This is a genomic window from Paenibacillus sp. JNUCC-31 (genome assembly GCF_014844075.1).
Taxonomy (GTDB): domain Bacteria; phylum Bacillota; class Bacilli; order Paenibacillales; family Paenibacillaceae; genus Paenibacillus.
The window spans coordinates 6,053,372-6,111,042 of the sequence record NZ_CP062165.1; the positions used below are offsets into that span (position 1 = coordinate 6,053,372).

The following is a 57,671-nucleotide window of genomic DNA, read 5'->3' on the forward strand; positions in this document are numbered from 1 at the left end:
CACCCGGTTTGTGGCGAACGAGTTTAAGTAATGCAATGGTTCCATCTACATTGGTTTTGGCGAATTGCGCTGCATCCCCGAAATGTCGTACATCAGCAGCACAATGAATGACCCGGTCTATTCTTTCTTGCACGTAAGTCGTCTGCTCCGCTGAAAGACCAAGATTCGGCTGTTCCAGATCGCCTTCGATGATCTCGACGCGGGATCCGAGGAGAGGCAGCACTTCTGGTCCAAAGTAACCTTCCATTACGCTGCTCAGCCGTTCCATCGCAGAGCTTCCGTCTGCAGGGCGGCGAACAAGAGTATAGATACGTGTATTCGAAGTTAGAATCAGCTGTTGCAGCACATGGGATCCGAGATATCCGGTAGCCCCGGTCAGGAGCACATGCTCGGGATTCAGAATTTCCGGATATCCAATCTGAGATGAAAGCTCTACAGGATGTTCCGATAATTGGGTAATCACCCCGTCATTTACTGGTGAGTGAGTCGTTTCCTCTGCAGTGTGAGCCAGCGTCTCCACACGCTGTGCCAGGGCACGAATCGTCTTCTCGGCAAAAAAGTCGGCAATTTTCAGCTGCGGATAATGCGGCTTCAGAATGACCAGCACATGGATGACCCGAAGTGAATCGCCGCCAATGGCGAAGAAGCTGTCTTCCACACCAAAGTCATCATGCTGAAGAATTTCTTTCCAGGCTTCCAGGATAATCGCTTCGGTTTCCGTCTCCGGCAGCACCCGATCAGGCCGATCTTCATGACGCTCTACATGGGGGAGGGACACCATCGCTTTGCGATTGATTTTTCCTGTTGGTGCAATCGGCATTTCATCCAGCTGACATATCCATTTAGGTACAAAATAGGATGGGAGCTTCTCGGTTAGCTCGGCTTTGATGTCAGCAACGGAAAGTGTACTGCCATCTTTGGATGTAAAGTACCCTACAAGCATGTTTTGACCATCGGATTCCTTCTTGGGAATGACGGCGACATCCTGAACCTGATCCAGACGGGCAAAATGGTCTTCGATCTCCCCGATCTCAATCCGGTGACCACGAATCTTTAACTGTGAGTCGCTGCGCCCGACATATTCCAGCAATCCGTTATCAAGCATTTTGGCTATATCGCCAGACTTATAGATTTTCTCATCGATGGCAAACGGATTATCAATGAACGCCTGTGCTGTGCGCTCCGGCTGGTTCAGATAACCTTTGGCGAGTGCTGGTGTTGCGATATACACCTCGCCCGGCACACCTACCGGGCAGAGTTGCTGTTCTTCATTGACGATATACACTTTATAATTATGAATCGGTCTGCCAATTGGAATGTTAACGACACTGTCCGGAACTTGCTCGCTAATTCGGTGAGTCGCTGTTGCTACCGTACATTCCGTAGGACCATATACATTGACGATATCAATCTGATTGCCGAATTTGCGCTGGAAGGCACGAACCTGCTCTCCATAGAGAGCTTCTCCAGCCACGGTGATGATTTTGACTTTGGCCAGCTTGTGGAAACCTTCGTCCGACAGGAAGGAAGCAAGCTGGTTGAAAAAGATGGTAGGCAGTATCGTAATAATCGTTGTGCCTGTTCGTTCAATTGCACTCGCAAACTCTTCAACGGATACACGTTCTTCCGCCGATAACAGGTACAGCTCTGCTCCGTAGAACAAGGCGCCAATCGTATCCCACACCGATGCATCAAAGCTATATGTAGCAAACTGGGTTAATACGTCACCTGGTTTAATATCGCAATCCCGTTGCACGACACTACCGAGATTGGCAACACCCCGATGGGCAATAAGTGCACCTTTGGGCTTACCGGTAGACCCTGAGGTATAGATGATATATGCCAAGTCATCTGGCTGAATATCCAGATTGGGGTTGCTTGCTGCAAATCCGGCCAGGCGTCCGTCCACGGCCAGAATTTGGCGAACCGTAGGAATACCTGAGAATAACCGTGCGGCTTCAGGTAAAGAGGACTCCTTGGTCAGGACAAATGATGAAGCTGTATCTTCGACAATATAACTGTTTCGTTCTTGTGGATGCTCAGGATCGACAGGAACATACACGCCGCCAGCCTTGAGAATACCGAGCAAAGAAATAATCGTTTCCAGGCTCCGCTCCATAAAGATGCTGACAAATTCCCCTTTTTGCAATCCGTTTGATAACAGCACACGGGCAACCTGATTGGCACGTTCGTTCAACTCTCTATACGTGTAACGACCGGTTGGGGAAGTAATTGCCGGTGATTCAGGATATTCGGCTGCTGTTGCTTCAAACCAGCCATGAATCGTCTGATGCTCTGGTTCGAGAACGGTGGTGTCATTCATTTCTCTGTATAACAACCGGTCTGAAGCGGACAAAATGTCCACTGTACCGATTGCTTTATTTTGATCTCGCAACATGGCGAGAAGAAGAGTCCGATAATACTCTGCATATCTTGTGACCGTGGATTCATTCAGAAGTGAACTGTCGTAGAACAGATCCAGAATGAGCATATCCTGATCATCACGAATGTTCCAGTTTAACACTTGAGGAGCCTGAGGCAGCTGTACACGGTTAAACATGAACAGGGTTTCCGGAATTTCTTTGGTTTGAAGCAAATTATGGAGCTGGAGATGATCTGAAATCTGACGCATCAGCTCACTGAAAGTTAACTTGCCCTGAATCTGCACCAACACACGGGAAGCAGCATGATCTGGAGCCAGTGTGCCAATGGCGATTTCCTGTTCACCTGATAAACGGAACAATAATGCTGCATACGCAGACAATAACGCAGGGTAAACGTCTTCTGATCCATATTTTTGATGAAGTTCCCGACTTAGCGACGTTTCTAATGGAATATGAGCGGACTCATAAGAGAAGCTTTGTTGACGGCGCCCATAATCCAGTGGAATCTGAAGAACCGGCAGGCCAGATTCCATGGTATGGGAAGACGATGATTGATTTTCGACCACTTCAGTTGTTCCTCCTTGGTTCAAACCGTTCAAATGTGGATTGAATTATAATTTACTTACATTAAAATGAGAAATCAGTTCTTGCAGTTCCTCAGACATGGTGTTTAGACGAGTAGAGGAATCAACAAGTGTAATCAGAGAAGCTTTTTGCTCATCAACAGATGAAGAGATCCGCTCACTGTTGTCAGCTGTCTTGCTCACACTGGCAGACAAGTCATCTGCTGTTGCGGTCATTTCTTCTGTACCTGCAGAGATTTCTTCTGTAGCGCTTGATACTTCCTGAATCTGATTGGATACTTTCTTGGCTGCTTCCAGAATCTCTTCGAACAATTGACCGGTCTGATGGGCTACACTAAGTCCCGTATCTACTTCGGAGGTACCTTGTTCCATTGCACGAACGGCCTGTCTAATTTCAGCCTGAATCTCCTGAATCAGTACAGCCACCTGGCTTGTGGATTGTTCGGACTGCTCAGCCAGTTTACGTACTTCACCAGCTACGACTGCGAATCCTCTGCCTTCCTCACCAACACGTGCTGCTTCGATGGATGCGTTTAGTGCAAGCAAATTGGTCTGGCTGGAAATGCCTGAGATGATATTCAGAATATCGCCAATTTCCTGGGAGCGGCTCTCCAGAACCTGAATGGCAGAAGCGGTGTTTTTAACAGATTCCGTAATCAGATTCATCTGCTCGGATACCTGACGCACAACACTGTTTCCCTGTTGTGAACGGCGTTCCATTTCATAGGCTTCGTCTGCTACACTCGCTGAGCTGCTGGCAATCGTCTGAATGACGACAGCCATCTCGGACATCGCACGGGCACTGTCCCGGGTGGCCTGTTCCTGTGCACGAATGTTGGACGTAATTTGAGAAACGTTGTTATTGATGGAATCCGCATTCTCGCTGTTTCTTTCAGAGACTTCATATAGTTCCTTGGCAGACTCGTTAACTTCTTGTGAAGTGATTTGCACTTTGACGATAGTGTCGTTGATCTTGCGCACCATGGCATTGAACTTTTCATTCACAATTCCAAGATCGTCTTTGCCAGTAGGAATTTTGACATTCAAATTACCCCGACTTACGTCATCAATCCCTTTGATCAGGTGACGGATAGGGGAGAGTGTGTTTTTGACAACAAGATATTGGATAATCAGGAACAACAGCAGGAATGCTACCAGGATGATAATTCCGTTCTTGAGCAATTTGTTCAATCCGGCTGGTACCGCTGATGCATCTGCATCGATGGCAAAATAGGAGTAAATCTTGCCGTTGCTATCCTTGATCGGATACGCAATGGTTGTCCAGGTTCCGAAATCATCGGAATAAAATGTAGTGAATGTCGGGCGATCGGTGTTCATCATTTCTTTCAACGCGTTCGCTACAACGACGGGCTGTTCATACATGTCGCCAATATTTATATTCTCGCTTTGAAAAGCCTCCTTCAGATTGGTCGGCATGGCGACAAGGGAAGTTAACCGCTTATTGTCTCCGCCAAGTTCGACACCAAAGATGTAGGCTTGTGCAATGTTGGGATAATATTGTTGCATTTCATCAAAATAAGCACGTAATTTTGTTTGTACTTTTCCGTCATAGTTACCTTCTGCAATTGCTGCTTGTACTTCGGTAGAGTCGATACCCTCCGCCCACTTTTTGGTGATTTGTTCCACTTGTCCATGCAGTTGATCTACAAGAATCGTTTTTTGAAAGTAGTAGCTGCTGGCAATGAGTGCCACACCGATGATGATGATGTTCGTAAATGAGAGTAACAGATTTTTAGAAAAAAATGACATACTTTTCCAACTTAATGATTTCACTACAGTCCACTCCTGATCTTCTTTGGTTTAGAAACATCTAATTGGTGCTCTTGTGTAACAATTTAAATCATGTTGCGATCCCCTCCAAAGGTGTAATCTGCGACCATGGTCTTGGGTTGGTAGTCGCTATGTAGAGATATTTTTACCTAGATACCCATAGGTGTCTAATTATTAAAACACATCTATACTTAATATGTCGTATGAAATGTCGTTAAATTGAATAGTTTCATTAAAACTTTTTTAATATTTTACGTATTTATGGACATATGAAGTAATACATAGGTATTTAGAACTGTTTATTTAGAATAATTCCCATTTTTTAGTTTCATTCTGTATTCTATATCATGGTGGGTTAAATTTCATCCTTAAACATTAAAAAAGAACGTAATGAACATGAGGCTTAGGGGATGTGATTTAATTTGGAATTTAATCTAACCAAGATCATACATAAACAAAATCTTTGAGCGATGGAAAGCAGAGAACTCGGCCAAGTTTTCCAAGGGGCTAAGGGAGGCATGGATATACATCGGAAGCGGTTTTATCTATAATAATTACAGTATGCATTTCCTAAATCATGAGCAGGCGGGGGTTTATAGATGAATCTTAAACAGATAGCAGCTGAGCACGCGGCAGAATACGTTGAAGATGGAATGAAGGTTGGATTGGGAACAGGGTCAACGGCGTATTATGCCATATGCCGAATCGGCGAGCGGGTACGCGAAGGGTTGAACATTCAGGCTGTAGCCACTTCGGAAGCATCGGACAAGCTCGCTAGAGAGTGGGGGATTCCTATTGTTCCATTCGACCAGATCGGGCGTCTGGATCTGACCATTGACGGTGCAGATGAAGTTGACCCCGAGTTCAACCTGATTAAAGGTGGCGGCGGGGCCCTTTTGCGGGAGAAAATTGTGGCTGCAAACAGCGACAAACTGATTATTGTGGCTGACGGCAGCAAGGCGGTACAAAAACTGGGCCAATTCCCGCTTCCGGTTGAAGTAGTTCCATTTGCATCAGAGTGGACTTTCCAAGCGCTTGAGAATCTCGGATGCCGACCGGAATGGCGTATGAACGGGGATCGACGTTATCTTACGGATAACGGCAACCTCATTGCGGATTGCCGCATGGAAGTCATAGATCATCCTGCCGAACTTAATGTTCAATTAAATATGCTTCCGGGTGTTGTCGATAATGGACTGTTTATTCATATGGCGAACATTGTCATTCTTGCGAAAGAAGATGGAAGCATCGATGAGCGTCATCATTCCTGAACGGAAAAGGAGGTCGTTGCATAGATGAGTGAAAACCCGTTAATCGACGGCGAACTTGTCCTCCGGAGTATAGAGAAAGAGGATTTGTCTGAACTCTATGAATTGATCTACAGTGAAGTTGAACCGGAATGGAAGCAATGGGATGCGCCTTATTACGCTCTTGAGCACGAGAGCTACGAAGATTTTGAACACAGCTTGCTTAAACGACTGGACGCGACTCAGGGCACTTCCGAGCCGTCTTCGATTCGAATTATTGAGCTGAATGGTCGAATAGTTGGCACAATCAGCTATTATTGGGAACACCGTCCATCCATGTGGCTGGAAATGGGGATTGTGCTATATCGTTCAGCCCAATGGGGACACGGGATCGGCACACGAGTTCTTCAAATGTGGTCCAGTCACTTATTTGAGCAAATGCCACTGGCCCGGGTTGGTTTGACGACATGGTCAGGTAATGAACGAATGATGCGTTCAGCTTCGAAGGCTGGATTACAGGTAGAAGGGCGCATGCGCAGATGCCGCATCGTGAACGGCAAGCATTATGATTCGATTCGTATGGGAATGCTGCGCGAAGAGTGGGAGCAGATGCGAGCTTCAGACGCAGGTCGAAATGTAAACAACTGATGGAGGATTATCGAAATGCCGAACAAGGAGGACAATCGGGAACTGTCTTTACAATTATTTGTGGTTCTCGCCCGCGCTTATAATTCCGTAACATCCAGGTCCAACCGGGATATCCAGAGTCATGGTCTAAATACGACTGAATTTGGCGTACTTGATTTGTTATATCATAAAGGACCTCAGGCCTTGCAAAAGATCGGTGAAAAAGTGTTAATGTCCAGCGGAAATATCACGTATGTTGTGGACAAGTTGCAGAATAAAAACTTGCTCTTTCGCCGGGCGTCCAAGGAAGACAGGCGTGTTATATACGCTGAATTGACGGAGGAAGGAAGACATTTATTTACACAAATCTTTCCTCAGCACCATCAGGTGATTATTGATGCAGTGGATGGGCTGGAACCATCCGAAAAGGCTGATGCGATTCGCTTATTAAAGAAGCTTGGACTCGCTGCTGAGGGGAAAACTGACTTGCGCAAATAGTGCGGGTCAGTTTTTTGTTTGTCGAAAAAACGAGCGAAGACCTTGCTAAATCACTTGCAGGACCATTCAATTTATAGGAAAATTGTTGTAAATCATCACTGGACTCTTTTTAGGCTCATTCATAGCTTCATGTATAATAACCATATAAAGTTGTATCCGAATGATATCCCGAACAGCAGCTGACCGACCTCAATCATGGTTATGATGGTACAAGGGATGTACAGATTGAGAGAGACGGTGGCAGGAGGAGGGATGATAGATGACTCATCAAGAAGTCGGAGAACACTTATTGAAGCAGGCAGAGGTCTTGGCTGACAAAATAACGGAGAAGCAGTATGCTTTGCAGCCGGACCTCATGAAGCGCTTTGGCGAAAATGGACGAATGCGTACCAAACAGGATTGTTTATATAGTTTGAATTATCTGGCAGAGAGTGTACTTGTAAAGAGTCCGAATCTGTTTAACCACTATATTTCCTGGCTAAAAGTCCTTTTGGCGGGTTATAACGTATCAACCGAGGATCTGGCAATAAATCTTAAACTGATCAAACAGACCGTGGAAGAAGAAATCGACAATCCATCTAAAGGGCTTGTGCTTGATTATTTGGACACGGGCATCTTCAGAATGGAACAAACCGAGACATTACCCAGCTATATAAACGACGCTATGCCCTATGGTGTGGCAGCGAAATCGTATCTTCGAGCATTGCTGGACAGCGACCGGAAAGAGGCAGCACGTATTATTGAAGCACAATTGGAAGACGGGGCCGCCATTCGTGATATGTATCGGTACATTTTTCAGCCTGTTCAGTATGAAATTGGCCGATTGTGGCAGCACAACCACATCAGTGTGGGACAGGAGCATTTTTGTACTGCTGCGACCCAGGCGATTATGTCGCGCTTATATCCTCGTTGGTTGACGGATGCCTGTCAGGAGAAAAAGATGGTGGCAGCATGTGTAGGCAGCGAGCAACATGAGATTGGACTACGCATGCTCACAGATGTGTTCGAGATGGAAGGATGGGACACCTACTATCTGGGGGCTAATGTTCCCAATGGGAGCATAGTTGAAGCGATTGAGCGCCATCGAGGTGATGTGGTTGCGATTTCAGTTACCATGACGTATCATCTTCATCTTGCAAAAGAACTTATCCAATTCATTCGTAATCATCCTGCAACGGCACATGTGAAAATTATGGTAGGGGGTTACCCCTTTAATATTGATCAGGAGTTATGGAGAACGATTGGGGCAGACGGGTATGCTCCAGGAGCGGATGAAGCTGTTGAAGTTGCAGAGCATCTGTTGACACAGCCATCAACCGTACACGCTATGGGCATGATTCGCGATTAGGAGAGATGATGTAATGTCTAATGAACACGGCGAGCACGGCGAGATAGAATCATTGCGTAGAACGATTGAACAGTTATCCGATCAGATCATCCGCAGCAAAGAGCAGGAAGAGCGAATTCTGGGTCAGTTCTCAGAGATGAATAATGAATTGGTTACTCTGCAGCGCTTGCTTTCCAAAAATAATGCCAGTCTTGAAGCGGCAAGAAGTGAAGCGGTGGCAGCAGGTGAGTCCAAAAGTTCGTTCATTGCAGTCATCAGTCACGATTTTCGGACTCCGCTGAACGGTATTCTGGGCATGGCGGAGTTGCTGCAGATGTCTCCTCTGACGGATGAACAGCAAAAATCGGTTTCTGTTATTCAGGAGGCCGCCAGAATGCTTCTTAAACTGATTCAAGACCTTCTGGACCTCTCCAAACTGGAGGCGGGACAGATGCGACTTGAGATAGCTGAAGTGAACCTGGAATCCATATTCAACACTATTCTTCGTATGCTAGAACCGAAAGTGAGAAAGAACGGAAATCAATTGTCGCTCGATTATGATCCCCGCATCTGTACTGTACTTGAAGGTGATTCTACCCGCATTACTCAGGTTTTGATGAATCTGATTCAGAATGCAAACAAGTTTACGACTGAAGGAGCTGTACGGATCCGGGTAGCCCTCGTCAAAGAGTGTGAGGCAGCCCAGCATATAAGATTTGAGGTTGAAGACACAGGCATTGGTATTGCTGAAGAGGATCAGAAAACGTTATTCCAACCCTACACGCAGACGGAGCGAGGGCGCTCCAAGGAGTATGAGGGAACTGGCTTGGGATTGTCGATTTGCAGTTCGTTGGTTACCTTAATGAATGGGCAAATCGGTGTGCTAAGTCAGGAAGGGCAGGGATCTACGTTCTGGTTCGAGATTCCGCTTGGCAAGACGGAGCATAGTAAAGCAACTTCAGGAGATGACGAGAACCACTCTCAGGAGAGTCAGGATCAGACTGAAAACCCTATTCCTGTGTCCATCCTGCTTGCAGACGATAACGTCATTAATAGGCAAGTGGTGCTGATGCAACTCAAAAAGCTCGGCATTACCCAAGTGGATTCTGTTTCAAACGGGGAAGAAGCTGTCGCTGCTTTCCTCAGCAAAAAGTATAGCCTGATTCTGATGGATAATATGATGCCGATGATGGATGGGCTGGAGGCGACACGCAAAATCAGAGCCATGGAACAGGATGAAATGCGTCATCCCATTCCGGTAATCGCCATGACAGGAAATGTGATGGATGGAGAGAAGGACAAATGTCTTGCAGCTGGAATGAATGATTTTATTGGCAAACCCTTTACGCTGGAAACGCTGGACAACATGATTCAGAAATGGATACATTCGTCCGAGTCCGAAGAGGTGCTGAATATGACTATCGTGAGTGAGATTGCGGAGTTAAGCAGTGAGGGTGATCCAACCCTGCTTGGCATGTTGCTGAATATGTACCGCGACGAAACACCGGGCAAAATCGAAGTACTGCGGCGACATATCATGTCTGGCAATCACGTAGCTGCAGCGAAGTCTGCTCATGATCTGAAATCTGGGAGCCTAAGCCTTGGCATTGAATATCTATCCACGTTGTTTGCCAAAATCGAGCAATTCGCCAAGGAAGGACAGTCCATGAAGGCAGAGCCATTACTGGATGTGTTGTTACCTGCGTACATGGAAGCCTGTTCTGCATTGGAGGAAGTGAATAACAACAGATAAAATGATAGGTTCCATTTAGGAGAATGGGCGAGGATCGGAATTATTTTATATATAGTAGTCAGGCATATATGGGTGTGCAGTCTTACGTAGCATTAGGATTGCAGCCCTTTTGCGCTTTATGGGATATATACATATATGTTTCACGTGGAAGCTTGACTGAAAGAGAGGGAATATTCATGTTCGTATATGGCTTTGCGATTCTGGTGCTAATTGTTCTTGCTATACTAGGGTTAGGTGGACTTTACTTCTTCAAAACGGCCATTCGGCGTGCTCCAAAATCATTTCTGGTTGATAATCCTAACCTGATGCCCGAACCAGATAACGAGATCATTAGTAGTGCTTCTGATCTGGCGTGGCTTGGCGAGCAGCAAACAGAAGAGGTTCGCATTGAATCGCATGATGGCTTAAAGTTACATGGAACTTGGCTTCCGTCAAAGGGCGGATCACAGCGTCGCACGGTTATTCTGGCGCATGGTTATTCCGGAAAGGGTCGGGAAATGGCGGGCTTTGCTCGCTTTTATGCGGAAAAACAGGGCTTTAACGTGCTGATGCCGGATGATCGCGGTCATGGACAAAGCGAAGGCGACATCATCGGATTTGGCTGGCTGGACCGTAAAGATTATGTTCAATGGATTCAATGGGTTCTCGGCAAGGTCGGGATCGAGACGCAGATCATTCTGCACGGAATTTCAATGGGAGGAGCAACCGTACTGATGACTGGAGGCGAAGCTCTACCGCATCAGGTGAGGGCCATCGTGTCTGATTGTGCTTATACCTCAGTGAAGGAGGAGCTGACTTTCCAGCTCAAACAGTTATACAAACTGCCCGCATTTCCGTTTATTCCTGTTACCAGCCTCATCTCCAGGTGGAAGGCGGGCTACTTCTTCGGAGAGGCTTCAGCGCTAAATCAGCTTGCCAACGTTCACGTTCCGGTTCTATTCATTCACGGTGAGGCGGATACGTTTGTACCGACTGAAATGGTGTACAGGCTATATGAGGCTTGTCCAACGGAAAAGGAACTGCTGACCATTCCCCGTGCAGGGCATGGAACTGCGTTTCAAGTGGATCGTACCCGATACGAGGAGATACTTGAATCCTTTTTGATGAAGAACCTGTCACATTCTTCTCCGGTACCCGCGAAATACAAGTAAAGCATGCTAGATCGTTCCATATTGGACATATGTTTCTTTAGACAAGGAATTGTCAGCAGCATTCATCTGATTCCAATAAAGCATCCTGGGGTTAAGTAGAAGATGTACTTAAAGGGGAGGTGAGAGATGTCACGTACACCTAGAGTTTGTTCGTTTTGTCATGAAGAAATGGCAGAGGATGAGTTCAAATGCAAATCCTGCGGCAATCTTGTTGTGACCAAAACAGCTTTGCCTGACCAACCATACATGCCGGAATATGAAGAATCGGTGTTGGATCAATATTCAATTGTGTTGCTTGTTCTGATGACATTATTTCTTCCTCCGGTAGCCATAGTCATTGGCGGCGTGATGTTATTTAATGACAGTATGTATAAGCGGGACACAGGTAAACTGCTCGTCACCGGGGCATTTGTAGTGATGGTTATTCTAACCATTACTCTGTTCGCAGGTTCGGGGACATTCACGATTAACTTCTAAACTATGGAGGTGCCTTTATGGGAAATGAACAATTTGAGGCTGCAAGGAAAGCAGAGGCGGGTTACCATTCCAACTTCTATCAGAATAATGAATTATTCGCGTCCGGTACCTGGATGTCGAGGCCCATGCCTATGGTTATGGACATGCTGGAGCGTCTGCTTGCCCACAAGACGGAGCTGCGTGTTCTGGATTTGGGATGCGGTGTAGGCAGACATACGATTCCGATTGCACAGCGTCTCGGGCAAACGAACAGTGAAGTCATCGGCGTGGATTTGCTGGACGAGGCTGTAGATGGACTCCGCAAATATGCGAAAGAATATCAGGTTGATCATATTGTGCAAGTAGAGAAAGCGGATGTTGAGCATTACGCTGTCAAGCCGGATCATTTTGATTATATTGCTGCTTGCTCTTGCCTGGAACATGTTTCAAATAAACAAGCCTTGGTAGAAGCTATTGAACGATTACAAGTGGGAACCCGTACAGGCGGCATTCATTGTATCACGATGAGTACGAGTGTAGAGGAGAAGGAAATCAACACAGGCCGGGAGATTGAACCATTGATTGAATTGAATCTGCCCACAGCTGAGGCTATCGCATTGCTGGAGAATGCTTATAGGGATTGGAATATTCTGCTTCAGGAACATGTGACACAGACGATTGAAGAGGAAAAATATGATGAACCGACCCAGTTCCGTTGTGAACTGCTTCGTTTCGCTGCACAGAAGCAATAGCAGCTCTGCCGGGATCAAGTAGCGAGGTCCCGGCAGATGTATTACTCGGTAGCTCAATAGGAACATCATGAGAAGCACATGGGACATGGGAAATCACCACACCAGAACATGGGGGAAAAGAATGAGTACATATGTGATTGGGATGGATGGCGGGGGAAGCCATACACGTGTGGCTTTGGCCGACGAGAACGGTAAGGTTTTATCGTACGTGCAAAAGGGTGGTTGCAACCGCTATCATGATGCCAATGCAGAACGGCATGTGTTGGACGGTATTACTGAAGCCATTCGCGGAGCGGGGCTAGAAGTGGAACAGATTGCCTCCATTCAGGCGGGGATGGCAGGTCTGGATCGGCCTGAAGATACGCTCTGGGCCGAAGCATTGCTGGCCCAAACAGGGATCTCTGGCCGGATCAGCGCGGTAAATGATACCCATATCGCACATACGGCAGCTTTTGGTGGTGAGCCGGGCATTGTAGCCATTGGAGGCACAGGTTCTCTGATTCTGGGTAAAACGGGACAGGGGACGTGGCTTCGCAATGATCAGTTCGGGCACTATGCACCGACAGCAGCACGATTTTTGGCTTATGACACGGTGCATTCCATCCTTGCAGGACGTTATGAGCTACAGGATCAACTCTTCATCGAGCGTGTATTAATGTATTGGAATGTAACTTCCATTCCAGAGCTTGCTGCGCTCGGCGTAGCGGGTTTTGCTGAAAATAGACAGGCCATCAATCGGAAGTTTGGTCAAATGGCTCCCCTGGTGACCGAAGCAGCCGCGCTGAATATTCCTCTTGCGGTCAGAGTATGTGAATCGGCAGCGGATACGGCTGTTGTGGGTATTCTTATGATTGCGTCCTGTTTTGATGATCAACAGGTGTCCATGACACTCACTGGAAGTTGTTTAAGTACACCTTATATGGTGGAGGCTGTTCGAAAGGGGCTGGAAGCAGCCTATACACTAGGAGGGCCAAAAATTCATTACATAACCAGCAATCTGCCGGCAATCGGCGGTGCACTGCTGGATGCATATCATTTGGCAGAAATCCAGGTGCCTGAAGGTATCACGTCTGAACTCCAATCGGAGCTGAAACGGCATACGACTTGAACTTTTAAAGTCTAACGACTACAATACGATAACGGCATCAAGCAAGTTGATAGGAGGAATCAGGGTGTTAATTGATTTAAAATCACGCATACAGGAGCCGGAAGTGCAGGAGTTGTTGTCCTACTCGGTCTTTCCGGACCCGGATCAGCTGAATCGTGCGTTACAACAGTATGTTGATAAGGACGAGCTGCATTTGGAAGGTTATGGAGACGAAGGCCAGCTGATCGGTCTGATTGGATATGAGCGTACAGGAACCAGTGAGATCACCATTCATCACATCGCAGTCCTGCCGGAGAACCGTTTCAAAAATTATGGTCGGGGCATGATTTCACAGCTGCTGGCAAACTATAATCCCGACAGACTGATCGCAGAAACCGATGTGGAAGCGGTGGAGTTTTATCGAAATACGGGATTCGTGGTCTATAGTTTGGGCGAGTTGTATCCGGGTGTGGAACGATTCCGCTGTGTGTTGGAAAAAGACGAGCAGCAAGACGAAGAATAAATAGTTTTGATGCTGTCTACTACTGTGCAACGCAAATAGAGCATAACTATAACAGGATGTGGGATTTGGCGAAACAGCTGAGTCGGACGTCCTGTTTTTTTGTCATTTACTTAAAAAAATTAGGAAAAACGTATTGCTTTGCAATATAGTTTCATTATAGAATAGTTTCATTGAAGAATAGTTCGATGAGTGAACTATATATCGGGGAAGGAGAATAAAAGATGAACACACCGGATGCCAAAAGCTTGGTTAATCGCTATTTGGATGCCTCTTTTCTCGTAACCAAACGGTTTGATACCCAGATACGTGAACGCATGGGGCAAACCATTACCACCGATCAGTTCTGTGCACTTCGTATGATCGAAGAGAAACCGTCCTGTACGCCCTCTGATCTGGCAGAGCTTCTGTGTGTAGGCAAGAGCAGCATTACTGCGTTGGTCAACAAGCTGGTGGATCGGGATCTGGTCCATCGGGCCGGGGATGAGCGCGACCGCAGAGTTGTATATTTAACCCTGACGGATAACGGACGGAAAGTATACAGGGAAACGGAACAGGAAATACAGCAGCTTCTGGAGCCGTATCTGGTTCATTTCAAACCGGAAGAGGTTCACAATTTCATTGAATCCTTTGAGAAGCTTGCAGCTTTGCTTACGCAAGAAGGAGGACAGGAGAACGAATGAGAACGATTTTGAAAGCGCGATGGTGGTTGATGGGGCTATGGGTCGTTGTGGCCGCCGTATTGATGTTCACTGCACCTAACATGAGTGAACTGATTCGGGAAAAGGGACAGTTTTCAGTTCCTGACGGGTACTCATCCACACAGGCAGCAGCCATTCTGGACGAAGCCGCAGCACAAAAGGGAGAGCAGCAGGGCAGCCAGCTGGCTCTTGTATTTTATAATCCGGATGGTTTGGGTACCGATGGAAAAGAAGAGGCAGAGAAGGCGGTTAAGAAGCTGGAGACCGAAAAAGAGAAACTGGGCATTCTGTCCATACTGGAACCATTCTCTCAGCCTGAATTGTCAGATAAAATGATTTCTGCCGATGGCAAGACGATCTTAACGTCGCTTTCCATCGATCAGGGAGACCGAACAGTCAAGGAAATGCGAGAAGACCTTAATGAAGCATTAAAATCGGTCAATGTGGAGCATTACATAACCGGTAAAGGCTTGATTGATGAGGATACGGTGGAAAGCTCCCAAGAAGGACTCAAAAAATCGGAGTACATTACCGTTGTATTTATTTTACTCATCCTGTTCCTTGTATTCCGCTCATTCGTAGCTCCATTTGTTCCGCTGCTTACGGTGGGGATCAGCTACATTGTTTCACAGCAGATTGTCGCGTTCCTTGTGGACGGACTAGACTTCCCTATATCGACGTTTACGCAGATCTTTATGGTGGCGGTCATGTTCGGGATTGGTACGGACTACTGCATCCTGTTGATTAGCAGGTTCAAGGAAGAATTGGCTCATCATGAAAATACGTGGGATGCCATCATGGCTACGTACCGCACAGCAGGCAAAACGGTATTCTTCTCCGCACTTGCCGTGCTGGTTGGATTCATTGCCATTGGTTTTGCACAGTTTATGCTTTATCGTTCCGCGGTAGCGGTTGCTGTCGGTATTGCCGTGATGATGCTGGCATTAGTCACGATTGTTCCTTTTTTCATGGCGGTACTGGGCAAAAGGCTGTTCTGGCCTTCCAAGGGTTCACTGGAGCATGCCGAGAGCAAGATTTATGGTGCAGCCGGCCGTTTCTCTCTAAAACGTCCATGGGCAGCTCTGCTCATCGTTGCAGCGGTATGTGTGCCATTGCTGGCGACTTACGACGGCAAACTGTCGTTTAACAGTCTCGATGAAATTGGTGATAAATATGATTCGGTCAAAGCATTCAATATCATTTCGGACAGCTTCGGTCCGGGTGAATCCTTGCCGGGTCAGGTCGTAATCCAGAATGATGAAGCAATGGACAACGCCAAGTATATGGCGCTCGCCGAGAAGATCAGCCGGGAAGTGGAGAAGGTGCCAGGCATCTCTGGTGTCCGCAGCATGACACGTCCAACCGGTGATGAGATCAAAGATTTTGAAGTGACACAGCAAGTGGGGACATTGTCTGATGGATTGGGCGAAGGTAAAACGGGTCTGGATAAAATCCGTGACGGTCTGAGCGAGGCCAGCAGTCAGTTAAGCAAAAATGAACCACAGCTTAAAGAAGCAGCTGATGGGGCAGGAGAACTGTCGAAGGGTACGTCCCAGTTGCAGTCGGGTATTACACAGTTGTCTGAAGGACTTCAGCAGATTGAAAAAGGAATTCGTGACGGCTCCTCGGGTGCTGGTGATCTGAAAGCAGGTCTTCAAAAAGCTAAAACGAGTGCAGATCAACTTGCGCAGGCGAACAATCAGTTGCTTCAAGCTTACCGTCAAGCAGGAGCAGGTGTAGCTGCGCTGGGTGATGGTGTCGGTGAACTGCAACAACAGCTTACAGGTGTATCTGCAGCATTGACCAGCCTGAATGAATCGTTCACAGCGCTTGAGGAACGCTATCCTGAGTTGCTGCAAGACGCAGACTATCAGCGGGTTAAAGGTACACTTGGTGAGACGGGTACTGGCACGGCACAGCTTGCTCAAGGTTTGGGGCAAATTCAGACCAAGCTCAGTGAAGCCGCAGCTGGAATTAATCAGGCTAATGAAGGCTTTGCCTCTGCAGCCTCCGGACAGAAGGCACTTGCCGATGGTCTGGGCCAGATTGTAACAGGAATCGGTCAGCTGCAATCCGGTCTCAAACAGGCCGCTGACGGTCAGGGTAAAGTGATTAGCGAAATCCCTTCAATCCAGAACGGACTGGGCCAGCTCCAGGGTGGTCAGGAGAAAATTCAGAAAGGCTTCTCGGATCTGAGTGGTCAATTGACTCAATTGACGGATGGTCTTAATCAGAGTGTTGATGGAATTGAGCAGGTTTCCGGTGGTCTCGATTCAGCGCAGGATTACCTGACACAATTGCAAAACTCTCCTGATTCCGATCTGGCTGGCTGGTATGTTCCAGCAGAAGCTCTGAACAATAAGGACTTCAAGCAGGTATTCGATACGTATCTGTCCAAAGATCGGAAAACGATGACGATTGACGTTATTTTTGCCGAGAATCCATATGGGACCGAAGCGATTGATCGTGTTCCGGATATCGAAGCTGCTGTACATCGTGCGGTACAGGGAAGTGCACTTGAAAAAGCGGACATTGCGATTGGCGGAGTGACCAGTACGTTTGCAGATTTGCAGGAAATCTCAAACAATGACTATACACGGACAGTCATGCTGATGCTCGCAGGTACGTTTATTATTCTGGTCCTGCTGCTGCGTTCAGTGATTATGCCGTTGTATCTGATCATCTCATTGTTGCTGGCTTATTTCACATCCATGGCTCTGACCGAAGCCATCTTTGTGAATATACTTGGGTTCTCGGGCATCAGTTGGGTAACACCGTTCTTCGGTTTTGTCATGCTGATTGCACTTGGTGTGGATTACAGCATCTTCCTGATGGACCGTTTCAATGAGAACAAAGGCATGAGAGTACAGGATGCCATGCTATATGCCATGAAAAACATGGGTACGGTAATCCTGTCCGCTGCCGTGATTCTAAGCGGTACCTTTGCCGCAATGTATCCATCGGGAGTTCTTTCGATGATGCAAATTGCAACGGTTGTACTCAGTGGACTGATCTTGTATTCTCTGTTGTTCCTGCCATTCTTCGTTCCTGTAATGGTGAAAATGTTCGGCCGTGCCAACTGGTGGCCATTCCCAAACAAAGAACAGACGGATTCTGTTGAATCGGATCGCCATTTAGGCATGTAATGATATGAATTATGAACAGCCCCGCTGGTATTTCGGCGGGGTTTTCTATATGGTTTGGTGTAAGTGAATGTTGACCGGACAAATAAATGTGTATGCCTACGGACACCATCCCGCGCCTTGTCTCCGTTCCTCTCATACGATATATAGGAATTGTATATGTGTAATTTACAACACACAGCAGAGAGGGGCGGCGGGATGGTATATCGATACGTGGCTATAGGAGATTCATTAACGGTAGGTACAGGAGCGCTGCTGGGCACCGGCTTTGTTCCTTTATATCGGAGAATGGCTGAAATGAATGTGCGTTCGTTTGTATCCATGGACAATCTGGGAGTGAATGGACTGACCTCAGGGGAGATGCTGCACATGATATCCGGCAATCCAAGAGTACGGCAATCGCTGCGTGAAGCGGATATGGTTACGTTGTCGATCGGCGGGAATGATCTGATTCGTACATTCAAATCCAGTGGAGGGATTCCGAATGCGAGCAAAATGACACAGGTGCTGGGCGATACCCGCAGTAATGTATCCCAGATCATGAAGCATATCCGGCAGTTGAAAGGAAGCCATGTATATATGATTCGTACGATTGGGTTGTACAACCCGTACCCGCAAGCGGCGGAAGCGGCTTATTGGGTGAGGCAGTATAATTCTTTTCTGAATGCTGCGGGATCGGGGAATTATGCCTGTGCCCAGGTGTATGACCGATTTGAGGGACGTGAACGGGAACTGTTATTCTGGGACAGGGTTCATCCCAATGCAAGAGGATATCGAGTGATTGCCGAGCAGCTGAATCGTACAGGATACCATCCATTTGCCTGACCCGTGCGGGTTTGGGGAGTAAAGCGTAGAGTAAATCAACTTGGATACCGTACTGGACCGAAAGAGACACTTCCGTTAAGATGGGGACATACAGAGGTTGCATTTCGTGAGATAAAGGAGTTATTTTTGGTGCCCAACATCGAATCAGGTTCCTTAATTGAGATAGAACAACAGCTAATAGCCAATGTTTTATCCATGTATGGCTTCACGTCCAGCTGGAATGCTCAGCGCGGAAAGGGAGGCATGAATAATTCTACCTTTATGGTAGAGATTGACCAAGAATGTTATGTGCTTAGGCAGTATGAAACGCATAATGATCGAATGAAAATTGCTTTTGAACATGGGGTGTTGTCAGCATTGTCGTGTTCAGGCTTTGAGCTTGATGTGCCGACGCCCGTGAGCCTTCCTGATCCAAAGGATCAAACGTTTCTGGCAGTGCAGGATCGCCTCACGAACCGTACCAAAATAGTGGCGTTATTCCATTATCGTGAAGGTCATAACCCGGTCTGGAATACACCTGATCAGCTGATTGAATTGGGTCAGGCGGCGGGCACCCTGTCTTCCGCTATGGCACGCCTCGTCTTATCGCTTGAACCCGTCTATCCGCCTTACTATCGGATTCAGGAAGCTTACCCGCTCTGTTCACCAGAGAAACTGTTACAACTATGTACATCTCCCCCGGATATGCTGTCGGCATGTGCGGATGACTTGCAGCAGTTGAAGGATGTGCTGCCAGACTTGTTTGATGCGCTCCGAGGGATGGAAACTCTGCCGCATCAACTGGTACATGGGGATCTGAATGCATCGAATGTGTTGGCAGATTCGCAGGATCACATATGTGCTATATTGGATTTTGAATTTGCTACATGGGATCTGCGGGTGATGGAGCTGGCAGTTCCCATGTCCGACCTTCTGACGATGGACAAGGAGCAGGCATGGATGTGGGCAGCTCTGGAGGGCCTGATTCAAGGGTTCAGACTACGGGTCAGCTTGGAACCAGAAGAGCTGAGCGTGATTCCGGAGCTGATTCTGCTTCGAAGTCTGGATGTGGTGATGCATTTTATCAGCCGAATGTTTGAAGGTACAGATGAGCCAGAAGTGGCTGTACAGCAGATCAGGAAGTTGAGAGAACGGGCAGACTGGATGAAGAGTAATGAGGAACGGCTGCGTGGGCTGCTGATCTGTTCGGGCCTGTGAAGTGAAATGGATAAGAATTGAATGGATTTTCAATGTGGAAAAAAGTGCACTGGTTTTGCCCTAAGGCAAAGTCAGTGCACTTTTATTTTAATGAGATCGTTTTTCATGAATGGTTGTTGATATTTACTTTACATCATATGTAACTGTTAAATCATGAGAATACAGTCGCTTTAGAGTCCGCGTTTGCGGAACCAGCTGCGTACAGCCCAGCGACGTTCCTGGCGCTTCTTATATTTTGGCAAGGAGCGATATACGTTCAGGGATTGTTCATAGGCTTGTTTTGAGTCAGCAGTACGCCCTAGGGAACGGTACACCGAACCTAGCAGATAGTACGCTTCACTGGATGAGGAATGAATCTCCTGAAATTGCTGAACGTAAGCCAGCGATTTGTCCCGGTCAGTTTCCTTGAATGCACCTGCAAGTGTCAGATAAGGCCGTCCATATTTCACCCTTGGATTAATATTCAGTGCCTGCAAAATATGACGCTCACCTTCTTCCGTATGACCCAGATGAAGTTCAGTTGTGCCCAGCGCCTCCCAGTATTCGGCTGATTGCTCGTAAGGACGCTCCAGTTCAATCAGCAGTGCATGAGCTTCGCTATAACGTTTGCGTTCAATCAACAGGCGTGCCAGATCCAGCTTGGAAGAGACTTCATTCGGATTCATGGCAAGCTGTTGCCGGAGCCGTGAGATGTTACGCATACGCTTAAGGGGTTTCATGAAGCTTGGCATCACCCCAACATAGCGACGATCCAGGAAATATAGAATAATGAGGAAAATAAGGACAGCCACGATTGGATTGCCTACAATCCGCCACAGCAGGCCAAAGATTAGAAATTTAATCAGCACGACAGAGTCAACTCCATTTATGATGTAATCGCATTTCGAACGCTTAAAATATATTTGGATTGGTCCAGCGGGTTAACTCCTATGCGTTTCCGCGTAAGGGTCACATCCGAAGGACAATCCTGGTATCCTGCAAAAGAAGTGGTCAGCACCCCGCGTCCGCTTGTCTCTGAACGCAGCTTCACCGGATAATCCATGGAGGTTGCCAGAGGCATGCGTCCTTCAACGATGCATCGTCCCCCTCCGATGATCGGCGCTTCAAAGGTTGCCCGCATATGTACCAGATCACTGAGTGCTTTGCCACCATACTCTTCGGGGACAGTTAGCCGGAAATTCAGAATGGGTTCCAGCAGGGTTGTGCCAGTGCTTGCCAACCCGTCCATGATCCCCATCGGCGTGGCCACAACGAAATCCAGGGGGTGGGTATGCCAGACATGATGCTCTCCTTCGATTAACGTGATGCGCAGGTCAGTCACTTCCCATCCCAGCAGACCCTGAGACAGCGCTTCGGGAATTCGGCGCTCCACTTCATTCTGATAACGAAGCAGGAGGTGATCCGTTCGAACCGTGGATGAGTAGATCAGGCCGCTCCCACGTGGCAAAGGCTCAATACTGAATCGAAGAATGGCCCAGCAGGGCTTGGGCATCGTATACGCGATGAATCCTTCCCCCGAAGAACGAGGCGTTTCCTTATAGATGACGGATGGCGGGTCGAATTCGACATCCAGTCCGAAACGGCTCATCAGCAGGCTGGACAGAATCTCAAGCTGAATGGTTCCCATCACTTTGAGATGCAGTTCTCTTTCTTCAGGCAACCATTGCAGGTCGAGCAGAGGATCTTCATCCGTCAACTCCTGCAATGCCGCTACAAGGTCAGGGTAACGGGTTGTGTCTTTACCATGGACCTGAACAGTCAATAAGGGAACAGCCATCTGTGGTATAGGAGGCACACCCTCGGGGCTGCCAATAATGTCACCAACATGTGTGTCACTTAGTCCATACAGGGCAGCGATTTGTCCGGCATATACGGCACCCGTATCGGCCCATTTCCGGCCATCCATTCGACGGATCTGTGTTACCTTCTCTTCCAGCTTCCGAGTGGAGTTATAGATCGTATCCCGATTATGCACGCTTCCACCATACATGCGTACATAGGCGGTACGGCCCATCGTTTTATCCCGTTCAATTTTGAATACAACCCCGGATACTGAAGCATCTTGAGTTTGCGCAGGTGCAGGAAGAAATTCAATGATGGCATCCAGCAATTCAGTTACGCCAATTCCTTTGCCAGAAGCGCCATAACAAATGGGGAACATTTCGCCTTGATGCACATGTTTGCGAAACGTTTCCTCTAGCAAATGAGCAGGAAGCGATTCACCATTAATGTAGGATTCCAACAGTTCTTCGTTGAATTCGGCAAGTAACTCAAAAAGGCCAGGTACAGGTGAAGGAGAGTCCGTTAACAGCGTTTGGCCCGCGCTCCATAGGGAGTCAATGCCGATAAACACCTCTTCGTTCATACGGCATGTTTGGACTTCACATACAAGGGGAGAGAGGCTGGAGCGGATCTGTTCAATAACCGTTTCAGCAGAAGCGCCAACCCGATCCATTTTGTTAATATAGATTAGGGTAGGAATTCCAAGGGAACGGAGAGCATGCCAGATGGTCTCGCTCTGGGATTGCACGCCCTCCACGGCGGACACAATTAGGATGGCTCCGTCCATTACACGCAGGGATCGCTCGACTTCCGAGATGAAATCGATATGACCCGGGGTGTCAATGAGATCAATAATCGTATCTTTCCAGATCAAAGAGGTCATAGCGGCTTGTACGGAAATGCCTCGTTCCTTTTCAATATCCAGAGAGTCCGTTGCTGTTGTTCCGTCATCTACTCGACCTGGACTGCGGACGACACCGCTATGAAATAACATATGCTCCGTCGTGGTTGTTTTTCCTGCATCGACGTGAGCGAAGATGCCGATATTTCTTCGATTCATTTCGTTTAACATGGGATGTAAGGCTCCTCTGGCAGCAGAAACGCATCGTTTCCGACATTGTAGTTCAGTATTATATCATACCACACGAAGTGTATGGAAGAATATGTTACACTTAGACAAATCTCTACATTTCAGGATGTCATGATAGTTCAATATTGATCCTGCCTTTTCATGGTTTTACGATAAGCAGCAGGTGTGGTTCCTGTCAGTTTCTTAAATTGCCGATAAAAATGGGGCAGGCTCTCGAAGCCGCAGGCATCGGCAACAACGGCCATGGTCTCATCGCTTTGAAGCAGATGTTCTTTTGCCATAATGACCCGGCGGGCCAATGCATAGTCAGTTAGGGTCATGCCCGTATACCTTTTGAACGCACGGCTGAAATGAGCAGGGGATACCGCTGCTTGCCGTGCCAGCTCTGGCAAGGAAAAGCCCTTGCGCAGCTCTTCATCAATATGAGTCAGCGTAGAGGAGAGCCAACCTGGCCCAGGGACACTCCTGCCAGGGCTGGCCGGACCAGCTGACTCCAGCCGCTCCAGAAAAATAAGCAGCAGCTGCAATCGCAGCAGAGCTGCGTGGGCACTCAAGTGGTGTTCCAACTTGAATTCTGCATGGATGTCTTCAATAAGTTTAGCAACCTGGGCTTGTTCCTTGTCCTCCAGATGTCTCTTGTACACTCTGCGTTTGCGGCAGCGTTCAAACAGAGAGAGCATGGCTGACGCACTGCCCCCCGCTGTAGATGCCAGTAATCCTGGACTGAAGAACAAGGCAGAGGAAGTCACCGGATTTCCGGCATCTGGCAATGCGCGATGTACCGTGCTGCCCGGAATAATAAACAAATCACCCTCCTGCATATCTTCAAGCCCGGTATCAATAAAAATGGTGCCCTGCCCCCGATATACATAAATAATTTCATGCCAGTCATGAAGATGATCCGGCAACTCGTTCTGAGGGGACTTGGTATCTGCATACACCAGACGAAAGGGGATGCCCGAGTCCGCCTGAATGGTCGTACGAACAGGTGAACGTTCCATTCGATCTCCTTTCAAAACAGTGGTCACAGAAAAGGTGGATATATCTGGTCATGAAAGAGTACATTTACCGCAATATAAGCAATTAAATTCCCTTTTATTGATGATACAATGAATTTAAAGCGTTTTCAATGGAAGTATAGCGGCTGCGCAGCTTGTAGCCAGGCATCTGATAATGACAAATAAAACGATGAGGTGAGTGTTCATGTCGGCGAGCACGAAAAGACCAAGGCTGAAGCTAAATCTGCTCGGAAGTGATAGTCAGCGCAGATGCAAAGAAGTGATGGATCGCCCCGTAAAGGTACTTCAGATTGGCGAAGGCAACTTTTTGCGCGGGTTTGCAGACTGGATGCTTCATGAAAGTGCCAGACAAGGCAAATTCCATGGCAGTGTTGCTGTGACGCAGCCTCGGCCAGGTGGAAAGACAAAGCTGGAACAGATTCGTGACCAGGACGGGTTATATACGATGATTACCCGAGGTCTATCTGAGGGAAAAGCGGTGGAACGTACAGAAATAATCTCGATTTTTTCTAAGTGTATTAATCCGTACGAAGAATGGCAGGATTTTCTGAAGCTTGCGGAACTGCCTTCCCTGGAGTTTGTCATCTCCAATACAACCGAGTCCGGATTGAAATATACGTATACAACGTACGTCCAAGGTGAACCGGTACAATCGTTTCCGGGTAAACTGACTGTTTTCCTGCATCAGCGTTATTTGCGATTTGATGGGGACCCGTCCAGGGGATTGATTCACCTGCCGTGTGAATTGCTCGAAAGTAATGGGGATGTACTGCGAAGCTGCGTATTGCGGCATAGTGAGGATTTCGGTTATTCGGAGGGCTTCCGTTCATGGATTGAGAACCATAACCTGTTCCTGAACAATCTGGTCGACCGGATTGTCACGGGTGCGCCGACCACGGAGGAAGCCGATGCCCTGACGAATCGCTGGGGATACGAGGATCAGCTGATCAATACGGCAGAGCCATATCATTTCTGGGCCATCGAGGCAGATGAGGCACTGGACAAAAAACTTCCCCTGAAACAGTCGGGACTCAACGTACACTGGGTCAAGGATCTGAAACCTTTCCAGCTGCGCAAGGTTCGTATTCTGAATGGGGCGCATACCCTCATGTCATCGCTCGGTATTCTGCATGGCAAGCAGCATGTGAGAGAGACGATGGAAGACTCGCAGTTTGGTTCGTGGATTAGGGAAGCGGTTCATCAGGAGATCGTGCCTGCCCTGGATATGCCGGACCTTGATCTGGATCAGTACGCAGAAGAAGTGTTTGAACGTTTCCTCAATCCGTATATTGATCACAAGCTGCAGGATATTGCATTAAATACAGTAGGAAAGTTCAAGGTTCGTCTGCTGCCAACACTCCTGGCCTATGAACAAAATCAGGGGAACTGGCCTGCACGGCTTGTAAAGGGATTTGCGGGATTGTTGTGTCTTTATCGTCCGGTGAACACGCCAGACGGCTATAGGGGACAGCGACTGAACGGTGAGTCCGTCCTGCTCCGGGATGATGTGGATGTATTGGCTGCACTCGCCAAGCATTGGGATAGTTATGATCCTCTGAAGAGGGATAAGCAGCAATTAGACCAGAGCGTAGCTGCCGTTTTGTCTGATGTATCGATCTGGGGAGAGAATCTGGATGATCGAGAGGGGCTTCGCGAAGCACTCGTTCACGAAATTGGTTTACTGGAAGGTGAGAGTTGATGAACACAACACGTACAATCAATGACTGGATTGCGATTCAACCGCAGGATGATGTCATTATAGCCCTACGGGATTATGTAAAAGGGGAAAGCATTACGCTGCCAGACCGTACTACTTTTACACTAAGAGACGATGTGCCAAAAGGTCATAAAATAGCTGTGCATACCCTCGCACCGGGTGAGGACGTGATGAAATACGGTTTTTCCATTGGTATTGCCAAAGAGCAGATTGAGCAGGGGAGCTGGATTCACAGTCATAACCTCAAGACAGGACTTCACGGGTTACTTGAATATCAGTATCAGCCGGGAGAACCTGTTCAGACGGACATGCCACCGGAACACCTGCGTTCTTTTGATGGATATCTGCGTCCTAACGGTGAAGCAGGTATCCGTAATGAAATCTGGATTGTAAATACGGTCGGCTGCATTAATAAAGTATGTGAAGCATTGGCTCGCATGGGGCAGTCCCAGTTCGGGAGCAGGATCGATGGCGTGTACCATTTCCCACACCCGTTCGGTTGCTCGCAGCTGGGGGATGACCTTAAGTATACGCAACAGGTGCTGGCTTCCTTGGTGGAACACCCGAATGCCGGCGGTGTACTGGTTATTGGACTGGGATGTGAAAATAATCAGGTAGACCAGTTCCGCGAATGTATCGCACCCGAGTATCGGGGGAAAGTTCGTTTTCTCAAAGCGCAGGAAACAGATGATGAGCTTGAAGAAGGTATGCGCCTAATGGAAGAGCTGGTGGAGCTTGCTGAACATGAAGAGCGTCAACCGCTGCCACTGAGCAAGCTCAAAATTGGATTGAAGTGTGGTGGTTCGGACGGTCTGTCGGGTATTACGGCGAATCCGCTCGTTGGTTCCGTTGCAGATATGCTGGTTGCTGCCGGTGGAACTGCGATATTGACCGAAGTTCCCGAGATGTTCGGTGCTGAGACCATTCTGATGAATCGGGCGGCTAATGAGCAGGTTTTTGATGATTTGGTAGACCTGGTCAATGGGTTTAAACAATACTTCGTGAACCACGGTCAGAATATATATGAGAACCCTTCCCCTGGAAACAAAGCAGGGGGAATTACAACGCTGGAGGAAAAGTCATTGGGATGTACGCAAAAGGGAGGACGTTCATCCGTAGTTGATGTTCTCCGTTATGGCAAACGTGTCACGCAAACCGGTCTGAACATTGTGGAAGCCCCGGGCAACGATCTGGTGTCTGTTACGGCACTGTCTGCTGCAGGTGCACACATTGTGCTCTTTACGACAGGTCGCGGGACGCCGTTTGGAGGCCCGGTTCCTACTGTCAAGATCGCGACTCAATCGGACCTAGCGAATCGGAAAAAGCACTGGATTGATTTTAACGCAGGTCAACTGCTCGAAGGTCGGTCGATGGAAGATGTCAAGGTACAGCTGTTCAGCCAATTGATTGATATTGCTTCAGGCCGGGCACATACGCTCAGCGAGCAGCATGGATTTCGTGAGATCGCGATTTTCAAGGATGGGGTCATTCTGTAAGTAATGCACTATAAACGTTCTTTCCGGCATAAATCCCGGTGTCCTTTGCGGCTGCCGGGATTTTGCTGTATACATGCATGCTATTCAATTCATTGCAAAGGCTTTTTGGATTTTGGCCAATGCGGCAGCAGAAGCGTGTTTCTCCAATTGATGCAGCAGGAGTTCGCTTGCTTCTGCGACGCTACCCTCGAACGGCTCAATGCCCTGACGTTTCATCCAGTGCCCTGAGGTCTCGTAAGCGGAGCTGTTCCAGGCAACCTTGCCTTCAGCAAGGTCTTCTTTCTCCTTGGTTCCACAGATCACAATGGCGCTAATACCCTGGAGGTCCAGCAGACCCTGATCAAACGTTTTTTTATCTTCTTTCGCCCCAAAACCTGCCTGTGAGCGCAACGCCCGACCATCAATCCCCTCTTGTTCCTCAATTATTTCGTACAATTTGAAGGCTTCTCGAGAGATCAACCCTGCATTATATTGTTCTTCCATGACTCTGGGATCCGCTAGCAGACGGTGCACCCATGGGTAATATTCGCGAGAAACGAGAATGGCTTTCTTTTTGACAAATTTGCCATAGGCAGCGACACCTTCTTCAGCAAGCCGGGAACGCCACAACCAGGGATCAAGATCATTGTCCTGGTGCCAGTTCTCTTTAGGGGTTATGGAGGACAATGAAGGGTATTCAGGGAACAAGGGGGCCAGTGGAAGCAGTCCCACAGCCTGTATACGCTGTACGGCTTCTTCGTAAGTTACGATGGGTTCGTTCATCATAGAATTAGTAATCTCCTTTTAGTGTGTGCTGCAACGATTATGGTTTGAATCCAGATACATCTGATGTACTTCCTCGGCATGTTGGCAAATCTCGTAGCGGAGCTCCTCGGGTTCAAGCACTTCTGCCTCTCGTCCCAACCGGTAAAAAAAGCGTATGGCCCAAGCCCACTCGCCGGGAGGGCAAAGGAAGGACAATTCCCATACATCCGGAGCAATCTCGGTCAACCGTTCACCAATATGCTTATCCTGTTCCGCCTCGATCATTCCACTGTAACTTAAATGTGCTGTAACGCGCGTTGGGGGGCGCTCGGGAGAATTCGGTTTGCTACGTTGTTGTTCAGCGTGTTCAGCCAGTTTTTGTGATTCGGGCAGTTCAACCGGCTTAACGTCCAGAATGCGGTCAGCCCTGAACAGGCGCTGTTCACCATGCTCCATTGAATACGCTTCGCAATACCAGAAACCGGCAGAAGCATAGATTCGAATAGGACAGATCGTAAGCCAGCGTTGACGGGAAGCAGAGCGGTATAACATACGCAGCCACCCCTGATCCGGGATACAAGCCAGAAGCGGTTCCAGATGATGGAGGATATAATTCCGCTCGGGAACGTCATGTTTCAGTTGCTTAAGCATGGGATCCATTCTTGCTTTGACATCATCCGGGATAAGGCTTTTGATTTTGTCCATTAATGTCCAGCGCTTCTCTTGAAAAGGGGTGTCTGCATAATGGCTTATGCCTTCAAGAGCAAAGATGAGAGTAGCTGCTTCAACCGGATCCAATTGCAGTGGGGGCAGTACATACCCATCCATAAGTCTGAAGCCGCCTCCGGGACCGGAGATGGCAATGATCGGTACATTCATCTCGGATAGAGATTGGATATCCCGCAGGATGGTACGGCGGGAAACCTCAAATTTTTCTGCAAGGGAATGTGCCGTTTCGTGACCATGCTGCAATGCCATAACGATGGCGGCAAGCCGATTTGTTCTATTCATGTCAGCCACTCCGTTTCGAGGGTGCGCCGCCGGAGAGGATGCTGGAGTACAATTTCCATTGTAGCAGGGTATAAGTGACATCTTGGTTGTCACCAATTTTCGCAGCATATTATTTTATTTAATGCTGCATCTGCTTATCTGGAGATTTCTTCCTTGTTCCCGGCGGGGCGTCGTTAAATTGTGTGTCTGGTCCAATTCGCTTCGCTTCGCGGTATTTCCTTCTATCAGGGGACCACACAAATAATGACAAAAACCCGTTTCCGGTCTAAACGGATACGGGAAGTAGCAGATTGAAAGAGGTGTAAACCTCGAATAGTTAAAATTTTAACTATTTAGACTCATTTGAGCCGGAAATAGGGTTTAATGCGATGTACATGGTAACATGTTGTATCATCAGATTCTCAAAAAATTATTTCATTTCGAGCAGTTGCACACCGCGGCCTTCAATCTCGATTCTACCTGAAAGGATCTGATCCGTGAGCAAATCATGAGCCTCAGCATTACCCAGATCATAGGACTGAGTGGTGGCGTTGTGATTCATGACAAACAGGTACTGTTGTCCATCCTTGGTACGAGCAGTCACCTCAACACCTTCTGGCGTTTCCAGAAGAGAATCCATATTTTTGGCTGCAGCCAGCTGTCCCAGCAAATCGTCCAGGAAACGATCTTCCGGATCGGAAGCTACATACCAGGCTTCACCTTGACCAAAGGTGTTACGCGTAACCACAGGCATGCCTTTGTAGAAGTCGTCTCCATACTCGGCGATAACTTCGGCACCTTCACTGTGTAACAGGTCGCACAACATGCCGCAACCATATTCGCCTTGAAGATCACCATAGGCTTCTTTCAGGACCATACGGTTTTTTTGCTCAGGCAGCAGGGCATCAATTTCTTCAACCCAGATACCGAGCAGCTTGCGAAGCTCACCCGGGTAACCACCGGTAGTTACAATGTCGCTCTCATTAACAATGCCACTGAAGAAGGTTGTCAGGAATGTTCCACCCGCTTCAACGAATTTCTCCAGTTTGGTCGCAAAGCCTGGTTTAACCATGTAGAGCACTGGAGCAAGCACGATGTCGTATTTACTGATATCCGTATCCACACTTACAATGTCCACCTGAATGTTGCGACGGAAGAAGGCAGCATAGTATTTGTGAATCTGGTCCACATAGTTCAGCGCAACGGTAGGTCCGCTGGATTTCTCGATTGCCCACCAGTTGTCCCAGTCAAACACAATCGCCACTTTGGCTTCAACAACAGCATCCAGCGTTTTATCCCCAAGCAGCTGCAATTCCTTGCCCAGCTCCGCGACTTCACGGAATACACGGGTGTTCTCATGTCCGACATGTTCAATGACTGCCCCGTGATATTTCTCGCAAGCGCCGACAGAACGGCGGAGCTGGAAGAACATGATCGTATCCGCGCCATGGGCGACGGACTGGTAACTCCACAGGCGCATGACGCCGGGACGTTTCAAAGAATTATATGGCTGCCAGTTCTGCTGGCTTGGCGTCTGCTCCATGAGCATGAACGGCTGACCGTCTTTCAGTCCACGCATCAGATCATGCGCCATCGCCGTGAAGCTTACCGGAGTCGCAAGACCCGGATAGCTGTCCCAGGAGACGATATCCATATATTTGGCCCACTTGAAATAGTCCAGCTGTTTGAAGAATCCCATCAGATTGGTAGTAACGACCGAATCCGGGATATGTTTCTTGATCGCATCATATTCCAGACGGTAACAGTCGAGCATGCTGTCCGAGTTGAAACGGGAGTAGTCAAGCGAAATGCCCTGGAACGTGGAATTGTTGTTTCCCCAGTGCTCGCTCAGGTTACTCGGCAGTACAATCTCATCCCAATCGTAGAATGTATGGCCCCAGAAATTGGTGTTCCATGCTTTGTTAAGCTGATCCAAAGTCTGATACCGTTCTTTCAGGTACACGCGGAACGCTTTCTCACAGTTATCACAGTAGCAGTCACCGCCATATTCGTTGGATATATGCCATACAAGAACAGCGGGATGATCCTTATAACGTGCTGCCAGTTTATCTGCAATCTTTTCGGAGTATTTGCGGTAAGTTGGGCTGTTTGGACAAGAGTTATGCCGTCCACCGAATTTGCGTTTGCGTCCATCCGCATCGACACGCAGTACATCCGGGTATTTCTTTGCCATCCATGCCGGATGGGCAGCAGTACTCGTCGCAAGGCAGATGTATACACCGCTTTCATACAGACTATTGATGAGTTGGTCCAGACCTTCAAAATTATAAGTGACTTCATCAGGTTGAATCAGAGCCCATGAAAATACGTTAATTGTCGCAATATCAATCCCTGCCAATTTGAACATGCGCAGGTCTTCAAGATGGGTCTCGTGATCCCATTGTTCAGGGTTGTAATCGCCCCCGTAGAACATTTTGGGTAACTTGCTACTAATCAAATGTGTTCACCTCTTGTATAAGAATAATTCTATACTATATGATGAATATGACTTTTAAAATATAAGAAAAGTAATGAAGTATATAAGAATATGGAACTGTAATATTGTTTTTGTTCAAAGGAGAGAATCCCTATGCTTATCTCACCCGATCATCGGCGCTATTTTATGACCCCCCGGGATCAGCCGCTTCCGCTCTACATTGAAAGTATAGGATACAACGGCAATCAGGAGAATGTGTTCAGACCTGCCGGATATCCTTGTTATCACTGGCTTCAGACCGTGAAGGGAGCCGGAGAGTTCAAATTTGCAGGTTCAACAGCAGTTCTCGGAGAGTCATCAGGCATTTTACTGCCGCCTAATGAGCCGCACGAGTATGTACGCTCGCAAGGTAAGTGGGAGACACTTTACATTACATTTGGAGGCTCCCAGTGCCCGGTCATCGCAGAGTCACTTGGTTTGGGTGAGGCAGCCCTTCACCAGTGGGATCCAGAAAGCCCGCTTGAATACTATGGCAGGGAAGTGCTGGGTTCCATCAGCAGTGACCAGGATTTATCCGGCTTGGAAGCGTCAGCGGACATGTACCGATTTCTGATTTTGCTTAAAAAACATGGCATGACGGGCAGTCGTTCTTCGATCTCCCATGCCGTGGAACGGCTGGCTCCGTTAATTTCATTTATGAATGAACACTATGCTGATCCGGATATCGGTCTCGAGCAGATGGCCGCCATCCCAGACATTACGCCCCGACATCTGAATACTCTTTTTAAACAATCCTTTGGCATGACCGCCTACAGTTATTTCCTTCTCCTCCGTATTCGCAAATCGAAAGAATGGATGACTGGAGACAGCAAGCTGACCGTCAAGGAAACGGCTGCAAAGGTTGGTTTTCGGGATGCAAGTCATTTCGTCGCTACATTTCGACGGATTGAGGGTGTAACTCCTGAGCAGTATCGAAGATTATATTAATCGTTCAGAAGTAACAAATATGCTAAAAAACACTGTTCAAGCATGAAGGTTCCGTGTAACCTGTACCAAATTGAACAAAAAGTGATACCAGGAAGGTATTGATGCGCAAGGGTGCTTCCCGTTATGATGGTATCGATTCCTTAGATTGGAAAGTGACTATACGGATGAACGTATCCGTTCTATTTTAGAGAGGATGATCAAATTTGACACCAACCATACCATTGTGGAACCATGCTGCACCTTATGCAGCCCAAGGTCATGAGGACGAGATGCCGCATCTGATTCCATTTATTCAACCCGGTTCCGAGAGCGCTGTCATTGTGTGCCCGGGCGGGGGCTACGGATTTTTGGCAGACCATGAAGGGGCTCCAATCGCTGAATTGCTGAATCGGGCGGGGATCAGCGCATTTGTGCTGAAATATCGTGTGGCTCCGCACCAACATCCTGCACCCATGGCAGATGGTCAGCGAGCGATCCGTTATGTACGGGCTCATGCCGAGGAATTCGGGATACTGCCTTCCAAAATTGCTGTGCTTGGTTTCTCGGCAGGTGGACATCTTACTGCCACGTTGGGCACCTTGTATGACGAGGGTCAACCAGACCATGAAGATCCTATTGAACGGGAGAGTTCGCGCCCGGATCGGGTTATTCTCTGTTATCCAGTGATTACGATGGAATCCTATGGACATGCCGGTTCTCGTGAAAATCTGTTGGGGGCGAATGTGTCTGCCGAGCAGATTAAGGCCTTCAGTGCAGAGCAGCAGGTGAAAGCCGATGCTCCTGAAGCATTTATCTGGCATACGAGTGACGATCAGGCAGTACCTGTGGAGAATAGTTTGCGTTATGCGCTCGCACTGGGTGCGCAGGGCATTCCCTATGATTTGCATGTATTCGAGAAAGGTTCACATGGTCTGGGATTGGCGGAGGATAACGATGCTGTTCGGGCCTGGTCTGACCTGTGCCTGACCTGGCTCAAGAATCAAGGGTGGTAACACCCAGCTGGCTCTGTCTGTCCTTGAATATGAAATAAGATTTACGTGATCCCATATATTTTAACGCTTGATAGAGCGAAGGAGAAAACGACAATGAAATTGCAAAAAAATGACAAGCTGCTCTTTATCGGAGATTCAATCACAGATTGCGGCCGGGTACATCCTGTTGGTGAAGGTAGTTCTGGTCTGGGGCATGGCTATGTGGCGCAAGTGTATGCCTTACTGCGTTCCATCTACCCGGAATTGATGTTACGGATTCAAAATGTGGGTATTGGTGGTAATACCATTCGTGATTTGAAGCAGCGCTGGGAACGTGATGTGCTTGATCTCAAACCGGACTGGCTAACCATCATGATCGGGATCAATGATGTATGGCGTCAATTTGACAATCCGTTGTCCACAGATTCACAGGTTTTCCTGGAAGAGTACGAGTCCACATTGCGTGATCTGGTTGCTTCGGTTCGTCCTGGACTAAAAGGGCTTGTTCTGATGAGTCCTTATTATCTGGAAGCGAATCCGGAAGATCCGATGCGGGCTACGATGGATATCTACGGTGAGGCTGTTCGCAGAGTAGCCGCTGAATTTGATGCCATTTTCGTGGATACCCAGGCTGCGTTTAATCCATTCTGGGATCATTTCTATACGTCTGTGCTGACTTATGACCGCGTTCATCCTGATGCTACAGGACACATGATTCTGTCCAAAGCGTTTCTGGATGCCGTTGGGTTTGAATGGTCAGGCGGCGTCAAATCTTAAAAGGATGTGATGGAATGAGCAACTTGAACATTGCAGTACATACCCCGGCACTGCTCGGCGAAGGTCCAAGCTGGGATGCTGAACACAATCGATTATTATGGGTTGATATTGAAAGCTACAAGGTTCATATATTCGTTCCGGCTACAGGAGAAGATCAGACTTATGAGGTCGGCGAGCATGTAGGGGCGGTTGTGCCATACCAGGGTGATAAGGTCATCGTTGCGTTGCGAAGTGGCTTCCATACCTTTAACCTGTTAACGGGAGAGCTGAACCCCATTGAAGATCCGGAGAAGGGCAAGGACAACAACCGTTTTAATGATGGGAAGTGTGACGCTCTTGGACGCTTCTGGGCAGGTACGATGAGTATGAAGGGTGAGAGCAAAGCGGGGGCATTTTATTGCCTGGAAGAAGGGCAGCCTGTTCGCACGATGTTCAGGGATGTGTCCACCTCCAATGGCTTGGGCTGGAGTCCGGATCAACAGAAAATGTATTATATTGATACGCCGACAAGGTCCATTGACCGTTTTGATTTTGATCTGGCTGCTGGAGAGATTACGAACCGGACAAGTATTATTGCTATACCGGAGGAGTTCGGCTTTCCGGATGGAATGACCGTAGACAGTGAAGGAATGTTATGGGTTGCTCATTGGGGGGGGGGGAGAGTCACTCGCTGGAACCCCCATACAGCAGAGCTGCTGCAACAGATCGAAGTACCCGCAGACCAGGTGACCTCCTGCTGTTTTGGAGGAACTGATCTGGAGGACTTATATATTACGACTGCCCGAATTGGCATTAAGGAAGAGCGGCTGGCAGAGACGCCGGATGCGGGTTCTCTATTTGTAGTCAGACCCGGTGTGAAAGGGCAGAAAACGTACGCGTTTGGCAGTGCCACGCAAGCGGACATGAAGTAAACACCTGTCAATGCCGATCACGCTGGCTTTTCAGGAAATGGTACTCATTTAAATATAACACCACAACAAAGGATGCTGTTTATGACGGCATCCTTTGTTGTGGTGTCGTTCAATAAGGGGAAACTTCAAAAATAATTGTACAGGAATGAAATTCAGGCAGAAGGTGTTTTTCAATGGCCATCGAATGTTATTTATTGAAAGAATTATCCAGATAATGGCGGTTAGCGAATATTTATGAAAGCGTTTTAGTAATGGGAGAGGAGGTGGTGCTGGTTGCCTGAAACCATGCATTAAATGTCTTACACTGCACTTATCAGCATGATGACACAGCAGGGGCAGATAGGATGCGAGGAACATATTGAAGAGGAGGCTAAGTAACTATGAAAACGTTTTTGGGGAAATTGCGTGTCATGAGCCTGACGGTTGCCGTTGCAGCTGTTTCACTGGGAATACTCGCCGGAACAACTGATGCAGCACCAAGCGATGCATACCAGTGGAAAAATGTCGTGACCGGAGGCGGAGGCGGATTTGTACCGGGTATCATTTTCAATGAATCTGAAAAAGATCTAATCTATGCCCGAACGGATATCGGGGGAGCATATCGCTGGAATCCGGTGAACGAGAGTTGGATCCCGCTCACCGATTTTGTCGGTTGGGATGACTGGAACAAAAACGGTGTTGATGCGCTGGCAACAGATCCGGTTGATCCGAATCGGGTGTATATGGCTGTTGGCACGTACACGAATTCATGGGACAAAAACAACGGCTCCATCCTGCGTTCTACAGACCGTGGTGATACTTGGCAGACAACGACTCTTCCGTTCAAAGTGGGCGGCAACATGCCTGGGCGTTCCTTGGGAGAACGCCTGACCGTTGATCCCAACAAAAACAGCATTTTGTATTTTGGTGCACGTAGTGGCAATGGACTCTGGAAAAGTACGGATTACGGGGTAACCTGGAACAAAGTAACGAGCTTCCCGAATCCCGGAACGTACGTGGAGGACCCGTCTTCCGAGTATACGAGTGACATCGTAGGTCTCTCTTGGATCACTTTTGACAAATCAACAGGCTCCCCTGGACAGGCAACACAGATCATCTATGTCGGGGTAGCTGACAAAAATCAAAGTATATACCGCAGTACGAATGGAGGAGCCACTTGGTCTGCTGTCGCTGGACAGCCTACAGGGTATTTGCCGCATCACGGGGAGCTGGATGCCGATGGCAGTCTATATATCTCGTACAGCGATGGTGCAGGCCCTTATGATGGGGAGAAAGGAGAACTGTGGAAATTAAATACAACTACAGGAGTATGGACTGACATTAGTCCGGTGCCAAGCAGCAGCTCGGACAATTATTTTGGATATGGTGGACTGGCCGTAGATGCTCAGCATCCTGGTACACTAATGGTTGCAACCCTCAACTCCTGGTGGCCTGATGCAAATCTCTTCCGCAGTACGGATGGTGGAGCTACCTGGACCCGCATCTGGGAATTCGAAGGGTATCCAAACCGCAAAATGCGCTATACACAGGATATTTCGGCCGCTCCTTGGCTGACATTCGGGACGAATCCTGCACCACCTGAAGTGTCTCCGAAACTGGGATGGATGATTGGTGATCTGGAGATCGATCCGTTTGATTCCGACCGTATGATGTATGGGACGGGTGCGACCATCTACGGAACGAATAATCTTACAGATTGGGATGACGACAACAAAATCAATATTTCAGTGATGGCCAAAGGAGTTGAGGAGATCGCTGTCCTGGATCTGATCAGCCCGCCAAGTGGGGCTCATTTGTTAAGTGGAGTAGGGGATGTCTCCGGATTCCGACATAATGATCTGGATCAGGCACCAGCTGCGATGTTTACCAGCCCCAACTACTCTTCTACGGAAAGTCTGGATTTTGCAGAGTTAAGTCCGAATACGATGGTTCGCGTAGGGAAAGCAGACTACACGGCTGATCCGAATGCAAAATCCATTGGTTTATCCAGCGACGGGGGTACAACATGGTATAAAGCCAATGCAGAGCCTGCAGGCACTTCCGGAGGAGGAACCGTAGCTATCTCTGCAAATGGTAACCGACTTTTATGGAGCACGTCAGACAAGGGGGTGCATTATTCCACTGGCGGCAACTCATGGACGGCGAGTTCAGGGATACCCGCACAGGCAAAAGTGATCTCCGACCGGGTGAACCCGAACAAATTCTATGGATTTGCTGCTGGTAAAGTCTATGTGAGCACCAATGGGGGTGTCTCCTTCACTGCATCTGCGGCTACCGGGCTTCCGGCAGAAGGCAATGCGGATCTGGATGCTGTTCCGGGTAAGGAAGGCGAGCTTTGGTTTGCAGGTGGCAGTGAAGATGAAGGGCCATATGGTCTGTGGCATTCCACTGATTCGGGAGCGAGCTTTACCAAGCTGGTCAATGTAGAGGAAGCAGACAGCATCGGTTTTGGCAAGGCGGCACCTGGGCAGAATGGGGTTGCACTGTATACGATTGCACAGATTGACGGAACGCGCGGATTTTTCCGTTCCGATGATGGAGGGGCGAATTGGGTACGGATTAATGATGATCAGCATCAATATGCACGCGTGACCACCATTACAGGTGACCCACGTTTGTATGGAAGGGTATATCTGGGTACGAATGGCCGGGGCATTTTATATGCTGACCGTATTGGTGGAAACAATGGCGGTGGAGAAGGAGGCACAAATCCGGTAACCAGTTCGACGATTACACCAGTGACTGCGGAGTTTGACAAGAACACAGGCAACCAGTCCAATATTCCTGTAACGTTGACCCTGAACGGCAACACGCTTAGTGCTATACGTAATGGTAATTCGATGCTGGTTTCAGGTATGGACTACACACTATCGGGTAATCAGGTGGTATTGAGCAAAACGTACCTGGCATCTTTGCCCAAAGGAAGCACAGCGTTAACATTCCATTTCAGTGCAGGCAATGATGCCATCCTGAATCTGACCATCCAGGACACCACAGCTGTGCCAGAGGGCAACATTCGGATTGAGATGTTTAACGGAACGACTGCGGCAACGGGGAACTCCATCAATCCCAAGATCAAGTTAACGAATACAGGAACTACGGCTCTCGATCTTTCGGACATTAAAATTCGTTACTACTATACGATTAATGGCACTCAGGCTCAGAACTTTTTCTGTGACTGGGCAACGGCCGGAAATGAAAATGTTACAGGTACGTTTAGTGCGCTGTCGCCCTCGGTAACCGGAGCGGATCATATGCTGGAGATCGGATTCAAATCTTCAGCCGGTTCACTTGCAGCGGGACAAAGTACTGAAATTCAGGCCCGCTTCTCCAAAAGCGACTGGACCAACTATACTCAGACGGATGACTATTCATTTGCTGCAACTCAAACAGCCTATGCCGACTGGACCAAAGTAACGGGGCACATTGCCGGAAGTCTTCAATGGGGAATCGAACCTTAAATGAAGATCGGTTAATTTAAACACAAGCAAGCGATAAGAAGTCCTGGTTCGCCCCACCTGATTCTTGGCGGACCAAGGCTTCTTATTTTGTCGAAAAAAGGTGTACACTAAGAGAGTTTCCATCAGCACTTTGCATCATTCGATTCTACCCGCTCCCGGGTACAAGATATGGACAGGAAGTGGCATCCTGATCCATACAACGTATAGACGAATAGATGCATTTCGATCTATATCTTGCTGATTGAAAGACGCTCTTGGGATTCATGAAAAATGCTTACCATTGATTAAACGTTGGTTTTGAGATATAAAAAGGAGTACAAAACTTTAAAATTATTGTAACCGTTAACACGGGGAGGCCACTCTACGATATATATGGTATTACCTGTACAGACATAGAGGATTAGATAAGGGGGTCAAGGGTCATGAACCGGTTGTGCAAGGTGCTGATTGTTGACGATGAGTTTCTTGTAAGACAAGGCATTAAGCACCATATGAATTGGGAATCCCAAGGTTTTCAGATTGTGGGCGAAGCTTCCAATGGAGAAGAAGGACTTGAACAGGTGCGTTTGTTACAGCCGGATATTGTCATTACAGATATCGTGATGCCTGTGATGGATGGGGAAACCTTTGTCCGGACGTTAAAAGCCAGTTATCCGCAGATTGAGGTTATCGTACTTAGCAGTTTCAGTGAATTCGAATATGTACGTTCAACGCTCCAGAACGGAGCAGCAGACTATATATTAAAACCGAAACTGGATACCAATGAATTATTACAAGTGCTTCAGCGTACTGCTGGCAAAATTCCCGAATTACAGTTTGAGCCTTCTCATGATGGTTGGAGATTAGGCCAACTGATGGAAAAGATGCTGTCCGGCTTTACGTTGGATGCAGATAACGAAATGGATATGATTAGAGAGACGTTTCCTCACCAGTGCTTCCGCTTGCTTGTATATATGTCGAAGGACATGCGAGCACATGTACACAAGCTGGATAACGAGCAACTGGAGTCCAGGATACGAAGCCAGCTTCCTGACGTGGAGTGCGCAATCGTTCCGGCCGAAGGCACGTCAAGCGTGGTGCTCCTTAATGTAGAGACTGCGAAGGATGAATGGATGGTACAGCGGATCAAGGAGTTGGCCAGTGAGAATAAGAAGGCGCAGGACGGGTCTTGCTGGGTGCTAAGTGATAGCTTTTCTTCATTTGAAGAGATGGGAGACGTATATCGAACACGTCTGATCAAGCTGATGGAGTATCGCTTTTATTATGAGGACCGGTCTATTCTGGTTTATGGCGAACTTCCACCTCTCCATCCTGCAGGGTATCAGTTCAATGTGAATATGTTTTTGCAGCATGTAAAGCGAAATCGGACAGAAGCGGCAAGAGAATATTTGCAAGAACATGCGCTTACGTTGGGACGGGATTATATTGCAGATGTGTTTGAAATTAAGTCGTTTCTGGGCAATCTCATCTTTAATGTAACCATTACTCTGGCAGATATGGATGTGCAGTCTGCTGTGCTGGAAGAGAGCAAATATGCCTATTTCAAACATGTGGATGGCGCCTCCACTCTAACAGAAGCAATGAATGTGCTGGATCAGTTCATGGCTGAGGTACAGGAGTGCATGACTGGAGAAGGTGGACGACGAAGTGATCCGAATATGAAAATGCTGCTGGAATATATGCATGAGCATTTTGATCAGCCGCTCGGGCTAGCGGAAGTAGCCAAGCATTTTCATTTCAATCCATCGTACTTGTCCAGTTACTTTTCCTCTCACAAAAAAGAGGGCTTTAATGAATATTTGAATAAAATAAGGATTGAAAAGGCAGAAGAACTTCTCCGCTCAGACCATGTCACCATTTCCGAAATTAGCAGTATGGTAGGGTACTCCGACCACAGTTACTTTTGCAAGGTGTTCAAAAAATTTACCGGACTGTCTCCGAGCCGATACCGGCGAAAATTCTGGGCATAACGTCAGAAGGAAGAAATAAATGAAGAAATGGATGAATGCATTTTCAAGGCTTGGGCTTTTCCCTAAACTGTTCCTCGTTATGTTCGTCAGCATCATTCTTGTCTCTGTGCTCATTCTTTGGACATCGATTCATATGTCGACCAAGCTGTTTACCGAGACGTTCAGTATTACGAACTCCAAGGTGCTTAGCCAGATCAAAACGAACTTTGAATCCTTTAACGATGCGATTGCTGCTGTATCCAATAATGTTAGCCAAAGCGGGACAATCCGGGGGTATCTGTCTGAGGGGGAGGGAGACTCCCTTACGATGGCAAAGTCCTATTATAATATGAGGGAAACGATGGACCGAATTCAGTCGATTACAGAGTCCTATGAGGTCGGTATTACGATTAGCGGTATTAATGGACGTACGTATTCCACGGATCGGTCTCATCTTCGTTTGTCGGCGGATGAATTGAAAGAGCAACCTATTACGTTGGAAGCAGCGGCCAGTCCGAAGCGAATCATTTTTAATGATTATCAGACGAAAGATGAGACTGCCCGGCAGATGATCTCAGCGACCAAGGCATTGGCGGATCGTGCCCAAAACCGACTCTATGGTACGTTGTATGTCACCATGAGAGAGAACGCATTTCGTCAGTTTTACAGCAGTTTCACGAGCAGAGGCAACGATGTGGTTATCCTGAATGAAGCGGGTGAGATTGTATCGTCCAATCGTGAAGAATGGATCGGTACCACTCAGCTTGAATTGCTGACCTATGCCAGAGAAATGAATAACGAAAGTGTAAAGGGAGTAAATGCGCGGGTTATGGATCAGGACAGCGTGGTATTGTCTGAATACTTGCCATTTTACCGGTTTTATATCGTAAACGTAGTGGACAAGGATCTGGCGATGGGGCAATTGATCGATATGAAGACCATTGCTCTGATCTGCGCCGCTATTGTGGCAACAGCACTGATCCTCGTGTTTCTTATTACGAATCAGATGACCAAATCACTGCGGAGACTCGTGAAACAGATGTCCAATATTACCAAAAGTGATCTGGATAACTATATTCCGGTCAGTGGAAGTTACGAGAGCCGACAGCTGGGTCATGCCTACAACTACATGCTGGACGAACTGCATGACTATGTGGATCAACTGGTACTTACCCAGCGGGAGCAACGAAATGCAGAGCTTGCGGCACTGCAAAGCCAGATCAATCCGCATTTCCTGTACAACACGCTGGCTTCCGTTAAAGTATTGGTACAGCAAGGAAACAAGGACAGGGCAGCCGAGACCATTAATGCGTTAATCGCCTTATTGCAGAATACGATTAGTAACGTGAGTGAGACGGTAACCGTAGAGCAAGAAATCGAAAACCTGAAAAATTATGTATTCATTAATCACGTCCGGTACGGAGGACGCATTAAAGCAGCTTTTTATGTAGCTCCGGACTGTACACATTACCATGTACCCAAACTGGTGATTCAACCTTTTATCGAGAATGCTTTTTTTCATGGGTTCAATTCCAAGGAAACAGGGACTATTCATGTGATGGTTTCCAGAGCGGGTGAGTCATTGATTTGCGAAATCATGGATAATGGGGACGGGATCGAAGGGTTTAAAGGATTCTCCATGGGTGAGTCTCTGCCCAATCCGAAGAACAATCGGCAATTGTTCAGTGGCATCGGTATTCGGAATGTGAATGATCGCATAGAGCTGTTATACGGTGCACCTTATGGGGTGACGATAATGAGTAAACCGGGGGAGGGAACCAGGGTTACTGTTAAACTCCCATTGATCACAAGCTAAGAAGCAGAGACGGATGGAGTAAAGACGTTATTGATTCAGAAAAGAGAATTCATATAGAAGGTCCTCCTGTTTGTTTTAAGACAACACGGAGGGCCTTTTTTGGTGTGCAGAACGATTAGAAAGCTTCTTAACTAGTAAAATATTCAGATCAAAAAAGTACAAAATCAAAAGAAATTACAAAAAACCAAATTTAGTGCAAGCGTTTTCTGTAAAGGTTTTCATTGTGGCAATAAGATGACAAATCCGTACAAAATTATTACTAACGAATGAAGATTTGGGAATGCTAAGATGAATACATCGAGAGCAAACGCTTTCAGAAAACGTAAACAAATTACACACAAAGAGGTCGAAGGGGAGTTGAATCGTTTGAAAAAAATGTGGGTACTGATGCTCGTTACTGTCCTGCTGTTGTCTGCATGTTCTTCCGGTGGTGGAGGGAACAAGGCAAGTGAGGGTGAAAAAACCGCTAATGAAATTACGATCTGGGCTTGGGATAAAGCGTTTAACGTCGCTGCATTAGAAACAGCAAAAGAAGCCTATCAAAAACAAAATCCTGATCTGAAAATCAACATCATTGAATATGCTCAAGCTGACATTATCCAAAAGCTGAATACTGGTTTGAACTCGGGAACAAGCAGCGGTCTTCCGAACATCGTTCTGATTGAAGATTACCGTGCTCAAAGTTTCCTGAACGCTTACCCTGATGCATTTAAAGATATGTCCTCTACAATCAAAGCTTCCGATTTCGCAGAGTACAAACTGGGACCAACCGCTTTTGATGGCAAACAGTTCGGTGTTCCGTTTGACTCCGGTGTAACAGGTCTCTACTACAGAACAGATTTGCTGGAGCAAGCAGGCTACAAAGCAGCTGACCTTCAGGACATCACATGGGATGATTACATCAAAATCGGTAAAGATGTGAAAGCCAAAACGGGCAAAGATCTGATCACACTTGATCCTAACGATCTGGGTCTGATCCGTATGATGATCCAATCCGCAGGTTCATGGTATTCCAAAGAAGATGGCAAAACACCGGATCTGGCTGGAAATGCAGCACTGAAAGAAGCATTTATAACCTACAAAGCAATGATGGATGCAAATGTCGTTAAGTTGAACTCCGACTGGAGCCAATTCGTGGCAGCATTCAACAATGGTGATGTAGCTACCATTCCTACAGGAAACTGGATTACACCATCTGTTCGTCAAGAAGCTTCCCAATCCGGCAAATGGGCGGTAGCACCGCTTCCTAAAATGGCTGGACAATCGAATTCTGTGCACGCATCCAACTTGGGTGGTAGCTCTTGGTATGTCATGAACAATGTTGCTGGTGCAGACCAAGCTGCTGATTTCATGGGTAAAACATTCGGTTCTGACAAACAATTGTATCAAGATTTGCTGAACAACATTGGTGCGATCGGCACGTACAAACCGGCGGCAGAAGGCGAAGCGTTTGATAAAGCCGACGATTTCTTCGGTGGACAAAAAGTGTATGCTGATTTTGCAAAATGGACGCAAGAAATTCCTAGCGTAAACTACGGTATCAACACATATGCCATCGAGGACATTCTGGTGGTTGAAATGCAGAACTTCCTGAACGGCAAAGCCATTGATGACGTTCTGGCTGATGCACAGAAACAAGCTGAAGCACAATTAAACTAAGATGATCCACGGTAACTTATAGAACCCAAGGAAGCATCGGAGCCGTTCCACTGTCTGGCACAAGCAACAGCCGACCCGGACATGGTGGAGGCTCCCTGGGTTCTATCCATGTTACACGGAGAGAGAGGAGCCATACTGTGAAAGCCAAAGCCATGAATACAGGAGACAGTCTCCAAAAGAAAAATAATTTGACTGGATGGGCTTTTATTTCGCTCGCTGCTATCGGGATCGTTGCATTTTACTTTTATCCGATGCTGCAGGCACTGCTCTTATCGTTCAAGTCGGGTGTAGGAGCCAATCTTGAATTTACGGGCCTGGATAACTATAAAAGATTATTCATTGATACAACGTTCCGTACTGCTATATCCAATACATTTCTATACTTGATCATTCAAGTGCCTGTCATGATTATTCTCGGTTTGTTTATTTCCGTTTTATTGAATGACAGTACGTTGCGCTTCCGTAGCTTCTTCCGTACTGCGATCTTCCTGCCTTGCGTAACCTCATTGGTTGCCTACTCTGTGGTATTCAAATATCTGTTCTCTCCAGATGGCATGGTTAACCAAGCATTGCTGGGCATGCACATTATTGGTGATCCCATTCAATGGATTACAGACCCGTTCTGGGCTAAAATTACGATCATAATCGCCGTTACTTGGCGTTGGACCGGATATAACATGATTTTCTATCTGTCATCTCTTCAGAACATTGATCAGTCTATCTATGAAGCTGCACGGATTGATGGCGCGAATGCGTTCACGCAATTTTTCAAAATTACTGTTCCATTGCTTAAACCAATTATCCTGTTCACTTCCATTACATCGACGATTGGTACATTGCAAATTTTCGATGAAATTATGAATATCACCAAAGGTGGCCCGGGTAATGCGACGATGTCCATCTCCCAGTACATCTACAACCTTTCGTTCAAATATTCACCGGACTTCGGATATGCGGCAACGGTTTCGTATTCCATCGTAATATTGATTATTGTATTGTCCATTATCCAGTTTAAAGTGGCAGGTGATAATAAAAATGGCTAAAGCTAAAGCAAAACGGATTTTCACTTATGCGTTCCTGTCCATTGTCGCCTTTGTATCCATTTTCCCATTCTTCTGGATGCTGGTCAGTTCCACGAATGCTTCAGTCGATGTAACTAAGGGCAGACTGCTACCTGGTTCGGCTTTCCTTGATAACTTCAGCAAATTGGTTGATTCTACGAATCTGGTACAGGCTTTAGGGAACTCGGCTATCATCTCTGTCGTCTCAACATTGCTGGCTCTGTTTATTGGGTCTATGGCAGGTTACGGCTTCGAAGTATATCGCACGAAGTCCCGTGATTTCGTGTTTAATATCCTGTTGTTATCGATGATGATTCCGTTTGCAGCGATCATGGTACCTTTGTATCGCATGTTTGCAACGATCTCGGGAACTGTACCGGTGATTGGAATCAATACGATGGGAGCTGTTATTCTGCCGACCATTACCACGGCGTTCCTGATCTTCTTCTTCCGTCAGAACACCAAAATGTTCCCGAAAGACCTGCTGGAGGCTGGACGGATTGATGGTCTCAGTGAGCTGGGGATTTTCCTGAAGATATATATGCCAACGATGAAAACAACCTATGCAGCAGCAGCAATTATTACATTCATGAGCAGCTGGAATAACTATCTCTGGCCACTCATCGTATTGCAAACGCCTGACCAACAAACGATTCCGCTGCTGATCTCGAATCTTGGTTCGGGTTACGCTCCGGATTATGGTGTAATCATGACAGCCATCGTTATTGCCACGCTGCCAACAGCCATTGTGTTCTTCATCATGCAGAAACATTTTGTCGCAGGTATGGTCGGTTCCGTTAAATAATGAAATACCATAAAGCCGTCTGATTGGACGTAGATGCAAAAATGAGAGAAGAGGGCGCCCGAAATGGCGTTCCTCTGTCTTTCTGTTTGTTTATGTTTGTTTTTGAAAAAGGAAAATAAGAATCTGTACTGAATAAGTAATAAACATATTTGTTTCAAGAGGGAGAGAGAGCCGAATGAAAGCAACACATGCAGATATTAACTGGCTGGGCGATGTAAGCGTTTTTGAAGTTAACCGTCTTAACGCATACTCGGATCATCGCTATTATCGTACTATGGAAGAAGCGAAAGCATCCGGTGAAATGGCGATGCGCTACAACCTTAACGGAACGTGGAAATTCAATTATGCTATTCGTCCGGATTGCCGCCCCGAAGCTTTTTACAAGCAGGACTTCTCCAGTGACGGATGGGATGATATTGAAGTACCGGGGCATATTCAGCTCCAAGGGTACGGTCAGATCCAATATGTAAATACGCAATACCCTTGGGATGGCTTAAACGATCTGCGTCCACCTGCATTGCCGCAGGACCAAAACCCGGTAGGCAGTTATATTCGCACATTCCATTTACCAACAGGTTGGCAGAACAGTCCGGTATATATTTCGTTTCAGGGTGTAGAATCTGCATTCTATGTATGGCTTAACGGACAGTTTGTCGGATATGGGGAAGACAGCTTTACACCATCCGATTTTGATCTGACGCCATTCCTGCAGGACGGAGAGAATAAACTGGCTGTGGAAGTGTATCAACGCAGCACAGGCAGTTGGCTGGAAGATCAGGATTTCTGGCGCTTCTCCGGTATCTTCAGAGATGTGTATTTGTATACTGTGCCGGCTGCGCATATTCGCGATGTGCGGGTTGTGACGGATCTGGACAAATCTTATACAATCGGAACGTTAAAAGTTGATCTGAAGCTTGAAGGGAAAGCAGCTGCCGGAGCGAAAGTCGAGGCTGAACTGCGGGATGCAGAAGGCAACACGGTGAAAACATTTGGCGGAGTTGAAGTTACCAATGGCCTGGTAAATCTTCACGAAGAGATCGGGAAAGTAAACCTTTGGAGTGCGGAGATTCCCTACCTCTATCGTCTGTACATTCGTGTATATGATGCGGATGGTAAGCTAGTCGAAGTTGTACCTCAATCCGTTGGTTTCCGAACATTTGAGATGATTGATAAAGTGATGCATATCAACGGTAAACGGATTGTGTTCAAAGGGGTGAACCGTCACGAGTTCAATCCGCGCCGCGGACGCGCTGTAACCAAGGAAGACATGCTTTGGGATGTTCGTACCATTAAACAAAGCAATATGAACGCGGTTCGTACATCTCACTATCCGAACCAAAGCCTGTGGTATGAACTGTGTGATGAATATGGATTATATGTGATTGATGAAATGAACCTGGAGACGCACGGATCATGGCAGAAACTAGGTGCAGTTGAGCCTTCATGGGTTATCCCTGGTGACCGTCCAGAGTGGCATGATATCGTTATGGATCGCGCGGTGTCGATGGTAGAGCGGGATAAAAACCATCCGTCCATTCTGATCTGGTCTTGTGGTAACGAGTCTCATGGTGGTGAAGTTATCTATAAAGTGTCTCAGTACTTTAAAACAGCAGATCCGACCCGTCTCGTCCACTATGAAGGTGTCTTCCATGACCGTCGTTTCAATGATACGAGTGACATGGAATCCCGCATGTACGCCAAACCGGCGGACATTGAGGAATTCTTGAACGCGAATCCGGAAAAACCATATATCAGCTGTGAGTACATGCATGCCATGGGTAACTCCATTGGCGGCATGCATAAGTATACGGAACTGGAAGATAAATATTCGATGTACCAAGGCGGCTTCATTTGGGATTACATCGATCAGGCTATCTTCAAAAAAGATCGTTACGGCAAAGAGTTCCTTGCTTATGGCGGAGATTTCGGTGATCGTCCTTCGGACTATTCGTTCTGTGGAGACGGCATTGTGCACGCAGACCGCAAAGTGTCTGCCAAGATGCAGGAAGTGAAATTCCTGTATCAAAACATCAAGCTGTTCCCGGATCGGGAAGGTGTGAAAATCGTTAACGATAATTTGTTTGCGGACACGTCTGAATTCGAACTGGTTTACAGCCTGGAGCGTGAAGGTCACGAAGTGCTGCGTGGAACACTGGATGTAAACGTGAGCCCGCAAAGCGAGACTTTTGTAAACCTTCCACTTCATGCAGAAACCCTGTCTGATGGTGAGTATGCAGTAAATACCGCGTTCGTTTTAAAAACGGCAACACTGTGGGCAGAAAAAGCGGAGGAAGTTGCCTTTGGACAATTTATATTCGCTCAGGACAAGTTGTCTGCTCCATCAGGCGAAACTGCGGATCTGAACCTGTCAAATGAGATTCAGGTCGTTGAAGGGGACGTGAATATCGGTGTACGGGTAGGGCAAACCCATGCCCTGTTCTCCAAGGCATTCGGAACATTGGTATCCCTGAAGTTTTCTGGTCGTGAAACGATTGCAACGCCGCCTGCACCGCTGTTCTGGCGTGCAACAACTGATAATGACAAAGGTACTGCCATGGGTTTCGAGCTTGGAGCCTGGTATGCTGCAAGTCTGCTGCCTAGATGTGTGGGTTGGAAAGCGGAACAGAACCCGGATCAATATCGGATCGAATTCACGTACAAGCTCAATATTTCGGCAGATGTACAAGTAAAAGTGGCTTATACCGTTCGTGCTGATGGAAGTGTACATGTGCATAATCGTTATAAAGGAGCGGCAGGCCTGCCGGATCTTCCGATCCACGCTCTTTCCTTCAAGACTTCACCGGACTTCGAAAATGTGGAATGGCTCGCGATGGGACCGGAGGAAAACTATGCGGACCGGGCATTTGGCGCACGTCTGGGCATCCATGGCAGCAAGGTAGCGGATACCGTTGCTCCATATCTTGTACCACAAGAATCGGGTAACCGTACCGGTGTGCGTTGGGCAAAATTGACCGATAATGCAGGGCGTGGCTTCAAAATTGAAGCATCAGCATCACCGGTCGAGCTGAATGTGTCACCATATACAGCATTTGAGCTGGAGAATGCACAACATGCGTATGAGTTGCCACCGGTGCATTATACGGTCGTAACTGTAGCCGGGAAACAAATGGGCGTAGGGGGCGACGATAGCTGGGGTGCACCGGTTCATCCGGAATACCGTATCGCCTCAGATGGCGAACTTCAATATGAATTCGTTATTCGTGCACTTTAATAGCGTTGTATAAGATGCAGGATAGAGGTCTCCCAAGGGAGGCCTCTTTTTTATAATGATGGCCTGGCCTCTGAAACCGCTATCGCCTCTGCCTCGTACAGTACTGAACATGGATAAAGGAGGGGTTTATTTTGAGTAGAAAAGCAAAGACAGGTGTATGGGTGACATCGTTGGTCATACTGGGCATTATTGTGGGCTGCTTCATCTGGTATTTCAACACGGCTTCAGGTGAACGTGCGCTCAAAACGATGAGATCCAACAACTCCGGCGGTCTGGAGCGTGTGGTTAAAGTGTACAGTGATTCGGGAGAATTGATTCATACCTATGAAGGTAAAATTGATTTGCAGGATACGGAGTATGGAAATAAAGTACTTTTTGATCTGGATGGCAAACGGATTGTGATCTATAACGCAACAGTGATCAGTGAAGAGAAATAAAATGTAGGACGGTGTGGGGAGTTTAGCCAGTAGAATGCCGATGACACTCTTTCGCTCATATGGTAAAATTAAGGAATTGAGTTTGAGTGAAGGAGGAGAAATCTTGGGCAATGCTGCTTTAATCGTATTTTTTGCCATTATCGGAATGGCTGTTTTCTATAGTTTGGTTGCCTATTTCCTGATTAGGATGATTTCCAAAAAGGCATTCAAACGAAATTTGGACGGATTTCAGATTATACAGATCATAATACTGGTGGCAATTGTCTTTATTGTTATTCAATCGATCAGATACGAGTCATGGAATATGGCCTTTTCTGCATTGGGATTATTGATTCCGCTGTTAAGTTTGAATGTATCCATGCGTAACAAAAAAAGAAGCAACTAAGTTGGAATAGGGTTGACTGAGGACTACGGCTTCATAATTGTTCGGTTCGGCTATACATAATATTGGATAACAAAAAGAAGCCCTCTTTCGAGAGCTTCTTTTTCATGGGAGAGGAGAAACCGGACGAAGAGCTTATGGGGAAACGTAAGTCTTCTCCGCGGTTGTCTACGACACTTGTGATGTCGATAATTATAGGATGGCCGGAATTTTTCCTTTTTATACATATGCGTCAACAATTTTCTTGAGCGAAAGCAGACAGACTATTTTTCAAACTGAACCCGATTGTGGTAGGATAGCTGTATCAATAAACTTACATAGAGAGAAAAGGTGACTCATCAGTGAGAGTGGTATCTGGGAGTGCGAAAGGCAGACCGCTGAAGGCTGTTCCTGGCACAGGAACGCGGCCGACCACCGACAAGGTGAAGGAAGCGTTGTTTAGTATGATTGGCCCTTATTTTGAGGGTGGTACAGCATTGGATCTGTTTGCAGGCAGTGGTGGTCTCGGTATTGAGGCACTGAGCCGCGGCATGGACAAGGCTGTTTTTGTTGATTTGGAATCGAAGAGCATTGAAGTGATCCGTGCAAATCTGAAGGCAACCAAGCTGGAAGATCAGGCGGCTATATACCGGAACGATGCCGGTCGTGCATTAAAGGCGCTCTCCAAGCGGAGCACCCAATTTAACCTCGTATTTCTGGACCCGCCCTATCGTATGAAAAATGGGGATGAGTTCATGCTTACAATGCACGAACTGGAGCTGCTTGAACCGGAAGCGACCATCGTGCTTGAATATGAATCCAAATATAGTTACCCTGAGCAATTCGGCCCGTTTGAACAAACGCGCAAGGCATTGTATGGGGAGACAGCTGTATCCATCTATCATTATGCACCTGCTGTAACAACAGAAGATGGAGAACCTAGCACAGCGGAAAAGGAGGCTCCTCATGAGTGAAATGATACATCGTCAGGAACGAATTGCCGTATATCCAGGAAGTTTTGATCCCGTAACCATGGGCCATCTAGACATTATTGCGAGAGCGTCGAAGCAGTTTGATCGTGTCATCGTGGCGGTATTGAATAATATGAGCAAAAATCCATTGTTTACGGTGGAAGAACGCAAGAGTCTTATTAGAGAAGTCACAAGTCATTTGCCTAATGTGGAAGTGGACAGCTTCCGTGATCTGACGGCAAATTATGTGAGACAAAAAGAAGCCCAGGTCATTGTCCGCGGCATTCGCTCGGTGACTGATTTTGAATATGAACTGCAGCTGGCTTCGACCAACAGCAAGTTGAACCCGGATGCGGAAACCATTTTTATGATGACCAATCCCAAATATTCTTATTTGAGCTCAAGCATCGTTAAGGAGATTGCTCACTACCACGGGGATGTCACCGATCTGGTTTCGCCTGAAGTTGAAACGGCGCTACGTCAGAAAATTAGCGAGAAAACCGGCGGTTGAACCAGAAGGTCAGCCCCGATAGGCTAACCATGACGGCGAGCAGTAATGCCAGACCGATGCAGGCAGCTGGAAAGCCGCTCCAGACGGATTCGATGATGTCGGAGGTGTTCATGCCAACCAAGGATTGCTTGGTTAGGAATGGTGACAAACCATTGCCTGTATTGGTCTGAAAAGTGGCCCAGACCTCAGAACTGTAACGGCTGAATGGCAGCCACAGCAGCAAGCTGGTGAAAAAGGCAATCATCGCATGAAGCAGGCGTATTCCTGCAAAGTAGAACATGGATGTTGATGCAAGCCCGGCTGCCTTCAGTACAGCGGAGACTTGCAGATGAGAGCTTAGACCGCCCCAGCCGAGGATGGCTGCAAGTAAAGATAGGATGAGCAAAGGGCTCAACTGGCTTTGGCTCAGGTGATAGGCTCCCAGATGGAGCTCCAGCAGAGCAGGCCAGAGAGCGACTGAAGTGCCGGGTGTGATATAGAGTGTGAGCAGCCGAATGAATACAGCAAACACAATCATATATCCCCCGGTCATCATTAAGGTTTGTACAGCTTGGGAGACTGTGTCACCAAGCAGTTTGCCGAACCCTCGTCCATCCCGTACCTGGGCCTCGCGTGCTGCAAGCATCATTTGCGACCACAGACTACGCCGTTTGAATGAAGCAGCTTGGTGTACAGAATTAGGCGTTTTTAGATCAGAGACAATCTCATTGTGTTTCGATTCAGCGGATGAAGAAACGATACGGGTACTTTTGGACTTCGCAGGCAGAATACGTACCCCGATCATGTTGGCGATCCAGCCACTTACCCAGTGAACCCCAAGAAGGAAGTATCCGGCAGCAGGCTGGTGGAGAAAAGCAGCACCAATGACAAGTATAATCATCAGTGGATTGGCGAAATGAGCAGTTGATGCCACAATACCCGCCTGTTTGGCGGTAATTTGTCGATCCTGCAGCAAGCGAGATGCGGTATCAGCCCCTGCCGGGAAACCGCCGCACATGCCGACCACAATAGCGAGTCCGGCTTTGCCGGGCAGACGGAACCACCGCTGCATCAATGGCCCAAGTAAGACACCGAGCGCATGAGTGAAGCCGAATGCAGTCAGCATTTGGGATAACATCAGGAATGGAAGCATGGCAGGAAAGATAATTTTCCACCAAATATCCAGACCCTGAATGGAGGCATCAAATGCTTCTTTTGGCGATATAACTACTGCAACGACCAGCAATAAAGCACCGGTACTCAGAAGTACCGTTCGTAATGGTCCAGAGCCTGTAACTTCGCTCTGCATTGTCATGGTTTCACCTCATATGGATAGCCGCAATACAACACGCGGCTTCGGATTAGTTGTGGACGGCCGAATGACGTCCGGAAACGGTTCGGCCTTGACCGGATAGACTACTGTAAACAGCGGCCTATCCGGCCTGTACCATTGTATGCGGGAGCAGAGGAGTGTTAGACTTATAATAATGGAAAGATACACAAAGAACGGGGGCTCATGCAATGAATCGGATTCGGAAATCAGGCGGATTCAGAGCTTCGATCTTTGTGATCGTGCTGGCTCTGGTCGTCTATGTTGCGGTGTATATGCCAACGCCATATATTATTTATATGCCTGGCAGCGCCGACGAAGTAAAACCCATGGTCACCGTTAAGGATGGCGATAAGGAAGAACGTGGCGTATTTATGATGACGACAGTGTCGGCAACATATGCCAATGTGTTTTTGCTAGGAACTTCCTTGTTTAATCGAAATGCCCAAGTGGATAAAAAAGAAGATCGGCTGCGCGGCAAAAGCGAAGCGGAATATTCTGCCGAACAGGTCTGGTTCATGAGTGATTCGCAATCCTCGGCAATGGAGGCAGCTTATGAGCAGGCGGGAGTGAAATACTCCATTGTTCCTGAGCATATTTTTGTATTTGGGTTGTCTGATGATCCAAAACCCAAGGGAGATATTGAGCCCGGAGATATTATTTTGGGTGTAGACGGAACTGCAACCCCGGACAATACAGTGCTCTCTGAGCAGTTAAAGAACAAAAAGGTCGGAGATACGGTTGAGATGCAATTGGAGCGAGGCGGAGAAACCATCAGCCGGGACGTTCAACTCATTGAAGTGAAAGACAGCAAAACAGGTGAAACTCGTCCGGCGTTGGGTGTCATGATCGGAGCGGTTCAGAAGGTCAAAGCAGATGATCCGAATAAACAGATATCCTTCACGGATACTCAGGTAGGTGGTCCATCAGCCGGACTGATGTTCACATTGGAGATTTATAACCAGCTGACCCCTGGAGATCTGACGAAAGGTCACCGGATTGCTGGCACAGGCACCATTACCAAAGAAGGGGTGGTTGGTGCGATCGGTGGCGTTGTACACAAGATTGTCGCAGCAGACCGAAAAGAAGCGGAGTTTTTCTTTGTGCCAAAGGACAATTATAAGGAAGCCGAGGCAAAGGCTGAGCAGATCGGGACTAAAATGAAACTTATTCCTGTCAGTACGGTGGATGATGCGCTGGCTTATCTAAAAACCTTATCTGTCAAATCATAAAATGATTATTCTCCCTAAAAAAGGGACGTATGAGAGAGTGCAGGACGACCCTATAAAAAGTAAGAGAATGATGTGAAATCCCCCTATTGCGATTATGCCTAATTGCAATAGGGGGATTTGGGTTATATGGTCTAATGTTAATGCATACCGCTTCAAACAACGTCGTTTGGTGGTTCATTCAGTTATGGATATGACTGAATGAAGACCTAGAGTCGCACAGGTGGCTCATAGTAGTCACTATACATCAATCGTGTATCGGTGTGCTCACAGGCAAGTGCATATGCTGCCTGAGCTTGCACGTCCAGCTCCAGCTGGTTATGGACAAAGGTCGATGGTTTCAGCAGGACAGGCAGAGCAGCCGTCTTTTTCATATGTTTCAAGATGCCCTGTCCCTGTGCATTAAACCCAAGTACCCGGAGATATCCAGGCCCTTCGCCAAGTTTCTCGGGTGAACACTCCGCCTTGGTATGGTTCAGCAGCAAGTGAGCGAGCATACGCTGCAGCTTCGTGCGTGTATACCGTCTGGTCTTAAGCGCGCTCAGCAGTGCCTCGACTGAAGGGTCAGGGAGCTGAGCGAGCGTGCGGGTCAGCCGATGTTCGAGCCCTTCCGTGACCTCGGCGATCTGCGCCAGCTCGGAGGCACGGCGGGTGGCCGCGATGTGGAGCAGCGGCTGAGCAAAGCGCTCCCAGTGCACGGGAGCGCGCCTTTCCTGCCATTCGCGCTGCAGAATGGCAAGGGTTGCCGCCGGCACGTATGGTGCGGCGGCTTCGGGCCCGTCCGCCATCAGCAGGCGGCGGACGGCAGTTGCACTGGCGATCGCCCCCGGCCCGGGCGTCGCCTCATGATACGCGGCACCGGTACGCGCCGCCGTAAAAGGCTGGATCGCGCTGCCGAGTCGTTCCAGCGCGATCAGGTAGTGCAGCCCAAGCGAATTGTTGGGCTGCCCCAGCAGTGCAGCGGCGTCGCCTGCATCGACGCCGCCAGGCGCCAGCGCTGCCGCCGCTCCTGCGTACGCGGCGGGGTAGCTGGCGCCTTCCCGCAGGCGGCGCGCGATATCCTCGCGCAGCCCTGCGGGCTCCACAGCCAGCACGCGCGCAATGCGCTGCAGGCTGTCCAGGTCGCCGGACTCGCTGCCGAAGCAGAGCGAGTCCACAACGCCGGTGTGGTGCAGCAGTGACACCGCACCAAAGGCGAACCACTCGGCCGGTTGTACAGCATAGGCAACCGGTAATTCAAGCACCAGATCGGCGCCGGCGTGCAGCGCCATCTCGGTGCGGGCCCTTTTGCCCACAATGGCGGGTTCGCCACGCTGGAGAAAAGGGCCGCTCATTACAGCCACAACAGTGTCAGCGCCGCTGAGTCGTCTGGCTTCACTCAAATGGTAGACATGCCCGTTGTGTAATGGATTATATTCAACGATGACGCCAACGACTTTCATATTAGAGCGCACTCCTTTCGAGCATAAGGGGGATTGTTATGTATAGCATGTAAAATATATAGGCTAAATGAAGCAGGCTGAGGCTGGGTTATCATTTTAATGTAAAACGCGTCTTGTAACATTTTAAATAACGTACTCAGTTCCATCATAGGGGATGTGCTAGCATTTGATCAATTCATGTTGCCATGAAGACAAGAGAAAAAGACGCGAATCTTACATCTAAGATGTTAGAACGCGCCTTCGAGGCAATGAGAGATTATAATTGAAATCATTTTACAGCTGATTTAGGAGAGGTGCTTACCCAACTAAAAGAATATATATTGCCTTATTATACACTGGGTGCTTACACATTCTCCGGCGAAGGGGCCAGACTTGTTTTCGGTCCAAAGAACTCATAATGCATGTCGTCGGGTGCTACGCCAATGGCTAGGAGTGCTGTATAAACTGCTCGCATGAATGAAACCGGTCCGCACAGATAATAGGTGGCATCCTGTTCCCCGACCATCTGGCGAAGCCAGTCTGCATCCATATAACCGTCCTTGTGAAAATACGCATTCTCACGGTCATAGGCAGTAGGCTGTGTATAACAATAGTAAGCCTGAATCCCTTCGTGGCTCTCTGCCAGCATGTTCACATGTTCACGGAATGCATGGGTTCTTCCATTTGAAGTTGCATGTAAAAATGTGATACTCCGTTTATCTTCAAGGTTAACAAGGGTGTTCAACATGCTGATCATGGGGGTAAGTCCGACACCTCCACTAAGGAGCACGACAGGGCGCTGGTCTTCCAAATTCAGGACAAAGTCGCCAGCAGGGGCGGATAGCTCCACAACGCTACCCTCAGTAATGTGTTCGTGGAGATACGTGGAGATGACCCCGTCAGGACGCTCCATCACAGCACATTCACGTTTAACGGAAATACGGTAATAAGGTTTACCTGGGGCATCCGAAAGGCTATACTGACGAATCTGGGTAAAAGCATGCCCCTCTGGGTGCAGTCTGATACTGATGTAATGTCCTGGTTCATAGCTGGCAATGGGTAAACCATCCTCCGGAACGAAATAAAAGGAAGTGATGCATTCGCTCTCCTTCACTTTCTTCGCAACCTTGAAGGAACGGAATCCTTTCCAGCCTCCACGCTGGTGCTCTGACTCCGTATACATTTCCTGTTCGATGCCGATAAAGGCATCCGCGATCACATTGTAGGCTTCACTCCAAGCCGTTATTATTTCATCGGTGGCTGCATCTCCAAGTACATCTTTGATGGCTTGAAGCAGATAAGTGCCAACAATTGCATATTGCTCAGGAACAATGCCGAGGCTCCGATGTTTATGTGCAACTTGTCTAACGGCAGGCAGGATAGAGCCCAGATTATCGATATGCTGGGCGGCAGTGTATACCATGTTGGCTAAGGCGGCTTGTTGCCGTCCCTGTTTCTGGTTTGCGTGATTAAAAATATTCAGGAGCTCCGTATGATGTTCGAACATCGTTTCATAAAAATGGCGTGTGATGGCTTCGCCGTGGACTTCAAGTACGGGTACCGTTGATTTGATTACTTTAATCGTGTTTTGACTTAACATGGATATTCCCTCCTGATCGTAAATGGTGTAGTTGGATAAATCGTGGTAGAAGCTTATCGTGCGTCGTTTTATAGCAAGTATAGATAGGGCATATGGGAGTACGTGTGATATAGATCACACAAATCATTAACGAATTGTGACCGGGCTTGCGAAAAAATGCATGACTTGTAGTTTATCCGCTCATAAGCCTATAATGGACCAGAGATCGTGTTCGGCTCCGGATCATCATTTTTAAAAAAGGGTGTAAAGTTAAAAGTGTTGACAAACGTCTTGAAAAATCGGTATAATGATTTTTGTTTGTTAAGTCAATTTCATAATACTTTTTGCGATGAAACGTCAGAATACATACAGTCAGGAATATGATGAGTCACAGTCAAGCTTGATCTGTATAACTGTCGTAATGCGTTTGACTTGAATTATGAAATTGGTTTCGTTTGGAGTGATGGAAAATGTTAATGCCATTTCGCAAAGTGGCTACCAGTGACCGCCCCCTACAGTTCAAGGAACAGTGGGATATCAAGGAACTGGTTTCTAACCGACAGGATATCACAGCCGTTACCCCGCTGTCTGCGGATTTATCTGCAGAGTACAGAGAGGGCGACGTTGTGGATGTTCATGGCAAACTGACAGCCGGAGTGGACATGTTGTGCTCCCGGTGTCTCAAGCCAATTAATGAACATTTTCATATTGATTTTCATGAGCAATTCAAGCAGGGGAAACAGCCAGAGGAATTGCCCGAAGACGATGATACTTTCTATGTGGATGGAGAGAGCGTTGATCTGAAGGTTTATGCCGAGGAAGCTTTTCTGCTGAATCTTCCGTTTATACCGCTATGCAGCGATACATGCAAAGGGTTATGCCCCAAGTGTGGCCATGAGCTGAACG

44 protein-coding genes (2 of these 44 running past the window's edge) are annotated in these 57,671 nt (G+C 47.6%); 33 read left to right on the forward strand and 11 right to left on the reverse strand.

Annotation, left to right across the window (positions count from 1 at the left end):
* Both JNUCC31_RS26665 and JNUCC31_RS26670 read right to left on the reverse strand, forming a co-directional pair.
* Window positions 1-2,950, reverse strand: the 5' portion of a protein-coding gene (locus tag JNUCC31_RS26665) for a non-ribosomal peptide synthetase family protein (RefSeq protein WP_192266172.1). It extends 758 nt beyond the left edge of the window; 2,950 of the gene's 3,708 nt are visible here — the first part of the coding sequence; it begins with the start codon at window positions 2,948-2,950; its stop codon lies beyond the left edge, outside the window.
* Window positions 2,951-2,995: 45 nt separating this feature from the next.
* The gene (locus JNUCC31_RS26670) at window positions 2,996-4,738 is read right to left on the reverse strand and encodes a methyl-accepting chemotaxis protein (RefSeq protein ID WP_192273366.1); all 1,743 of its coding nucleotides are present in this window, start codon (window positions 4,736-4,738) and stop codon (window positions 2,996-2,998) included.
* Between the two features lie 620 nt (window positions 4,739-5,358).
* On the opposite strand from JNUCC31_RS26670, the gene rpiA reads away from it, so the two are divergent.
* The 14 genes from rpiA (at window position 5,359) to JNUCC31_RS26740 (ending at window position 20,043) form a co-directional block, all read left to right on the forward strand.
* Window positions 5,359-6,030, forward strand: coding sequence for a ribose-5-phosphate isomerase RpiA (gene rpiA / locus JNUCC31_RS26675; RefSeq protein ID WP_192266174.1), 672 nt, complete (start codon window positions 5,359-5,361; stop codon window positions 6,028-6,030).
* Between the two features lie 24 nt (window positions 6,031-6,054).
* Window positions 6,055-6,654: a GNAT family N-acetyltransferase gene (locus JNUCC31_RS26680; protein WP_192266176.1), complete on the forward strand. Its 600-nt coding sequence runs from the start codon at window positions 6,055-6,057 to the stop codon at window positions 6,652-6,654.
* Between the two features lie 15 nt (window positions 6,655-6,669).
* Complete coding sequence (locus tag JNUCC31_RS26685) at window positions 6,670-7,131, forward strand: MarR family winged helix-turn-helix transcriptional regulator (protein ID WP_062321916.1); 462 nt, start codon at window positions 6,670-6,672, stop codon at window positions 7,129-7,131.
* A gap of 259 nt (window positions 7,132-7,390) precedes the next feature.
* Window positions 7,391-8,479: a cobalamin B12-binding domain-containing protein gene (locus tag JNUCC31_RS26690; protein ID WP_192266178.1), complete on the forward strand. Its 1,089-nt coding sequence runs from the start codon at window positions 7,391-7,393 to the stop codon at window positions 8,477-8,479.
* Window positions 8,480-8,492: 13 nt separating this feature from the next.
* Window positions 8,493-10,211, forward strand: a complete 1,719-nt coding sequence (locus JNUCC31_RS26695) for an ATP-binding protein (protein WP_192266181.1) — start codon at window positions 8,493-8,495, stop codon at window positions 10,209-10,211.
* A 176-nt stretch (window positions 10,212-10,387) separates the two neighbouring features.
* Entirely contained in the window at window positions 10,388-11,362 is a 975-nt protein-coding gene (locus JNUCC31_RS26700) for an alpha/beta hydrolase (RefSeq protein ID WP_192266183.1), read from the forward strand.
* 126 nt (window positions 11,363-11,488) lie between these two features.
* Window positions 11,489-11,839, forward strand: a complete 351-nt coding sequence (locus tag JNUCC31_RS26705) for a hypothetical protein (RefSeq protein WP_192266185.1) — start codon at window positions 11,489-11,491, stop codon at window positions 11,837-11,839.
* Between the two features lie 17 nt (window positions 11,840-11,856).
* Entirely contained in the window at window positions 11,857-12,570 is a 714-nt protein-coding gene (locus JNUCC31_RS26710; RefSeq protein ID WP_192266188.1) for a class I SAM-dependent methyltransferase, read from the forward strand.
* A gap of 121 nt (window positions 12,571-12,691) precedes the next feature.
* Window positions 12,692-13,678 (forward strand): N-acetylglucosamine kinase, encoded by a 987-nt coding sequence (locus JNUCC31_RS26715; RefSeq protein WP_192266190.1) that lies wholly within the window; start codon window positions 12,692-12,694, stop codon window positions 13,676-13,678.
* Window positions 13,679-13,742: 64 nt separating this feature from the next.
* Entirely contained in the window at window positions 13,743-14,180 is a 438-nt protein-coding gene (locus JNUCC31_RS26720; RefSeq protein ID WP_192266192.1) for a GNAT family N-acetyltransferase, read from the forward strand.
* A gap of 221 nt (window positions 14,181-14,401) precedes the next feature.
* Window positions 14,402-14,860, forward strand: coding sequence for a MarR family winged helix-turn-helix transcriptional regulator (locus tag JNUCC31_RS26725; protein WP_192266194.1), 459 nt, complete (start codon window positions 14,402-14,404; stop codon window positions 14,858-14,860).
* Window positions 14,857-18,024: an MMPL family transporter gene (locus tag JNUCC31_RS26730; protein ID WP_192266196.1), complete on the forward strand. Its 3,168-nt coding sequence runs from the start codon at window positions 14,857-14,859 to the stop codon at window positions 18,022-18,024. The genes JNUCC31_RS26725 and JNUCC31_RS26730 overlap by 4 nt, the downstream gene beginning before the upstream one ends.
* 210 nt (window positions 18,025-18,234) lie before the next feature.
* Window positions 18,235-18,846, forward strand: coding sequence for an SGNH/GDSL hydrolase family protein (locus JNUCC31_RS26735; protein ID WP_267132488.1), 612 nt, complete (start codon window positions 18,235-18,237; stop codon window positions 18,844-18,846).
* Window positions 18,847-18,975: 129 nt separating this feature from the next.
* Window positions 18,976-20,043 carry a phosphotransferase gene (locus tag JNUCC31_RS26740; protein ID WP_192266200.1) on the forward strand — a complete coding sequence of 356 codons (1,068 nt, stop codon included), beginning with the start codon at window positions 18,976-18,978 and terminating at the stop codon, window positions 20,041-20,043.
* 170 nt (window positions 20,044-20,213) lie between these two features.
* Here the strand turns inward: JNUCC31_RS26740 and JNUCC31_RS26745 are convergent, their stop codons facing one another.
* The 3 genes from JNUCC31_RS26745 to JNUCC31_RS26755 form a co-directional block, all read right to left on the reverse strand.
* On the reverse strand, window positions 20,214-20,891 hold the full coding sequence (locus JNUCC31_RS26745; RefSeq protein ID WP_192266201.1) for a tetratricopeptide repeat protein: 678 nt from the start codon (window positions 20,889-20,891) through the stop codon (window positions 20,214-20,216).
* Window positions 20,892-20,908: 17 nt separating this feature from the next.
* Entirely contained in the window at window positions 20,909-22,897 is a 1,989-nt protein-coding gene (locus JNUCC31_RS26750) for an elongation factor G (RefSeq protein ID WP_192266202.1), read from the reverse strand.
* A 137-nt stretch (window positions 22,898-23,034) separates the two neighbouring features.
* Window positions 23,035-23,916, reverse strand: a complete 882-nt coding sequence (locus tag JNUCC31_RS26755) for an AraC family transcriptional regulator (protein WP_192266203.1) — start codon at window positions 23,914-23,916, stop codon at window positions 23,035-23,037.
* 202 nt (window positions 23,917-24,118) lie between these two features.
* Here JNUCC31_RS26755 and JNUCC31_RS26760 point away from each other — a divergent pair, with 202 nt between their 5' ends.
* Both JNUCC31_RS26760 and JNUCC31_RS26765 read left to right on the forward strand, forming a co-directional pair.
* A complete protein-coding gene (locus JNUCC31_RS26760; protein ID WP_192266204.1) occupies window positions 24,119-25,633 on the forward strand; it encodes a tagaturonate reductase in 1,515 nt (504 codons plus the stop codon).
* A complete protein-coding gene (locus JNUCC31_RS26765) occupies window positions 25,633-27,147 on the forward strand; it encodes a UxaA family hydrolase (protein ID WP_192266205.1) in 1,515 nt (504 codons plus the stop codon). Before JNUCC31_RS26760 ends, JNUCC31_RS26765 begins: the two co-directional genes overlap by 1 nt.
* 84 nt (window positions 27,148-27,231) lie before the next feature.
* On the opposite strand, the gene JNUCC31_RS26770 is transcribed toward JNUCC31_RS26765, so the two are convergent.
* The 3 genes from JNUCC31_RS26770 to JNUCC31_RS26780 form a co-directional block, all read right to left on the reverse strand.
* Complete coding sequence (locus JNUCC31_RS26770; protein WP_192266206.1) at window positions 27,232-27,912, reverse strand: AlkZ-related protein; 681 nt, start codon at window positions 27,910-27,912, stop codon at window positions 27,232-27,234.
* An 18-nt stretch (window positions 27,913-27,930) separates the two neighbouring features.
* Window positions 27,931-28,902 carry a helix-turn-helix transcriptional regulator gene (locus tag JNUCC31_RS26775; RefSeq protein WP_192266208.1) on the reverse strand — a complete coding sequence of 324 codons (972 nt, stop codon included), beginning with the start codon at window positions 28,900-28,902 and terminating at the stop codon, window positions 27,931-27,933.
* Between the two features lie 409 nt (window positions 28,903-29,311).
* Window positions 29,312-31,339 carry a beta-galactosidase gene (locus tag JNUCC31_RS26780; RefSeq protein ID WP_192266209.1) on the reverse strand — a complete coding sequence of 676 codons (2,028 nt, stop codon included), beginning with the start codon at window positions 31,337-31,339 and terminating at the stop codon, window positions 29,312-29,314.
* 132 nt (window positions 31,340-31,471) lie between these two features.
* On the opposite strand from JNUCC31_RS26780, the gene JNUCC31_RS26785 reads away from it, so the two are divergent.
* The 15 genes from JNUCC31_RS26785 to coaD all read left to right on the forward strand — a co-directional run bounded on the left by JNUCC31_RS26785 (window position 31,472) and on the right by coaD (window position 51,227).
* Complete coding sequence (locus tag JNUCC31_RS26785; protein WP_192266210.1) at window positions 31,472-32,305, forward strand: AraC family transcriptional regulator; 834 nt, start codon at window positions 31,472-31,474, stop codon at window positions 32,303-32,305.
* 203 nt (window positions 32,306-32,508) lie between these two features.
* On the forward strand, window positions 32,509-33,297 hold the full coding sequence (locus JNUCC31_RS26790) for an alpha/beta hydrolase (protein ID WP_192266211.1): 789 nt from the start codon (window positions 32,509-32,511) through the stop codon (window positions 33,295-33,297).
* 93 nt (window positions 33,298-33,390) lie between these two features.
* On the forward strand, window positions 33,391-34,053 hold the full coding sequence (locus JNUCC31_RS26795; RefSeq protein WP_192266212.1) for an SGNH/GDSL hydrolase family protein: 663 nt from the start codon (window positions 33,391-33,393) through the stop codon (window positions 34,051-34,053).
* A gap of 14 nt (window positions 34,054-34,067) precedes the next feature.
* The gene (locus tag JNUCC31_RS26800) at window positions 34,068-34,964 is read left to right on the forward strand and encodes an SMP-30/gluconolactonase/LRE family protein (protein WP_192266213.1); all 897 of its coding nucleotides are present in this window, start codon (window positions 34,068-34,070) and stop codon (window positions 34,962-34,964) included.
* 380 nt (window positions 34,965-35,344) lie between these two features.
* Window positions 35,345-38,425, forward strand: coding sequence for a cellulose binding domain-containing protein (locus JNUCC31_RS26805; RefSeq protein WP_192266214.1), 3,081 nt, complete (start codon window positions 35,345-35,347; stop codon window positions 38,423-38,425).
* A 422-nt stretch (window positions 38,426-38,847) separates the two neighbouring features.
* A complete protein-coding gene (locus JNUCC31_RS26810) occupies window positions 38,848-40,395 on the forward strand; it encodes a response regulator transcription factor (RefSeq protein ID WP_192266215.1) in 1,548 nt (515 codons plus the stop codon).
* Window positions 40,396-40,414: 19 nt separating this feature from the next.
* The gene (locus tag JNUCC31_RS26815; RefSeq protein ID WP_192266216.1) at window positions 40,415-42,190 is read left to right on the forward strand and encodes a cache domain-containing sensor histidine kinase; all 1,776 of its coding nucleotides are present in this window, start codon (window positions 40,415-40,417) and stop codon (window positions 42,188-42,190) included.
* A gap of 375 nt (window positions 42,191-42,565) precedes the next feature.
* Window positions 42,566-43,849 (forward strand): ABC transporter substrate-binding protein, encoded by a 1,284-nt coding sequence (locus JNUCC31_RS26820; protein WP_416234463.1) that lies wholly within the window; start codon window positions 42,566-42,568, stop codon window positions 43,847-43,849.
* A gap of 152 nt (window positions 43,850-44,001) precedes the next feature.
* The gene (locus JNUCC31_RS26825; RefSeq protein ID WP_192273367.1) at window positions 44,002-44,892 is read left to right on the forward strand and encodes a carbohydrate ABC transporter permease; all 891 of its coding nucleotides are present in this window, start codon (window positions 44,002-44,004) and stop codon (window positions 44,890-44,892) included.
* Window positions 44,885-45,715: a carbohydrate ABC transporter permease gene (locus JNUCC31_RS26830; RefSeq protein WP_192266218.1), complete on the forward strand. Its 831-nt coding sequence runs from the start codon at window positions 44,885-44,887 to the stop codon at window positions 45,713-45,715. The genes JNUCC31_RS26825 and JNUCC31_RS26830 overlap by 8 nt, the downstream gene beginning before the upstream one ends.
* 175 nt (window positions 45,716-45,890) lie before the next feature.
* Window positions 45,891-48,947, forward strand: a complete 3,057-nt coding sequence (lacZ, locus tag JNUCC31_RS26835; protein WP_192266219.1) for a beta-galactosidase, LacZ type — start codon at window positions 45,891-45,893, stop codon at window positions 48,945-48,947.
* Between the two features lie 131 nt (window positions 48,948-49,078).
* A complete protein-coding gene (locus JNUCC31_RS26840; RefSeq protein ID WP_192266220.1) occupies window positions 49,079-49,384 on the forward strand; it encodes a hypothetical protein in 306 nt (101 codons plus the stop codon).
* Between the two features lie 103 nt (window positions 49,385-49,487).
* Window positions 49,488-49,769, forward strand: coding sequence for a hypothetical protein (locus tag JNUCC31_RS26845; protein WP_192266221.1), 282 nt, complete (start codon window positions 49,488-49,490; stop codon window positions 49,767-49,769).
* 338 nt (window positions 49,770-50,107) lie between these two features.
* Complete coding sequence (gene rsmD / locus JNUCC31_RS26850) at window positions 50,108-50,719, forward strand: 16S rRNA (guanine(966)-N(2))-methyltransferase RsmD (protein ID WP_192266223.1); 612 nt, start codon at window positions 50,108-50,110, stop codon at window positions 50,717-50,719.
* Window position 50,720: 1 nt separating this feature from the next.
* Entirely contained in the window at window positions 50,721-51,227 is a 507-nt protein-coding gene (gene coaD, locus JNUCC31_RS26855) for a pantetheine-phosphate adenylyltransferase (RefSeq protein WP_192273368.1), read from the forward strand.
* Here the strand turns inward: coaD and JNUCC31_RS26860 are convergent.
* Window positions 51,205-52,521: a nucleoside recognition domain-containing protein gene (locus JNUCC31_RS26860; protein ID WP_192266225.1), complete on the reverse strand. Its 1,317-nt coding sequence runs from the start codon at window positions 52,519-52,521 to the stop codon at window positions 51,205-51,207. The genes coaD and JNUCC31_RS26860 overlap by 23 nt on opposite strands.
* Window positions 52,522-52,727: 206 nt before the next feature.
* Here JNUCC31_RS26860 and JNUCC31_RS26865 point away from each other — a divergent pair, with 206 nt between their 5' ends.
* Window positions 52,728-53,768, forward strand: a complete 1,041-nt coding sequence (locus JNUCC31_RS26865; RefSeq protein ID WP_192266228.1) for a SepM family pheromone-processing serine protease — start codon at window positions 52,728-52,730, stop codon at window positions 53,766-53,768.
* 206 nt (window positions 53,769-53,974) lie between these two features.
* Here the strand turns inward: JNUCC31_RS26865 and JNUCC31_RS26870 are convergent, their stop codons facing one another.
* The gene (locus JNUCC31_RS26870) at window positions 53,975-55,207 is read right to left on the reverse strand and encodes a nucleotidyltransferase (protein ID WP_192266230.1); all 1,233 of its coding nucleotides are present in this window, start codon (window positions 55,205-55,207) and stop codon (window positions 53,975-53,977) included.
* 343 nt (window positions 55,208-55,550) lie between these two features.
* Complete coding sequence (gene hmpA, locus JNUCC31_RS26875; protein WP_192266232.1) at window positions 55,551-56,786, reverse strand: NO-inducible flavohemoprotein; 1,236 nt, start codon at window positions 56,784-56,786, stop codon at window positions 55,551-55,553.
* Window positions 56,787-57,235: 449 nt separating this feature from the next.
* Between hmpA and JNUCC31_RS26880 the strand changes: the two genes are divergently transcribed.
* A protein-coding gene (locus JNUCC31_RS26880) for a YceD family protein (protein WP_192266234.1) crosses the window boundary here: on the forward strand, window positions 57,236-57,671 show its 5' portion. Its footprint extends 71 nt past the window's final position; only the first 436 of its 507 coding nucleotides appear in the window; the start codon lies at window positions 57,236-57,238; its stop codon lies off the right edge, out of view.

Bases quoted from the DNA above. Each gene is read 5' to 3' on its own strand.
- JNUCC31_RS26670 (WP_192273366.1), bottom strand. From the start codon at position 4,738: ATGTCATTTTTTTCTAAAAATCTGTTACTCTCATTTACGAACATCATC.
- rpiA (WP_192266174.1), top strand. From the start codon at position 5,359: ATGAATCTTAAACAGATAGCAGCTGAGCACGCGGCAGAATACGTTGAA.
- JNUCC31_RS26680 (WP_192266176.1), top strand. From the start codon at position 6,055: ATGAGTGAAAACCCGTTAATCGACGGCGAACTTGTCCTCCGGAGTATA.
- JNUCC31_RS26685 (WP_062321916.1), top strand. From the start codon at position 6,670: ATGCCGAACAAGGAGGACAATCGGGAACTGTCTTTACAATTATTTGTG.
- JNUCC31_RS26690 (WP_192266178.1), top strand. From the start codon at position 7,391: ATGACTCATCAAGAAGTCGGAGAACACTTATTGAAGCAGGCAGAGGTC.
- JNUCC31_RS26695 (WP_192266181.1), top strand. From the start codon at position 8,493: ATGTCTAATGAACACGGCGAGCACGGCGAGATAGAATCATTGCGTAGA.
- JNUCC31_RS26700 (WP_192266183.1), top strand. From the start codon at position 10,388: ATGTTCGTATATGGCTTTGCGATTCTGGTGCTAATTGTTCTTGCTATA.
- JNUCC31_RS26705 (WP_192266185.1), top strand. From the start codon at position 11,489: ATGTCACGTACACCTAGAGTTTGTTCGTTTTGTCATGAAGAAATGGCA.
- JNUCC31_RS26710 (WP_192266188.1), top strand. From the start codon at position 11,857: ATGGGAAATGAACAATTTGAGGCTGCAAGGAAAGCAGAGGCGGGTTAC.
- JNUCC31_RS26715 (WP_192266190.1), top strand. From the start codon at position 12,692: ATGAGTACATATGTGATTGGGATGGATGGCGGGGGAAGCCATACACGT.
- JNUCC31_RS26725 (WP_192266194.1), top strand. From the start codon at position 14,402: ATGAACACACCGGATGCCAAAAGCTTGGTTAATCGCTATTTGGATGCC.
- JNUCC31_RS26730 (WP_192266196.1), top strand. From the start codon at position 14,857: ATGAGAACGATTTTGAAAGCGCGATGGTGGTTGATGGGGCTATGGGTC.
- JNUCC31_RS26750 (WP_192266202.1), bottom strand. From the start codon at position 22,897: ATGTTAAACGAAATGAATCGAAGAAATATCGGCATCTTCGCTCACGTC.
- JNUCC31_RS26755 (WP_192266203.1), bottom strand. From the start codon at position 23,916: ATGGAACGTTCACCTGTTCGTACGACCATTCAGGCGGACTCGGGCATC.
- JNUCC31_RS26760 (WP_192266204.1), top strand. From the start codon at position 24,119: ATGTCGGCGAGCACGAAAAGACCAAGGCTGAAGCTAAATCTGCTCGGA.
- JNUCC31_RS26765 (WP_192266205.1), top strand. From the start codon at position 25,633: ATGAACACAACACGTACAATCAATGACTGGATTGCGATTCAACCGCAG.
- JNUCC31_RS26770 (WP_192266206.1), bottom strand. From the start codon at position 27,912: ATGATGAACGAACCCATCGTAACTTACGAAGAAGCCGTACAGCGTATA.
- JNUCC31_RS26775 (WP_192266208.1), bottom strand. From the start codon at position 28,902: ATGAATAGAACAAATCGGCTTGCCGCCATCGTTATGGCATTGCAGCAT.
- JNUCC31_RS26785 (WP_192266210.1), top strand. From the start codon at position 31,472: ATGCTTATCTCACCCGATCATCGGCGCTATTTTATGACCCCCCGGGAT.
- JNUCC31_RS26795 (WP_192266212.1), top strand. From the start codon at position 33,391: ATGAAATTGCAAAAAAATGACAAGCTGCTCTTTATCGGAGATTCAATC.
- JNUCC31_RS26800 (WP_192266213.1), top strand. From the start codon at position 34,068: ATGAGCAACTTGAACATTGCAGTACATACCCCGGCACTGCTCGGCGAA.
- JNUCC31_RS26805 (WP_192266214.1), top strand. From the start codon at position 35,345: ATGAAAACGTTTTTGGGGAAATTGCGTGTCATGAGCCTGACGGTTGCC.
- JNUCC31_RS26810 (WP_192266215.1), top strand. From the start codon at position 38,848: ATGAACCGGTTGTGCAAGGTGCTGATTGTTGACGATGAGTTTCTTGTA.
- JNUCC31_RS26815 (WP_192266216.1), top strand. From the start codon at position 40,415: ATGAAGAAATGGATGAATGCATTTTCAAGGCTTGGGCTTTTCCCTAAA.
- JNUCC31_RS26820 (WP_416234463.1), top strand. From the start codon at position 42,566: ATGTGGGTACTGATGCTCGTTACTGTCCTGCTGTTGTCTGCATGTTCT.
- JNUCC31_RS26825 (WP_192273367.1), top strand. From the start codon at position 44,002: ATGAATACAGGAGACAGTCTCCAAAAGAAAAATAATTTGACTGGATGG.
- JNUCC31_RS26830 (WP_192266218.1), top strand. From the start codon at position 44,885: ATGGCTAAAGCTAAAGCAAAACGGATTTTCACTTATGCGTTCCTGTCC.
- lacZ (WP_192266219.1), top strand. From the start codon at position 45,891: ATGAAAGCAACACATGCAGATATTAACTGGCTGGGCGATGTAAGCGTT.
- coaD (WP_192273368.1), top strand. From the start codon at position 50,721: ATGATACATCGTCAGGAACGAATTGCCGTATATCCAGGAAGTTTTGAT.
- JNUCC31_RS26860 (WP_192266225.1), bottom strand. From the start codon at position 52,521: ATGACAATGCAGAGCGAAGTTACAGGCTCTGGACCATTACGAACGGTA.
- JNUCC31_RS26865 (WP_192266228.1), top strand. From the start codon at position 52,728: ATGAATCGGATTCGGAAATCAGGCGGATTCAGAGCTTCGATCTTTGTG.
- JNUCC31_RS26870 (WP_192266230.1), bottom strand. From the start codon at position 55,207: ATGAAAGTCGTTGGCGTCATCGTTGAATATAATCCATTACACAACGGG.
- hmpA (WP_192266232.1), bottom strand. From the start codon at position 56,786: ATGTTAAGTCAAAACACGATTAAAGTAATCAAATCAACGGTACCCGTA.